A 57,671-nucleotide genomic window follows, 5' to 3' on the forward strand; every position below is an offset into this window, starting at 1 on the left:
TTCCTGTTCCAGGGCGGCGCGCCCAAGCCCGAAGGCTACGTGGAACCCGAACAGGAATCCTGAGCCCAGGCAAGCCATGCCCCCTGTAGGAGCGGCTTCAGCCGCGACAGGACCATCGGCGCAACTCGCCCAACCAGCCGCCATTACGGCAAATCGAGACCCACGTCTTCGCCATAGCGACTCAACCAGGCGTCGCGCACAGGATCCTGCCGATACTGCGCGCGCAACCTGGCCCAGGTCGCCTCGTTTCCGTCGCAGTACTTCGCCATCGCCTTGTCCAGCTCGCGGCGGCGCGCGGCATCGTAGGGCTCCTCGCCGGCGAAGTGGTTGCAGACGTCCTGGCGCGCGACGAAGGTGCGGATCTCCTGCGGCAGCGCGCAGAAGCCGGCGTGGTGCTCGGGATCCACCTCCGCCGGGATCGTGCAGCCGGCCTTGGCCGGCGCCGCGACCGCAGGCCTGGCAGCAGCGGCGGCCGCCAAGCCCGGCAGGAGCAACAGCACGGCCAGCGCCATGCAGCGGCGCGGACGCACGGACTCAGTCCGCGCGACCGGCGAACTCGCCGGTGGTGGTGTTGACCAGCACGCGCTCGCCGTTGCCGATGTACTCCGGCACCATGATCTCCAGCCCGGTATTGAGCTTGGCCGGCTTCGGTCGCTTGGTCGCGGTGCCGCCTTTCAGCTCCGGCGGTGTTTCGATCACTTCCAGGGTCACGCTCTGCGGCAGCTGCACCGCCACCGGCTGGTCGTCGATGACCTGCACGTAGATGCCGGTCAGGCCCTCGGTGATGTAGCCGGCGTCGTCGCCGATCACGTCGGCATCGAGCGTGTACGGGGTGTAGTCCTCGTCGTCCAGGAACACGAACGCATCGCCGTCCTTGTACGAGAAGGTGGCCTGGTGGCGGGTCAGCTCGACCTCGCGCAGGTCGTCGTCGCCGTCGAAACTGGCGTCGAGCTTGTTGCCGCCCGGCACGCTGTACATCACGAAGCGGAAGCGCACGTTGCCGCCGCGGCCCTGCGGCGAGCTGCGTTCGATGTCGCGGATCTGATAGACGCCGTTGTTGTACTCGACGACGTTGCCTTTCTTGATTTCGTTGGCTTTCATGGGTTTGGAGCCGGGATTGGGGATTGGAGATTCGGGAGTGGTAAAAGGCAGGGCGGGGGGCGAAGGGGCGGGGTGCTTTTACGAATCCCCAATCCCCAATCACGAATCCCCGCTACTTGGGTGCCAACCGCACCGCGCCATCGAGGCGAATGACTTCGCCGTTGAGATAGCGGTTGCGCAGCAGGAACATCACCGTGTCGGCGAATTCCTCGGGGCGGCCGAGCCGCGGCGGGAACGGGATCGAGGCGGCCAGCGACTGCTGCACCGCCTCGGGCATGCCGTCCACCATCGGGGTCCAGAAGATGCCCGGGGCGATGGTGTTGACGCGGATGCCGAAGCGCGCCAGTTCGCGCGCCATCGGCAGGGTCATCGCCACCACGCCGCCCTTGGAGGCGGCATAGGCGGCCTGGCCGATCTGGCCTTCGTAGGCGGCGACGCTGGCGGTGTTGACGATCGCGCCGCGTTCGCCGTCCTCGCCCGGCGGGTTGTGCTGCATCAGGTCGGCGGCGGCCTTGGCGACGTTGAAGCTGCCGACCAGGTTGACCATCACCGTGCCCTGGAACGTGGCCAGCGCCATCGGCGCCTCCTTGCCGAGCACGCGGCCGGCGCCGAGGATGCCGGCGCAGTTGATCGCGGCGTTGAGCCCGCCGAGGAAGTCGCGCGCCGCGCCGAGGTGCGCGGCCACCTGCGCCTCGTCGCTGACGTCAGTGCGGAAATAGCGCGCCTGCGCGGCGCCGAGCGCGGCGACCGCCGCCGCGCCCTTGTCGTCGTTGAGGTCGAACAGCGCGACCTTGCCGCCGTCGGCGACGATGCGTTGCGCGACCGCCAGGCCAAGGCCGGAAACGCCGCCGGTGACCACCGCGCGGATATCGGCAAGCTGCATGGATGTTCCCTCCCAGGAAAGCGCGCATTTTAGCCGACTCTCCGCTGCCGCTGCCCGGCTGGCGAGGGCAAGCGCGTGAAAGCGCCTGCCAGGCCTGGCGGGCGCATCGTGCTTCGCGTTCGCTGCGTCTGCCTGCACGGCGGCGAGTACATGGAACACGGCGCACCCGCTTCGGCCGGTGCGCGCGAGGAGGACATGCGCCGCCGGTCGGCGCCCGTATTCGCGTCAGTGCCGTGCGCACCGGCCTGGACTGTCCTCGACCTGCACGCCCGGCATCGGCGTGGGCGTCGTTGCCGGCGCAGGATCGGTGGGCCTTGCCGGCGCGCCGATCCCGCCGCGCCGGTCGGCCGCGGTTACGCCGCCGCCAGCGCCTGGCCGACCTTGCTGCCGGTCGGCCTGCCGAGTTTCTGCGCCAGCCAGCGCCCGGTCGCGGCCAAGGCCGGCAGGTCGATGCCGGTGGCCATGCCGTTGCCGTGCAGCAGGTAGACCACGTCCTCGCTGGCCACGTTGCCGCTGGCGCCCCTGGCGTACGGACAGCCGCCGGCACCGGACACCGCCGCATCGACCACGCGCACGCCTTCTTCCAGGCACGCGGCGATATTGGCCAGGGCCTGGCCGTAGGTGTCGTGGAAATGCACCGCCAGCGCCGGCATCGGCACCTCGGCGGCGACCGCGCGCAGCATCGCCCGCGCCTTGCCCGGGGTGCCGACGCCGATGGTGTCGCCCAGCGAGATCTCGTAGCAGCCCATCGCGTGCAGCTGCCGCGCCACCCGCACCACGTCGGCCAGCGGCACGTCGCCCTGGTAGGGGCAGCCGAGCACGGTGGACACGTAGCCACGCACCTTGACCCCATCGGCGGCCGCGCGCGCCAGCACCGGTGCGAAGCGCGCCAACGATTCGTCGATGCCGGCATTGGTGTTGGTGCGGTTGAAGGTTTCCGAGGCGGCGGTGAACACCGCGACCTCGCGCACGCCGACCGCGGCCGCACGCTCGTAACCCTGCAGGTTCGGCACCAGCACCGGGTAGTCCACGCCCGGCGCCGGCACGATGCCGGTGTAGACCTCGGCCGCGTCGGCCAACTGCGGCACCCATTTCGGGCTGACGAAACTGGTCGCCTCGATGCTGCGCAGGCCGGTGCGCGACAGCTGCGCGATCAGCTCGATCTTGTCGGCGGTGGCGACCCAGGCCTTTTCGTTCTGCAGGCCGTCGCGCGGTCCCACTTCCACCAGGCGGACGAAGTCGCTCATCGGCGGCGCCTGCACTGGGGCGCGCAAGCGGGCGCGGTCGGCAGAGGCGGCGCGGGGCAGGGCGGAAACGGCGAAGTGGCGGTCACATGCAGTCCTTGAAGTGAACGGCTGCGCGCCGTTGCCGAGCGGCGCAGACCGCAGCCTGCGCGAAGTGCGGCCGCCATCAGAGGGCGCCGCTCAGGCGCTCGCCGGCCGCTGGCAGACGGCTTCGATGTTGTGTCCATCCGGATCCAGCAGGAAGGCGCCGTAGTAGTTGGGGTGGTAGTGCGGACGCAGGCCTGGGGCGCCGTTGTCGCGACCGCCGGCGGCCAGCCCGGCGCGATGGAAGGCATCCACCTGGGCGCGGTCGGCGGCGACGAAGGCCAGATGCAGCTGGCCGCCGGCGCCGGCGGCGCCATCGGTCAGCCAGACGCTGGGCTTGCCGTCGCGGCCGAAGCCGATGTGGCGGCGATCGCCGCTCTGTGCCGCGCTCACCTCCATCACGATGTCCAGCCCGAGCGTGGCCAGTGCGGCGCGATAGAAGGCGAGGCTGCGCTCCAGGTCGACGCAGCGCAGGCCGATGTGGTCGAACGGGCTCACCAGAATCCCAGCCAGTTCGGGTCGCGCTTGTCCAGGAACGCGCTCAGGCCTTCCTGGCCTTCGGCCGAGACCCGCAGCCGCGCGATCAGCGCGGCGTTGTCGCGGTCCAGTGTGGCGTTGTCGCCGCCGGCGGCGACCCGACGCACCAGCGCCTTGGCGCCGGCGGCGGCGAGCGGGCCGGCCTGGCCGAGCAGTTCCACCTGGCGCTGCACCGCCGCGTCCAGCGCGGTCGGCGCCACGGTCTGGTGCACCAGACCGATCTGGGTAGCGGTCGCCGCATCGAACGCTTCGGCGCTGGCGAACCAGCGCCGCGCCTGGCGCGCGCCGATCGCGGCGATCACATACGGCGAGATCACCGCCGGCAATAGGCCCAGGCGGCTCTCGCTGAGCCCGAAGCGGGCATCGGTGGAGGCCACCGCGATGTCGCAGCAGGCGACCAGCCCGACCGCGCCGCCGAAGGTCGCGCCGTGCACCCGTGCCACGGTCGGCTTGGGCAGTTCGTCCAGGGTGCGCATCAGCTGCGCCAGCGCCAGCGCATCGGCCAGGTTGTCCGCCTCGCTGGCGCCGGCCATCGAACGCATCCACTGCAGGTCGGCGCCGGCCGAGAACGCGGCGCCGGCACCGGCCAGCACCACCACCTTGACCTTCGGATCGGCGCCGATCTGGTGCAGCGCTTCGGTCAGCTGCGCGATCAGCGCGGCGTCGAACGCGTTGCGCACCTCGGGTCGGTTCAGCCGCAGCGTCAGGACCTTGCCTGAGCGCTCCAGCAGCAATGCATCGCTCATCGGCAGTTCTCGTACGGAGGGATAACGGCAGCCATATGGGAATCATAGCGGGCCGCGCCGGCCGCGCCATCATGCGCTGCGACGGTGCTACAATTGATAACCATTCTTATTCGACGGAACGTTCCGTGACGTTGTCCGACATGCCGTTGCGCAGCACCGCCACCGTAGAGACCGTGCACGACCGACAGCCCAACGACGCCATCGCGCGCCGCCTGCGCGAGCTGGGGTTCGTCGCCGGCGAACAGGTGCAGGTGCTGGCCAGCGGTCCGGTCGGCGGCGAGCCGTTGCTGGTGCAGGTCGGCTATACCCGTTTCGCCCTGCGCCGCAGCGAAGCGGCGCGGGTGCAGGTCAGCGTCGGTGCCGCCGCCGAGGCGCAGTCATGAGCGCGGACGCCGTTCCGCTGCGCCTGGCCCTGGTGGGCAATCCGAACTGCGGCAAGACCGCGCTGTTCAACCAGCTCACCGGCAGCAAGCAGAAGGTGGCCAACTACGCCGGCGTGACCGTCGAGCGCAAGGAAGGCCGCTTCCGCGCGCCGTCCGGGCGCGACTTCGCCGTGCTCGACCTGCCGGGCGCCTACAGCCTGCAGCCGGCCAGCCTCGACGAGGCGATCACCCGCGACCTGTGCCGCGGCTTCTATCCGGGCGAGCCAGCGCCGGACGTGCTGGTGTGCGTGGTCGATGCCACCAACCTGCGCCTGCACCTGCGCTTCGCGCTGGAGCTGCGCGAGCTGGGCAAGCCGATGCTGGTGGCGCTGAACATGGTCGATGCCGCGCAGCGCCGCGGCATCCAGATCGACCGCCAGGCGCTGGAAGACGCGCTCGGGGTGCCGGTGATCGAGACCGTGGCGGTGCGCCGCAACGGCGCCAGGGCGCTGGTCGAGCGGCTCGACGCGCTGGCTCCGGCGCTGCCGCCGGCGGTGGCGCCGGCCGAAGGGCAGGGCGACTACCACCAGCAGGTGCGGCGCATCCTCGCCGCTGCGGTGTCGATGCCGACCCGTACCTCGCGCATCGACGACGCGCTGGACCGCTGGCTGCTGCATCCGGTCGCCGGGCTGCTGACCCTGGCGGTGGTGATGTTCCTGATCTTCCAGGCGGTGTACGCCTGGGCGGCGCCGCTGATGGACCTGATCGACGGCGGCAGCAAGGCGCTCGGCGCCTGGGTCGGTGCGACGCTGCCGCCCGGGCCGCTCAACAGCCTGCTGGTCGACGGCATCATCGCCGGCCTCGGCGGGGTGGTGATCTTCCTGCCGCAGATCCTGATCCTGTTCGCCTTCATCCTGGCGCTGGAGGAATCCGGCTACCTGCCGCGCGCGGCGTTCCTGCTCGATCGCATGATGGCGGCGGCCGGATTGTCGGGGCGCTCGTTCATCCCGCTGCTGTCCAGCTTCGCCTGCGCGGTGCCCGGCATCATGTCCACGCGCAGCATCCAGGACCCGCGCGACCGCCTGGCCACGATTCTGGTCGCGCCGCTGATGACCTGCTCGGCGCGCTTGCCGGTGTACGCGCTGCTGATCGGCGCGTTCATCCCGCAGAAAAAAGTCTGGGGCGTGTTCAACCAGCAGGGCCTGGTGCTGTTCGGCCTGTATTTCGCCGCGATCGCCAGCGCGCTGGCGGTGTCGTGGACGATGAAGAAGTGGCGCCGCGACAAGGGCGAGCACCCGTTGCTGCTGGAGTTGCCGTCGTACCGCGTGCCGCACCTGCGCGACCTGGCGCTGGGCCTGTGGGAGCGCGCGGCGATCTTCCTCAAGCGCGTCGGCGGCATCATCCTGGCGCTGACCATCCTGCTGTGGTTCCTGCTGTCGTTCCCGGCCGCGCCGGCCAACGCCACGTTGCCGCCGATCGACTACAGCTTCGCCGGCCGCATCGGCCATGCGATGACCACGGTGTTCGCGCCGCTGGGCTTCAACTGGCAGATCTGCATCGCGCTGATCCCCGGCCTGGCCGCGCGCGAAGTGGCGGTGGCGTCGCTGGCGACGGTGTACGCGCTGTCGGCGGCCGACGACGATGCCGCCGCGCAGGCGCTGTCGCCGCTGATCAGCGACGGCTGGTCGCTGGCCACTGCGCTGTCGCTGCTGGTGTGGTACATCTACGCGCCGATGTGCATTTCCACCCTGGCCACGATCAAGCGCGAGACCAACTCGTGGAAGCAGATGAGCTTCGCCGCGTTCTACCTGTTCGCGCTGGCGTATCTGGCCTCGCTGGTCACCTACCAGGTCGCGGCGGCACTGGGAGCCGGCTGAGATGAGCGCTTCGCTGCTGTTGCAGTACCTGGTGATCGCACTGGCGGTCCTGCTCAGCGCCTGGGTGGTGCTGAAGAAGCAGTTTCCCGGCACCGCACGCAAGCTGCGCGTCGCCATCGCCGTGCGCCTGCTCAAGCCGGGTCGCCCATCCTGGTTGCAGGCCATGGGCCGCAGGATCGCGCCTGCGGCCACCGCCGGTGCCGGTGCGTGCGGTGGCTGCGACAGCTGCGGCCCGGCACCGCCGCGCCGGCATTGAACTGGCAGCGGCGGGCGACAACGATGCGCCGACACCGGCTGCCATGAGCGATCTGCCGCTGCCCATGCCGCCGGCCGCTGCCTTCTTCGGCCTGGATCTGCAGGCGCTCGCGCCGCCGCAGCGCGACGCATTGCGTCACGCCGATGCCGATTTCCGTGCCGTCGCGGCTGGTCGCGTGCCGCTGCACGCGCGCATCGATCCCGAAGCGCCATTGCCGGCCGACTGCGGCACCCGCTATTACCGGGGGCAGGGCTATCGGTTGACCGTGTTGCGCCGCCTGTCCTCCATCGGTGCGCAGACCGCGATCGCCTACGGCCCGATCCTGCAGTTGGACGAGGCGCTGTTCGCGGCGGCGGCACTTCCCGCCATCTCGGATGTGCGTCTGTATACGCCTGCCGCGCTGGGGCAATTGTCGGGCGCCGCAGCACAGGCTTGATGCCGGCATCCGCGGACCGTCGTCCGGCGGCCGTCATAGCGGCGGCTGCGACTGCTGCGGCCTGTCACCGTCGCGGCGGCATCGACGTTGCCGGCAGGCGAATGGCGGAGGCGACACTTGCTGCCGTGAGGCTGCGCCACCGGGCTGTGCCTGCGGCCATGGCTGTTGCCGACATCGCGTTGCGCCCAAAAAAGCCTGCCCGCATCCGCGCGCGCGCGACCGGTTCGCGTAGCGGTCTCGCCGCAGCGTCTTGGCTGCACGATGCGCACTGCGCTGGCGCTGCGTTGAAGCGCTACTGCCATGCCTGCGTGATAAGCAACATAGAAGGCTCAGAGGCGATCTTGCGGAAAGGTGGGGCAGCGGTCGCTGCCAGCGCAAGCGCGGGGCCGGCCGACCGGATTTTCAAATTAGTTCAATATTATAATATTCATATAATTTGATTTTCTGCATCTGGTTAATTTTGCGTGCCACCAATATGTAGCATTGCCTGGATAGGCTGCGCACCGTCACTCCAACTGGAATTCCTTGGTAAATGTCGATCGAAATACTTCGCACGCCATGCGGAGGTTTTCGCTGCGTTTTCCAGGGTGGTCGTGTGTGACGCAGTGGCGCTATTTGTCTACATCTTGGGTTGGCTTATTTATTAGGGAGAGTGGTATGTCGAAATTGAAAGTAAGGGTCATCTTGTTTTCGTTGGTTCTATTCTTGTTCAGTGGCGTCGCCGCTGCAGATCCGTCTACGCAATTGAGAACCACCTTCGGCGGCTGGGTCGGCAAGCAGCAGCGTTCCGAATATATCGACGGATCGGACTGGCATTACTGCTTCAGCAACCAGGGCGGTTCCTGCGGTTCGGTGGCGCTGACCACGGGCCACAGCTCTTGCGTGACCCGTGGATTCAATATCGGTATCAAATGGGCGGTTCCCACCCGGGTCGGTTCGATGGAAATCAACGGCGGTTACAACAACTCTTGGTCGGCGTGCAATGTCCGTTCGGAAACCGTGACCTGTTCGCCGAAACCGGGCTGGAAGGGCCGCGCTGCGATCCTCTTCAGCGAGCGTGTCGGCACGGTCAACGTGGTCGGTGGCGATCCGGATTATTACGTCACGTTGCGGTCGTCCTGTCCGGCAGGCTGGAAGTCGAACTGGGAAGGTGGCTCCGGTTGGTCCTGTCGCTACGACGGCGGCACCTATTCCCGACAGGGTTATCTGCCGGAATGGCGCGGCAGCACCTGCGACTACGAGCGCATCTAAGCGCGCCTCGCGATGGCGGAAGCTCCCCGTGCTTGCGCGTCAGCGCAGGTACGGGGTTGTGCCGGTGTTCTTCCAGACCTGTGACAATCCAATGAAAATAATGAAGAGTCCTGTACGTCGCGGCTACCTGCCGCTGGCGATCGTCGGCGGTTTGTTCGCCTTTACCGCGTTGTACTTCTACCAGCATGCGCACGCGGACCTGCCTGGCGCGGAAGGCGAGATCGCCGCGCCGGCAGGCTCCTCCGGCCAGGTTCGCCTCGGCATGGCCATCGATGCGGCCAATCCTCATCGCTCCGCGCAAGCCGCGATCGAAGATGCGCCAATGCGAGACGGCGCCGCCGACGCGGCAACGCCGTTCAACGCCGGCGAGGTCCAGCGCCGTCTGCGCGAGTTCTTTGCCCGGGTGAACGCCAACCCGCCGCCGTCGCGCGCCGAGCGGGACGCATTCGCGGCGCGGTTGCTGGCATCGGTCGACGGCAGCGCCGAGGCGAGACAGGCGGTGGCCGAGGCCTACCGGGCCATGCCGGCAAGCCAGGCGATGGAACGCGACATGTTGCGCGGCATGCTGGTGCCTTCGCCGCAGGGACGCGCGCTGGTGCTCGACGAGGCCAACCAGATCTGGGCCGGCAAGGACAAGGGACTCTACGCGGAAATGTACGAGACCTACTTCAACCTGCCTGGCCAGGCAACGCGGGAGGTCTATGCCGATGCCCTGGCGACCCTGGACGCGCGCGGTACCGATCAGCGCACCGCGGTGGCCGCGCTGAACTTCATCGGCACCATCGAGAACGACGTCTCGCCCGGTGCCGACGCGCTCAAGCGTAGCGCGGTGGCGCAGATGGACTCGCTGGCCTCGGGCGATGGCGACGCCTTGGTGCGCGCCCTGGCGGTGCAGAAGATCTACCGCCTCTCCGCTCCGGACGAAGCCGCGGATGTGGCGGTGAACTACATCGCACGTGGCGCCACCAGCCCCTTGGTGATGACCACGCTCGATGCCGTCGCCAGCGGCGACGTGCAACTGAGCCCGACCCTCAGGTCCACGCTCGCCAGCGCGGTTGCGCGCCCCTCGGCGTCCAGTGCCGAGCGCCAGCGGTTCGGGCAGGTGGTCGGAGCGGGTCGATAGCCGGCCATCAGGTCTGCGCGGCCAGCGAGGACACGGCGCCTGTGTCGGGCCAGCTGGCGTCCGCTGGCCGGCGCCGCGAACTCTGCCGCTGCAGCCACCCCATCCGCAGCATCGAGATCGCGCCGGACCAGCGCTCGGCACTGGTCGAGGCGCGCCACCCTGGGCGCTCCGTTCCTGCGGACCGCCACGCGTAGCGACGCCACGATCGTGCGTCGACGTTGCCGGACCCAGGCCTGTGCCAGCGCAGGCACGACCTGGGTCGGCCCGGTCCATCGCCGGCCGGCGCTGTCGTTTGCGCTGCGCTGCACAGTGGAGCGCGGCCATGCTGCCGCTATGCTAGTGGCCATGACGACCTCCTTCCAGTTCTCCCGCCGTGCGCAGGCGCTGACCAGTTCGGCGATCCGCGAAATCCTCAAGGTCACCGAACGCCCGGAGGTGATCTCCTTCGCCGGCGGGCTGCCGTCGCCGGACACGTTCCCGGTGGCGCGCATGCAGTACGCCTGCGACAAGGTGCTGCGCGAGGCGCCGCAGGCGGCGCTGCAATACGGCCCGACCGAAGGCTATCTGCCCTTGCGCGAATGGGTGGCGGCGCGGGTGAGCCGCGACGGCGCCAGCATCCGCCCCGGCCAGGTGCTGATCACCACCGGATCGCAGCAGGGCCTGGACCTGCTCGGCAAGGTGTTCATCGACGAAGGCAGCAAGGTGCTGGTGGAGACGCCGAGCTATCTCGGTGCGCTGCAGGCGTTCTCGCTGTTCCAGCCGGCGTTCGCGGCGATGCAGTCCGACGACGACGGGCTGGTGGTGGATGCGCTGGACGACGCGCAACTGGCCGGCGCGCGCTTCATGTACTGCCTGCCGAACTTCCAGAACCCGACCGGGCGGCGCCTGCCGCTGCACCGGCGCCAGGCGCTGGTCGCGCGCGCGGCCGCCGCCGGCGTGCCCATCGTCGAGGACGACCCCTACGGCGAGCTGTGCTACAGCGGCGACACGCTGCCGAGCCTGCTGTCGATGAATCCGGACGGGGCCATCTACATGGGCTCGTTCTCCAAGGTGCTGGCGCCGGGCCTGCGCCTGGGTTTCGTGGTCGCGCCGGAAGCGGTGCATGCCAAGCTGGTGCAGGCCAAGCAGGCGGCGGACCTGCACACGCCCTCGTTCAGCCAGCGCATCGTCTACGAGGCGGTGCAGGACGGCTTCCTGGATGCGCACATCCCCGGTATCCGCAGCCTGTACGCCAGCCGCTGCCAGCAGATGCTGGCGGCGCTGGAGAAGTATTTCCCGTCGCAGGTGCGCTGGAACCGTCCCGCCGGCGGCATGTTCATCTGGGTCGAACTGCCGGCAGGCATGGACGGCGGCGCGCTGCTGGCCAAGGCGATCGAGCGCAACGTCGCCTTCGTGCCGGGCGCGCCGTTCTACGCGGTCGAACCGCAGCGCAATACCCTGCGCCTGTCGTTCGTGACCGTGCCGGAAGAACGCATCGAGCGCGGCGTGCGAATCCTCGGCGAACTGCTGCAGGCCGAGATCGCCGCACATCGCAGCGCGGCGGCCTGATCCGGCACCCGGACGCCTGCGCATGCACTCGGCTGCGGCATTGGACCTGGGCGTGGACGCGGTGCTGGTCGGCCGTGCGCAGGCGTTCACCCGGCCCGGCAGCCGCAGCGCGATCGCCAAGCGGCCGCTGCCGGGGCGGTTGCGGATCGGCATCGACGGCCTGGAACTGGACGAGCAGGGCGACCGCCGCGTGCACGGCGGCCCGGACAAGGCGCTGCACCACTATCCGCGCGACCACTACGCGGCCTGGCGCCAGGAACTGGGTGCGCATGCCTTGCTGGAGGCGTCGGGCGCATTCGGCGAGAACCTCAGCACGCTCGGCGCCACCGAGGCCGACCTGTGCCTGGGCGACCGGCTGCGGCTGGGCACGGCGCTGGTCGAGGTTTCGCAGTCGCGGCAGCCGTGCTGGAAGCTGTCCGACCGCTTCGGTGTGGCCACGCTGGCGCGGCGCGTGCAGGAAAGCGGCCGCACCGGCTGGTATTACCGCGTGCTGCAGCCGGGCGAGGTCGCCGCCGGCGATCGCCTGACCCTGCTGGAGCGGCCCTATCCGGACTGGTCGCTGGCCCGCCTGATCCAGCTGCTGTATCGGCGCGAGGTGGATCCGGCGCAGCTGGAGCAGGTGCTGGAACTGCCGCTGGTGCCGAACTGGCGCGTGCTGTTCGAGCGGCGCCTGGCCCAGCGCGAGGTCGAGTGCTGGGACAAGCGCCTGCTGGGGCAGCCGGCGGCCGAGTAGGGCGCTCAACCGCAGGGCCAGCGGCGGCGACCGGCGGAACCGCGGACCTTCCGGGGTTGAATGGTGTCGGGTCTGCAGCCCTTCCACAGTGCACCCAGCCCGCTGTCCGCAAGCCCCGTAGGAGCGGCTTCAGCCGCGACAAGCGATGTCAGTAAGCCTTGCGATTTCGCTTGTCTGTCGCGGCTAAAGCCGCTCCTACAGGGCGCCCTGCAAGAGAGCCACAAGACCGTTGTGGGAGCGACTGCAGCCGCGATGAACGGGACGGTAGACCTTCCGTTGCCGGATGCCGTCAACGCTCGACCCGCCTGCGTTGCCGACCAACGCCACGGCGCCGCACCCCTGTCGCGGATCGCGACAAACCGCTAGCCTTGTGCGATGACGACTTCCCCCGTACGTGTGTTGATTCATGGTGCATCCGGCCGCATGGGCCAGGCGCTGTTGCGCCTGGCGGCGCAGGACCCGGCGTTGCAGGTGGTGGGGGCGGTGATCCGGCGTGCGCCGGCGCAGCGGGTGGTCGACGGGGTGCCGTACTTCGCCGCGGCCGAGCTGAACGGCGCGCCGGCGTTCGACGTGGCGGTGGATTTCAGCCTGCCGCAGGGTTTCGACCCGGTGCTGGCGCTGTGCGTGGCGCGCGGCGCGGCGCTGGTGTCCGGCACCACCGGCCTGGACGCGGCGCAGCGGCAGGCACTGGCCGACGCGGCGGCGGGCATCCCGCTGATCTGGGCGTCCAACTTCAGCCTCGGCGTGGCGGTGCTGAACGACCTGGTGGAACGCGCCGCCGCGGCGCTGCCGGGCTGGGACTGCGACATCGTCGAATCGCACCACGTGCACAAGCAAGACGCCCCGTCCGGCACCGCGCTGACCCTCGGGGAGGCGGCCGCGCACGGTGGCGCGCAGCCGCGCTACGCCAGCCTGCGCGCCGGCGACATCGTCGGCGAGCACCTGGTGCAGTTCGCCGGGCTCGGCGAGCGGGTGGAACTGGTGCACCGCGCCAGCAACCGCGACATCTTCGCCCGTGGCGCGCTGCATGCCGCCGCGCGCCTGCCGGGACGCGCGCCCGGGGCCTACCGGCTGCGCGATCTGCTCGGCTGAACGGCGCTTTCACATAAACGTCTGGCGCGGACAGGTCCGCGTCGGTACAATTCTCGCTCGCCTGTTACCCATCGCCACGGACCCGGAGAAGCGCCGAGTTCGCGGTTTCTTGCAGCCGCAAGTTGGTGGGGCAGGGTTCCTCTCTCCCCAAGGCGAACCCCGTGACTCAACCCGCAATCCTTGTCCTTGAAGACGGCACCGTGTTCGAGGGCGAATCCGTAGGCGCCGCCGGCCTGTCCGTCGGCGAAGTGGTGTTCAACACCGCGATGACCGGCTACCAGGAGATCCTCACCGATCCCTCCTACGCCCGTCAGCTGGTCACCCTGACGTACCCGCATATCGGCAACACCGGCTGCACCGATCAGGACGACGAAGCCGCCCAGGTCTGGTCGGCCGGGCTGATCGTGCGCGACGTACCGCGCCGTCCCAGCAACTGGCGCAGTCAGGTGTCGCTGCCGGACTGGCTGATCCAGCGCGGCGTGGTCGCCATCGCCGGCATCGATACCCGCAAGCTGACCCGCATCCTGCGCGAGAAGGGAGCGCAGAACGGCGCGCTGATGGCCGGCGAAGTGAACGTAGACACCGCGCTGGAAGCGGCGCGCAAGTTCCCCGGGCTCAAGGGCATGGACCTGGCCAAGGTGGTCTCCACCGAAAAGGCCTATCCGTGGCGCGACGGCCAGCTCGACCTGGACAGCAACGCGTTCGCCCAGGCCGCACCGAAGTACAAGGTGGTGGCCTACGATTACGGCGTGAAGCTCAACATCCTGCGCATGCTCGCCGAGCGCGGCTGCGAGGTCACCGTGGTGCCGGCGCAGACGCCTGCCGCCGAGGTGCTGGCAATGCAGCCGGACGGCGTGTTCCTGTCCAACGGCCCCGGCGATCCGGCGCCGTGCGACTACGCGATTGCGGCGATCAAGGAAATCGTGGCCAGCAAGATCCCGACCTTCGGCATCTGCCTGGGCCACCAGTTGCTGGCGCTGGCCGCCGGCGCGCAGACCCTGAAGATGGGCCACGGCCACCACGGCGCCAACCATCCGGTGCAGGACCTGGACAGCGGCCGGGTGATGATCACCTCGCAGAACCACGGCTTCGCGGTCGACGAAGCGTCGCTGCCGGCCAACGTGCGGGTGACCCACCGCTCGCTGTTCGACGGCACCAACCAGGGCATCGAACTGACCGACGCGCCGGCCTTCAGCTTCCAGGGCCACCCGGAAGCTTCGCCGGGCCCGCGCGACGTGGCGCCGCTGTTCGATCGGTTTGTGGCGTCGATGGCGGTAGCAGGGGCATGAGTGTTCGCCAGCTGGCGATGATTGCGGCGCTCCTGTTCAGTGGAGTGGCAAATGCTGCCGAAGTATCGGACGAGCAAGCTTCACAGCTCTTTGAATTGCTCGGCTTAAAAGAAGCGGTCTCTATCTACTCTGTGGATTCGATCGCAGCGCAGCCGCTGTTTCAAAAGCTTGCTTCCGATCAACGAGGTTGTGTCGCAGGGCTTTTGGAAGAAAATTTAGGCTCAAACACCAGGGCGCGACTGAAGACTATTTTTGGAAATAGCGCTAAAGCCGGAAGCTGGATTGCTTTCTCCAAGACTCCTGCTGGTCAGCGCTATATGCAGTACGTGGCTGCCAATGCAACTGCAGTTTTTCTTGATCGACCTAAGCCCGACCGGTCCGAGTTGCTGCTTGGAATGAAGCCAGACCAGGCCGTACAGACGCTTGAGTTCATGTCGTCGCCTGCGGGGATGGTATTTAGCGCAGCGCCACCACTTGCTCCGCCTGCGATGACTAAAGAGCAGCAGGCGTCGCTGGGAGACGAGCTTTCCCATCGATGCAAATTGTCCGAACGTGATTTTTCCTGAACGACTTTAGCCGTGCCGCCTCAAAGCGCCGCTAGTCCAGACCTCGAGAAAGAAATGCCCAAGCGCACCGACCTAAAAACCATCCTCATCATCGGCGCCGGCCCGATCGTCATCGGCCAGGCCTGCGAGTTCGACTACTCCGGCGCGCAGGCGTGCAAGGCGCTGCGCGACGAGGGCTACCGGGTGGTGCTGGTCAACAGCAATCCGGCCACGATCATGACCGACCCGAACATGGCCGACGCCGTTTACATCGAGCCGATCAACTGGCAGACGGTCGAGAAGATCATCGCCAAGGAAAAGCCCGACGCGCTGCTGCCGACCATGGGCGGACAGACCGCGCTGAACTGCGCGCTGGACCTGGCCGACCACGGCGTGCTGGAAAAGTACGGCGTGGAACTGATCGGCGCCAAGCGCGAAGCGATCATGATGGCCGAGGACCGCGAGCTGTTCCGCGTGGCGATGGGCGAGATTGGCCTGGAATGCCCGAAGGCGGCGGTCGCGCACACCCTCGAGGAAGCGCTGGAGATCCAGACCCGGGTCGGCTATCCGACCATCATCCGCCCCAGCTTCACCCTCGGCGGCAGCGGCGGCGGCATCGCCTACAACCGCGAGGAGCTGATCGAGATCGTCGGTCGCGGCCTGGAGCTGTCGCCGACCAGCGAAGTGCTGGTCGAAGAGTCGGTGCTGGGCTGGAAGGAATTCGAGATGGAAGTGGTGCGCGACACCGCGGACAACTGCATCATCGTCTGCTCGATCGAGAACCTGGACCCGATGGGCGTGCACACCGGCGACTCGATTACCGTGGCCCCGGCGCAGACCCTGACCGACAAGGAATACCAGCGCCTGCGCGACGCCTCGATCGCGGTGCTGCGCAAGATCGGCGTGGACACCGGCGGCTCCAACGTGCAGTTCGGCATCAACGCGCAGACCGGCCGCGTCGTCGTCATCGAGATGAACCCGCGCGTGTCGCGCTCCTCGGCGCTGGCCTCCAAGGCCACCGGCTTCCCGATCGCCAAGGTTGCGGCCAAGCTGGCGGTCGGCTACACCCTGGACGAACTGAAGAACGAGATCACCGGCGGCCTGACCCCGGCCTCGTTCGAGCCGTCGATCGATTATGTGGTGACCAAGATCCCGCGCTTCGCGTTCGAGAAGTTCCCGCAGGCCGATGCGCGCCTGACCACGCAGATGAAGTCGGTGGGCGAGGTGATGGCGATGGGCCGCACCTTCTCCGAATCGCTGCAGAAGGCGCTGCGCGGCCTGGAGACCGGCAAGATCGGGCTCGACCCGACCGGGCTGGACCTGGGCAGCGAGGACGACATGGCCGCGCTCAAGCGCGAGCTGAAGGCGCCCGGTCCGGAGCGGCTGTTCTACGTCGCCGACGCGTTCCGCGCCGGCATGAGCGTGGAGCAGGTGCATGCGCTGTCGTTCATCGATCCGTGGTTCCTGGACCAGATCGAGGACCTGATCGCGCAGGAGAAGCAACTGGCCGCCGACGGTCTGGGTTCGCTGGACGCCGCGCGCCTGCGCACGCTCAAGCGCGCCGGTTTCTCCGATGCGCGCCTGGCCGAGCTGTGCGGCACCAACGAGGCGGCGGTGCGCGCGCTGCGCCGCGCGCACAAGGTGCGCCCGGTGTACAAGCGGGTGGACTCGTGCGCGGCCGAATTCGCCACCGATACCGCCTACCTGTATTCGACCTACGAGGACGAGTGCGAGGCCAAGCCCAGCAATCGCGACAAGATCATGATCCTCGGCGGCGGCCCCAACCGCATCGGCCAGGGCATCGAGTTCGACTACTGCTGCGTGCACGCGGCGCTGGCGCTGCGCGAGGATGGCTACGAAACCATCATGGTCAACTGCAATCCGGAGACCGTGTCCACCGACTACGACACCTCCGACCGCCTGTACTTCGAGCCGCTGACCCTGGAAGACGTGCTGGAGATCGTCGAGCTGGAGCAGCCCAAGGGCGTGATCGTGCAGTACGGCGGACAGACCCCGCTGAAGCTGGCGCGCGCGCTGGAGGCCAACGGCGTGCCGGTGATCGGCACCAGCCCGGACTCGATCGACCTGGCCGAGGACCGCGAGCGCTTCCAGCAGCTGGTCGACAAGCTGGGCCTGAAGCAGCCGCCGAACCGCATCGCGCGCAACGCCGACGAGGCGCTGGTGCTGGCGCGCGAGATCGGCTATCCGCTGGTGGTGCGCCCGAGCTACGTGCTCGGCGGCCGCGCGATGGAAATCGTCTACGGCGAATCGGACCTGGCGCGCTACGTGCGCGACGCGGTCAAGGTCTCCAACGACTCGCCGGTGCTGCTGGACCGTTTCCTCGACAACGCGGTGGAAGTGGACGTGGACATCATCGCCGACAAGGACGGCCAGGTGCTGATCGGCGGGGTGATGGAGCACATCGAGGAAGCCGGCGTGCATTCGGGCGATTCCTCGTGCTCGCTGCCGCCGTACTCGCTGTCGGCCAAGACCCAGGCCGAACTGCGCCGCCAGGTGGTGATGCTGGCCAAGGGCCTGAACGTGGTCGGACTGATGAACACCCAGTTCGCGGTGCAGGTGGACGAAGCCGGCGACGACATCGTGTTCCTGCTGGAAGTGAACCCGCGCGCCTCGCGCACGGTGCCGTTCGTGTCCAAGGCCACCGGCATGGCGCTGGCCAAGATCGCCGCGCGCTGCATGGCCGGCAAGACCCTGGCCGAGCAGGGCGCGCTGAAGGAGATCGTGCCCGACTACTACTCGGTGAAGGAAGCGATCTTCCCGTTCGCCAAGTTCCAGGGCGTGGACCCGATCCTCGGCCCGGAGATGCGCTCCACCGGCGAGGTGATGGGCGTGGGCCGCAGCTTCGGCGCCGCGTTCGCGCGTGCGCAGGAAGCCGGCGGGATCAAGGCGCCGCCGCTGGGCAAGGCGTTCCTGTCGGTGCGCGACCCGGACAAGCAGCGCGTGCTGCCGGTGGCGCAGGCGCTGGTCGAGCGCGGCTACACGCTGGTGGCCACCAGCGGCACCTGCGCGTGGCTGCGCCAGCATGGCCTGCAGTGCGACCAGATCAACAAGGTGGCCGAGGGCCGCCCGCATATCGTCGATCTGATCAAGAACGGCGAAATCGTGTATATCGTCAACACCACCGAGGGCCGTGCGGCGATCTCCGATTCGTTCTCGATCCGGCGCGAAGCCCTGCAGCAGCGCGTCACCTATTCGACCACCGTCGCCGGCGCCCGCGCGCTGGTGCATTCATTGGAATTCCGCGGCACCGGTCCGGTCTGGGCGCTGCAGGAACTGCACAAGGAGCTGGAAGCGTGAGAGCCCCGATCACCATGCAAGGCGCGCTGCGTTTGCGCGAGGAACTGGACCAGTTGAAGTCGGTCAAGCGGCCGCAGGTCATCGCCGCGATCGCCGAGGCGCGCGCGCACGGCGACCTGAAGGAAAACGCCGAGTACCACGCCGCGCGCGAGCAGCAGAGCTTCATCGAAGGCCGCATCAAGCAGCTGGAGAGCGAGCTGTCGCATGCCGAGATCATCGACGTCAGCAAGCTGGCGGTCGGCAGCAAGGTGGTGTTCGGCGCGACCGTGACCCTGGCCGACGTGGAAAACGACGAAGAGAAACGCTACCAGCTGGTCGGCGATCTGGAAGCGGACATCAAGCTGGGCCTGATCGCGATCTCCTCGCCGCTGGCGCGCGCGCTGATCGGCAAGCTGGAAGGCGACAGTGTCAGCATCGACGCCCCGGCCGGCCGTCGCGAGTACGAGATCGTCAGCGTCGAATACGTCGGCTGACGTCGTGGCGGTCGCCACCTTGTTGTTGCCGGAGCGCGCGCGCCTGGCCGCTGCGGCGCTGACCGGCGAGGTGGCGCGGGCGTTCGGCCGCGCCGACCGCGAGCGCCTGGAGCCCGGTTCCGAAGCGCAGTTGCGCCGCCATTTCACGCTGCCGCCCGGGCAATGGCCGGTGGCGGCGTTGACCCGGCAGCTGGACGCCGGCGACGCCGGCGACGCCGTGTGGCTGCGCGCCGATCCGGCGTATGTGGTGCCGGACATGCAGGGCGCGCGGCTGATGGCGCACGGCGACATGCTCGCGATCGACGCGATCGATCTGGCCGCGCTGCTGCCGTCGCTGCAGGACCTGTTCGCGGAGGCCGGCCTGGTCCTGGACGCGCCGGAACCCACCCGCTGGTATCTGCGCCTGGCGCCGGACAGCGTGCTGCCCGCGTTCGCCGCACCGGCGCAGGTGCTCGGCGCCGATCTGTTCGACCATCTGCCGCAGGGCGAGGGCGGGCGGCGCTGGCGGGCGCTGCTGACCGAGGCGCAGGTGCTGCTGCACCAGCATCCGTGGAACCGCGAACGCAGTGCGCGCGGGCAGCCGGCGATCAACTCGCTGTGGTTCTGGGGCGGCGGCGCGTTGCCGGCCACGGTGACCAGCGCGCATGCGCAGGTGCGCAGCCGCGAGCCGCTGCTGCGCGCGCTGACCCAGGCCGCCGGCATCGACGCCGGGCAAACGCCGCGCGTCGATGCGCTGGTCGATCTGCGCCAGCTGCGCGCGCCCGAGCAGTTCGTCGGCGAGGTGATGCAGCCGCTGCTCGAAGCGCTGCGCCTGGGCGAACTGCAGCAACTGCTGCTGGATTTCGAGGACGGCACCCGTTTCCGGATCGAGCGCGAGCAGCGTTGGCGCTTCTGGCGGCGGCCGCTGGCGCGCCTGGACGCATGAGTCCGGCGCTGCGCATCACCCGGCGGCCGGCCGCCGAGGGTGGGCCGTGGACGGACAGCGTGCTGCCGCTGCTGCGCCGCATCTACACCGCGCGCGGCGCCCACGACGCCAGCCTGGCGCAGCCGAAGCTGGCGCAGCTGCTGCCGCCGGATGCGCTGAGCGGCATCGATGCGGCGGTCGCGCTGCTGGCCGCCGCGATCGCCGCCGGCAAACGGATCCTGGTCGTCGGCGATTTCGATTGCGACGGCGCCACCGCCTGCGCGGTCGCGGTGCGCGGGCTGCGCCTGCTCGGCGCCGCGCAGGTGCTGCACGCGGTGCCGAACCGCATGGTGCACGGCTACGGCCTGTCGCCGGCGCTGGTCGCCGAGCTGGCGCCGCTGCAGCCGGACCTGCTGGTCACCGTCGACCACGGCATCGCCTGCCATGCCGGCGTCGCCGCGGCCAAGGCGCTGGGCTGGCAGGTGCTGGTCACCGACCACCACTTGCCGGGCAGCGTGCTGCCGCCGGCCGACGCGATCGTCGATCCGAACCTGGCCGGCGACGCGTTCCCGAGCAAGATGCTGGCCGGCGTCGGGGTGATCTTCTACGTGTTGCTGGCGTTGCGCCGGCACCTGCGCGAGCGCGGTGCGTTCGCGACCCAGGCGCCGGATCTGACGGTGTTGCTGGACCTGGTCGCGGTCGGCACCGTCGCCGACCTGGTGCCGCTGGACACCAACAATCGCGCGCTGGTGTCGGCCGGGCTGCGCCGCCTGCAGCGCGGCGACGGCTGCATCGGCCTGCGCGCCCTGATCGAAGCCAGTGGCCGCGATCCGGCGCGGCTCAGCGCCAGCGACATCGGTTTCGCGCTGGCGCCGCGGCTCAACGCCGCCGGCCGGCTCGAGGACATGGCGCTGGGCATCGAGCTGCTGCTGTGCGAGGACCCGCAGCAGGCGCGCGAGATCGCCGCCACGCTGGAACAGATCAACGGCGAGCGCCGCGCGGTCCAGCAGCAGATGACCGACGAGGCCGAAGCCACGGTGGCGCAGGCGCTGCTGGCCGCGCCGGACGCGCCACCGGTGGCGGTGTGCCTGTTCGATGCCGACTGGCATCCGGGCGTGATCGGCCTGGTCGCCTCGAAGATGAAGGACCGCCTGCATCGCCCGGTGATCGCCTTCGCCCCGGCCGAGCCGGGCAGCGACCAGTTGCGCGGCTCGGCGCGCTCGATTCCCGGCTTCCATATCCGCGACGCGATGGCCGCGGTGGAGGCGCGCCGGCCCGGATTGATGGACAAGTTCGGCGGCCATGCGATGGCCGCGGGCCTGAGCCTGCCGCAGGCCGCGCTGGCCGAGTTCGAACAGCTGTTCCGCGAGCATGCGCTGGCCAGCCTGGACGCGGCGCTGCTGCAGGCCGAACTGCTCAGCGACGGCGCACTGGATCCGCACGAGCTGGACCATCGCCACGCCGAGGCGCTGCGCCTGGCCGGGCCATGGGGACAGGGCTTCCCCGAGCCGCTGTTCGACGGCGAGTTCGAGGTGCTGCAGTGGCGCCTGCTGAAGGAGCGCCACCTCAAGCTGAGCCTGCGCTGCGCCGGCCGCGGCGAGCCATTGAACGCGATCCATTTCAACGGGTGGCGCGGCGACGAACCCGGCCGCCGCGTGCACATCGCCTACCGCCTGGTCGCCGACGACTACCGCGGCGGCGACGCGGTGCAACTGGTGGTGGAGCACTGCCGGAGCCTGTCGGGCTGATCCATTGCCCTTAGCCCCTCTCCCTTCGGGAGAGGGGTTGGGGTGAGGGTACGGCGCGAAAGCGACTCGCAGAATTGGGTACGCGAGGCGGCGCCCGGACCCTCATCCGCCTCTTCGGGCCACCTTCCCCCGAAAGGGGGCCATGGTCCCGGTGGGAAAAGGGAACAGCCAATCCCTCTCCCCCGCAGACGGCTTGGGTGAAGATGGAATCAGCCGCATCGATGCAAGACTCAGCGGCCCGAGCACACCGCGCGAAGATTCTGGATAACCCCGCTGCGCCGCACCGGACGTTCAAGCTGTACCGTCCCATCAAGGAGTGATCCATGCCGTACGTCGCGCGCAAAGGCCTGTGCCTGCTGTTGTTCTCGCTGTTGTCGGCGGCCGCCGTGCCGGCCTTGGCCCAGACCGCGCCGCAGCGGCAACTTCTCGCCCCACTGCTGAAGACCGATCACAGCGAGCGCCCGGTCGAGCTGCGCTCGGCGACGGTGAGCGCGCACGCCGCGGCCGGCCTGGCCGAAACCACGGTGGAGCTGCTGTTCTTCAATCCCAATGCGCGCGTGCTGGAAGGGCAGCTGGCGTTCCCGCTGCGCGACGGCCAGCAGATCAGCGGCTTCGCCTTGGACATCGACGGACAGATGCGCGACGCGGTGCCCGTGCCGAAGGCGCGCGGGCGGCAGGTGTTCGAGGCGATCGAGCGGCGCGGCGTGGACCCGGGCCTGGTCGAGCAGACCGCCGGCAACCAGTTTCAGCTGCGGCTCTATCCGATTCCCGCGCACGGCAGCCGCCGCGTGCGTCTGGTCTATCGCGAGTCGCTGCCGCGCACCGCCGCCGGTTGGCAGTGGCGGCTGCCGCTGGGCTATGCGGCCAGCGCCCAGACGCTGCGCCTGGCGTTGAGCACGCAGGCGGCGCCGGTGGACACCGCCGCGTTGCCTGCGGGCCTGCGCCTGTCGCCGGCGCCCGGCGGTTACGCGGCGGCATGGTCGGGCACGCCCGCGCAACTGCCCAGGGAACTGGCGCTGTCGTTGCGCGCGACCAGCGATCCGCACGTCGCGGTCGGCAGCCACGACGGCCAGCGCTATTTCCAGGCGCTGCTGCCGATCGCCGATCTGCACGGCGCACGCCCTTTGCCGCAGCGCATCGGCCTGCTGTGGGATGCATCGGGTTCGGCGCGGCAGCGCGACATTGCCGCCGAACTGGCCTTGCTGCAGCGCTATTTCGCCGCGCTGGGCAACGCGCAGGTCGATCTGGTCGTGCTGCGCGACCGCGCCGAGGCGCCGCGCCGGTTCCAGGTGCGCGCCGGCGAATGGAGCGCGTTGAAAGCGACGCTGCAGGGCCTGCAGCCGGACGGCGCCAGCGCGCTGGGCGATTGGCGGCCGGTGGCGGACGTGCAGGAGTATCTGTTGTTCAGCGATGGCCTGGGCAACTACGGCGCGCAGGCCTTGCCGGCGCTGGCGCCGGGCCAGCGCCTGTACGCGGTCGATTCGGCCGGTGCCCATGCCGATGCCGCACGCCTGGCGGCATCGGCGGAAGCGCGCGGCGGCCGCTTGATCGAGCTGCATGGCGTGCAGGGCGTGCAGCAGGCCAGCGAACGGCTGCTGCAGCGCGGCGGCGAACTGGTGGCGTTGCAGGGCGAGGGCGTCGCCGATCTGGTCGCCGATTCGCGCTACGCCGACGACGGCTATCTGCGCATCGCCGGGCGCCTGCTCGCGGCCGATGCGACGCTGCACCTGGAGATCGCCACCGCCGCCAGCACGCGCCGCCTGAGTCTTCCGTTGCGCGACGCCAGCGAGGTGCCGGGCGAGCTGGTGCCGGGCGCCTGGGCGCGGGCCATGCTGCGCAGCCTGGCCGCCGATCCGACAGGCGACGCCGCACGCCGCCAGCAACTGGCCAGCCGCTTCGGCCTGGTCAGCGCCGAGACCTCGCTGCTGGTGCTGGAGAACATGGACGACTACGTGCGCTACGCCATCGCGCCGCCAGCGGCGCTGCGCGAGGCGGTGGCGCGCGCGCAGGCGCAGCGCCAGCAAGCGCAGGGCGAGCAGCGCAAGCAGCGCATCGATCGCGTCGCCGAGGATTTCGCCCAGCGCGTCGCCTGGTGGCAGCGCACGTTCCCGAAGAACGCGCCGCCGCAGCCCAAGCCGCAACGCGAGGAGCACGACGCCAGTCGGGAGCGGCGGGACGGCGTTTCGCGGCCCGCACCGGCGATGGCCATGGCGCCGCCGCCTGCACCCGCCGCGCCGATGCCGGCCGCGGAGTCCGCCGAGCTGGAGGCGGTGGTCGTCACCGGCGCGGTCGCGGCCTCGGACGGCGACGCGGCGAACGCCGGTGCGCGTGCCGGCGCGCCCGCATCCAGCACGATTTCCCTGGCATTGCAGCCGTGGCAGCCGGATTCGCCCTACGCCCGGCGCCTGCGTGCCGCCGCACCGGAGGCGGTCTATCCGCTGTACCTGAGCGAGCGCGCCGCGCATGCCGACAGCGTGGCGTTCTACCTGGACGTGGCCGATGTGCTGTTCGAACGCGGCCAGCGCGAACTGGCGCTGCGCGTGCTGTCGAACCTGGCCGAACTGCAGCTGGAGAACCGCCATGTGCTGCGCGTGCTCGGGTACCGGTTGCTGCAGGCGGGCAGGGCGGACCTGGCGGTGCCGGTGTTCGAGCAGGTGCTGCGGCTGGGCGAGGAAGAGCCGCAGAGCTTCCGCGACCTGGGCCTGGCCTACGCCGCGCGCGGCGACGCGCAGGCCGCGATCGAACAGCTGTACCAGGTGGTCGCACGCGACTGGGACCCCCGCTTCGACGGCGTGGCGCTGATCGCCTTGAACGAATTGAACGCGATCGTGGCGCGCTCGCAGCGGCCATTGCAGACCGCCTTCATCGACCCGCGCCTGCAGCGCAACCTGCCGCTGGACCTGCGCGTGGTGCTGAACTGGGACAGCGACAACAGCGACATGGACCTGTGGGTGACCGATCCCAACGGCGAGCGCTGCTACTACGCGCACCGCTCGACCTACCAGGGTGGGCAGCTGTCGCAGGACTTCACCGGCGGCTACGGGCCGGAAGAGTTCTCGCTGCGCCGGGCCAAGCCGGGCAAGTACAAGGTGGAGGCGAACTTCTTCGGCGACCGCCAGCCGCTGGTCACCGGCGCCACCACCTTGCACCTGCAGCTGAGCACCGGCTGGGGCAGCGCCACGCAGCGCGACCAGCAGGTGACGCTGCGGCTGAAGGACAAGAAGGAGACGATCCTGGTCGGCGAGTTCGAGGTGCGCTGAGGCCGCCCGCGCGCCGGCCATGGCCGAGGGGCGGGCGCGCTAAAATGCGCCATGTCCGAATCGCCCGCCACCAGCGTCTACGCCCGCTTCCTGCCGTGGCGCCGCAGCTTCGAGATCGGCTTCTGGGTCGCGCTCACCCTGGTCAACAGCACCGCCAACAGCGTCACCGTGCTGATGGACATCCGCAAGGCGGGGCTGCACTTCGCCGCGTGGGAGCCGGCGCTGTGGGAATGGTCCAGCAATCTGATGTTCCTGCTGATCGTGCCGCTGCTGGCGGCGCTGACCCGGCGCCATCCGTTGCATTGGGACAACTGGCGGCGCCGGCTGCCGGCCTACCTGCTGGGCAGCGTCGCGCTGTCGGTGCTGCACGTGCTGGGCATGGTCGCGATCCGCAGCGCGGTGTACCGCCTGCAGGGCCTGCACTACGACTTCGGCCCGTGGCCGCAGGGGCTGGCCTACGAGTATCTGAAAGACGTGCGCAGCCTGGCCTCGATGCTGCTGTGCGTGGAGATGTACCGCTTCCTGCTGCGCCGCTGGCAGGGCGAGGCGGCCCTGCTCGGCGCGCCCGACGAAGGCCCGCCGGTGGAGTCGCTGGAGCGCCCGGAGCGCTTCCTGGTGCGCAAGCTCGGCCGCGAGTTCCTGGTCGCCGCCGCCGATATCGAATGGCTGCAGGCCTCGGGCAACTACGTCAACCTGCACGTGCGCGGCCACGACTACCCGCTGCGCAGCACCATGGCCGCGATCGAGGCCAGGCTCGACCCGGCCGTGTTCGTGCGCATCCATCGCAGCTACATGGTCAACCTGGGCTGCGTGGTCTCGATCGAACCGCTGGATGCCGGCGAGGCGCGCGTGCACCTGCGCGACGGCAGCCATGTGCCGTGCAGCCGCCGCTACCGCGCCGCCCTGCGCACGGCGGCCGGGGAGGGCGAGGCGGCGATCGCCGAGTGATCGCGGCCCGGCCCGGTCGCGGCAGCGCGCGCGCTGTGGCGCGGCGGCCGGAATTGCTAGAATCGCGCTCTTGTTTGCCGTTTGCCGGAATGCCGCCATGATCGAACTCAATCCCATCCGCCACCGCATCGCCGATCTGTCCGATCGGGTGCTGTCGCTCCGGGGGTTTCTTTGACTACGACGTCAAGAAAGAACGCCTAGAGGAAGTCACCCGGGAGCTTGAGAGCCCCGATGTCTGGAACGACCCCGAACGCGCCCAGGGCCTGGGCCGCGAACGCGCCAACCTGGAGAAGACCGTCGGCGGCATCGCCAGCGTGCTCGACGGGCTGAACGAGGCGCTGGAGTTCCTGGAACTGGCCGAGAGCGAGGACGACGAGGACACCGCGCTGGCGGTGGTCGCCGATGTCGACCGCTTCCAGGCGCACGTGGAGAAGCTGGAGTTCCAGCGCATGTTCTCCGGGCAGATGGACGCCAGCAACGCCTTCGTCGACATCCAGGCCGGCGCCGGCGGCACCGAGGCCCAGGACTGGGCCGAAATCCTGCTGCGCATGTACCTGCGCTGGTGCGAGTCGCGCGGCTGGAAGACCGAGCTGATGGAAGTTTCCGGCGGCGAAGTGGCCGGGATCAAGTCGGCCACGCTGCGCGTGGAAGGCGATTTCGCCTACGGCTGGCTGAAGACCGAGACCGGCGTGCACCGGCTGGTGCGCAAGTCGCCGTTCGACTCGGACAACCGCCGCCATACCAGCTTCACCTCGGTGTTCGTGTCGCCGGAAGTGGACGACAACATCGACATCGACATCAATCCGGCCGACCTGCGGACCGACGTCTACCGCTCCTCCGGCGCCGGCGGCCAGCACGTCAACAAGACCGAGTCGGCGGTGCGCATCACCCACATCCCGACCAACATCGTCGTGGCCTGCCAGACCGGGCGCAGCCAGCACCAGAACCGCGACAACGCGATGAAGATGCTCGCCGCCAAGCTGTACGAACTGGAGATCCAGAAGCGCAACGCCGAGCGCGACGCGGTCGAGGCGACCAAGTCGGACATCGGCTGGGGCAGCCAGATCCGCAACTACGTGCTCGACCAGAGCCGGATCAAGGACCTGCGCACCGGCATCGAACGCACCGACACGCAGAAGGTGCTCGACGGCGACCTGGACGAATTCGTCGAGGCCAGCCTCAAGTCCGGCCTGGAAGTCGGCGCCAAACGCAGCGACGCCTGAACCGTCGGCCCCCGCCCGCCGTGGCGGGGGGCCGGCCACGCGGGGCAGCCCCCCGCATCTGCTGCATCCTCTCCCTTCTTCTCCGCGTACCCATTCCCATGACCGAGCAGACCCCCGCGCCGTCCCTTCCCGTCGACGAGAACGGCCTCATCGCCGAACGCCGCGCCAAGCTGGGAGCGCTGCGCGCGCAGGGCGTGGCCTATCCGAACGATTTCCGCCGCCACGATTTCGCCGGCGACCTGCAGGCCGAATTCGCCGATGCCGAGCGCTGGAGCGCCGAGGCGCTGGAGGCCGAAGGCCGCAGCCTGCGCCTGGCCGGGCGCCTGCTGGCCAAGCGGGTGATGGGCAAGGCCAGCTTCGTGCAGCTGCAGGACGAATCCGGGCGCATTCAGCTGTTCCTGCAGGCCAACGCGCTGGGCCCGGCCTACGACGCGTTCAAGGGCTGGGACATCGGCGACATCATCGGCGTGGAAGGCGGGCTGACCCGCACCAAGACCGGCGAACTGTCGGTCAAGGCCACCGCGCTGCGGCTGCTGACCAAGGCGCTGCGCCCGCTGCCGGACAAGTGGCATGGCCTGTCCGACGTGGAGCAGCGCTACCGCCAGCGCTACGTGGACCTGATCGTGTCGCCGGAGGCGCGCGAGGTGTTCGTCAAGCGCTCCAAGATCATCCGCGCGATGCGCGCCTGGCTGGACGCGCGCCGCTTCCTGGAAGTGGAGACGCCGATGATGCATTACATCCCCGGCGGCGCCACCGCCAAGCCGTTCACCACCCACCACAACGCACTGGACCTGGACCTGTACCTGCGGGTGGCGCCGGAGCTGTACCTGAAGCGGCTGGTGGTCGGCGGCCTGGAACGGGTCTACGAGATCAACCGCAATTTCCGCAACGAAGGCGTCAGCACCCGGCATAATCCCGAATTCACCATGATGGAGCTGTACGAGGCCTACGCCACGTACCACGAGGTGATGGACCTGACCGAGAGCGTGATCCGCGACGTGGCCCAGGAGGTGCTCGGCACCACCCAGGTGCACTGGGACGGCGCCGACATCGACCTGGCCCCGGCGTTCCGCCGCTGGCGCATGGACGAGGCGGTCCGCCACCACAACCCCGAGATCAGCGCCGCCGACTGCACCGACCGTGAGGCGCTGCTGCGCCACTGCGAGCGGCTGAAGATCCGCACCAAGCCGTCCTACGGCTGGGGCAAGCTGCTGCTGGAGATCTTCGAGGCCACCGTCGAGCACACCCTGATCCAGCCGACCTTCATCACCGACCACCCGGTCGAGGTGTCGCCGCTGGCCCGTTCCAGCGACACCGAACCCGGCTATACCGACCGCTTCGAGCTGTTCATCAACGGCAAGGAGATCGCCAACGGCTTTTCCGAACTCAACGATCCGGAAGACCAGGCCGCCCGGTTCCAGGCCCAGGTGGCGGCGAAGGAGGGCGGCGACGACGAGGCCATGCACTTCGACGCCGACTACATCCGTGCGCTGGAGGTCGGCCTGCCGCCCACCGGCGGCCTGGGCATCGGCATCGACCGGCTGGTAATGTTGCTGACCGGCAGCAATTCGATCCGTGACGTGCTGCTGTTCCCGTACATGCGTCCGGAGGCTTAATCTAGCCGAAGGCGGCGGTGGCCTTGGCGTGGGGTTCTCGTATCGGGCGTCGGCAAGCAAGCGGTTGGCAAGCAAGCGAAGTGAGGCGGTTGGGTCGGCATAGCCGGCGCCGGAGCGTTTCCCGTTATTGTCTCAGCAGCCCGAAGCCCGTGGGCAAGAGGATCGCAGATGCAAGATGCCAGCATGAGCCTGTCCGGAGTATCCTCCAGCAGCGACCGCCCGGACTGGGCGGAGGGGGCGGACAATCGCTTGAACATCGTCATCGTCGACGATCAGACGTCCGCGCGCACCATGCTGCGCCACGTGATCGAGGACATCGCCCCGGAACTCACCGTCCGCGACTTCGGCGACTCGCAGGCCGCCCTGGCCTGGTGCGAGGCCGGCAAGGTCGACCTGTTGCTGCTCGACTACCGCATGCCCGGCATGGACGGGCTGGAATTCGCGCGGCGGCTGCGGCGCCTGCCCAAGCACCGCGACATTCCGATCATCCTGATCACCGTGGTCGGCGACGAGCCGATCCGCCAGGCCGCGCTGGAAGCCGGGGTCATCGACTTCCTGGTCAAGCCGATCCGCCCGCGCGAGCTGCGCGCGCGCTGCCACAACCTGCTGCAGCTGCGGCTGCAGAGCGAGAACATCAAGCAGCGCGCGATGTCGCTGGAGCAGCGCCTGCTGGCGAGCATGCGCGAGGTCGAGGAACGCGAGCGCGAGACCCTGTCGCGGCTGGCGCGGGCGATCGAGTACCGCGACGCCGGGACCAGCGCCTACCTGGAGCGGATGGCGCACGTGGCCGGCCTGATCGCCGAGCAGCTGGGCCTGTCCGAGGACGAGGTGCGGGTCATCGAGATGGCCGCGAGCCTGCACGACATGGGCAAGATCGCCATTCCCGATGCGGTGCTGCTCAAGCCCGGCAAGCTCAACGAGGAAGAGATGGCGGTGATGCGCATGCACCCGCGCATCGGCTACGAACTGCTCAGCGGCAGCCAGAACCGCTTCATCCAGGTCGGCGCGCTGATCGCGCTGCGCCACCATGAGCGTTACGATGGCAGCGGATACCCCGACGGACTGGTCGGCGAAGCGATCCCGCTGGAGGCGCGGATCGTGGCGGTCGCCGACGTCTTCGACGCGCTGATCTCGCCGCGTCCCTACAAGGAAGCCTGGACCATGGATGCGACCCTCGCCTATCTCTACGCGCAACGCGGCCGTCTGTTCGACCCGCGCTGCGTGGACGCGCTGTTCCGCGGGCGCGAGCAGTTGCATCTGATCTGCGAGAAGTTCTCAAGCGCCTCGGTCCGGCCGGGGGTCGCGCTGTGAAACCGCGGCTGGAATGGATCAGGGCCCGCTTGCGACAACGCACGGACACCGAACACGGGCAGACGCTGATCCGGGTCGGCATCTTCCTGTGCGTCATCGTCTGCATGACGATCGCCGAAAAGCTGGGTCAGCTCGCACCCGATGTATACCTGACATCGGTGCTGATGAGCGGCGTCGGCGTGCTTGTCGGTCTGGCGCTGTTCGCCGCGATTCTGGTGCGGCCGGGCACGTCGAACGTTCGGCGCGTCATCGGCATGGTGACCGACTATGGCCTGATGACGGTGGCGATGATCCTGCAGGGAGAACCGCTGGCCTGGCTGTACGTCATCATCATGTGGGTCACCGTCGGCAATGGCCTTCGCTACGGAAACCGCTATCTGATCGGCGCCGTGGTGTCCGCCTGCATCAGTTTCGGTTGCGTGGTCCTGCTCAATGGCTACTGGCGCGAGAACATCACGCTGAGCGCCGGGCTGTGGGCCGGTCTGATCGCCATTCCCATGTATCTGTCGGGGCTGCTGCGGCAGTTGACCCAGGCGACCGCGGAGGCGCGGCGCGCCAGCGAAGCCAAGAGCCGATTCCTTGCCAACATGAGCCATGAGTTCCGGACGCCGTTGAACGGGTTGTCCGGCATGACCGAAGTCCTGGCCACCACCAAGCTGGACGCGGAACAGCGCGAGTGCGTGGGCACCATCCAGGCCTCCGCGCGCAGTCTGCTGTCCCTGGTGGAAGAGGTGCTGGATATTTCCGCCATCGAGGCGGGCAAGATCCGCACCGAGAAACACGATTTCTCGCTGCGCGAGACGCTGGCGCAGATCGGCTTGATCCTGCAGCCGCAGGCGCGCGCAAAGGCGCTCGGCTATCACCTGGAGGTCGCGGCCGATGTGCCGGACAATGTGCGTGGCGACGCGGGGCACCTGCGGCAGATCCTGTTGAACCTGGCCGGCAACGCGATCAAGTTCACCAACATGGGGCGGGTGGACATCCGTGTCCGGATACAGCGCAACGATGCCGGCGAACCGTTCCGGTTGAGTTTCGACATCGTCGACACCGGGATCGGCGTGCCGCCCGCGATGCGCCCGCGCCTGTTCGAGGCCTTCGAGCAGGCGGACGTGGGCCTGTCCCGGCGCTACGAAGGCACCGGCCTGGGAACCACGATCGCCAAGGGCCTGGTCGAAGCGATGGGCGGCAGCATCGGCTACCAGGAGAGTCCTCCGCGCGGGAGCCGTTTCTGGTTCGAGCTGCCGTTCGAGGCGGCCGCCGCCGCGCCGCTGTCCAGCACCGCTCGGGATGGCGCAAGCGAAGAAGAGCCGTCGCCGAGCGGCAACATCATCGCGTTCACGGATCCGTTCTTGCGCCACCGTGCGCGGGTGCGCAGCATGCGCATCCTGGTCGCCGACGATCATGCGGCCAACCGCATGGTGCTGCAGCGCCTGCTGCAGAAGGCCGGCCATCGCGCGATCTGTCTCGATGGCGCGGAAGCGGTGCTCGATGCGCTTGCCGAAACCGATTTCGATGCGGTCATCGTCGATCTGCACATGCCCGGGATGAGTGGCCTGGACATGCTCAAGCACCTGCGGATCATGCAGGCCGGCCGCTCGCGCACGCCGGTCGTGGTGCTCAGCGCGGACGTCACGCCGGAGTCGATTCACCGCTGCGAACAGGCCGGCGCACATACGTTCCTGGCCAAGCCGGTGGTGGCCTCGCGGCTGCTGGACACGCTGACGGATATCGCCACGGACGGCAGGTTGCGCCCGGCCGAACCGCAATCGCGGCTTTCCAAGGAGGGTGTGTTGGATTCGTCCGTGCTCGACGAACTGGCCGGTCTGGGCATGGGCGACGGATTCGAGCGGGAATTCATTTCCCAGTGCCTCAACGATGCCGATGGCTGCCTGGGCGGAATGCAGGTGGCGGGCGAGTCCGAGAATTGGGAGCGGTTGCGCGAACATGCGCACGCGGTAAAGGGCGTGGCGAGCAACCTGGGGCTGGTGAAGATGGCCAACCTTGGCGGCGAACTGATGCGGATGGCGGATTGGCAGATGCGCAGCGAGTGGCGGCAATGCCTGGCGACGCTCAATGCCAGCCTGACCGAGGGCAGGGAGGTGCTGGACCTGCGGGCGCTGCGAAGCAGTCAGCAGGACGGCAACGAGCTGCGCTGAGGGGAAAGCCCGGCATACGGCCGGGCCCGGCCCCTTCCGGTCCGAGTCTTCTAGGCGAGCGCGGCGACGTTGTGCGCGCGCCGCGTCTGCGCCCGCACCAATCGGTCCATCATGCGTAGCGACTTGTCGTCGAGCGCAAGCGCCGTGTCTACCCAGACTTCGGTGATGTCCATGAGTTCCCGCAATGGCACGTGTTGCGAGATGCGGCGTGCCGCGTTCATCGCGAGATAGGACAGCTTGCTGCGCTGCTGGATGCGGATCAATTCTTCGACCGCCGCCTTTCCCTCGCCCTTGGGGACCAGGATGTCGACCACGCCGAGTGCGTGCATCTGCTCGCTGCTGTAGACCGTTCCTTCCAGAATGATCTTCTCCGCCAGTTGCGGCGATACGCGCTGGCACAGGAAGGAATAGGCGCCCATGCCTGGGAACAGGCCGAACATCACCTCCGGCAAGCCCATGCCGACGCCTTCCTCCGCCACGATGGTGTGGCATGCCAACGCCATCTCCAGGCCTCCGCCCAGGGCGTCGCCCTGCAGCAACGCGATGGTCCGTACGTCGCCGCCGAGGCCGGTATGCAGGGTATGCACGCCTTCCACGCAGCGCTTGGCGTAGGCGAGCAAGCTATCCCTGTCGCGCAGGCGAATGAGCTGGGTAAACAGCTCCAGGTCTCCGCCGAGGTTGAACACGTTCGCATCCGAAGCCAATACGAAGTGCCGCAGTTGCCCGCGCTGCAGCGCATTGCCGCCGCTCAGGGTGATCGCATCGGTAAAGCTCCACATGTCGTCGAGCAGATCGTCCCTGAAGCACGGTCGCGAGCCGATGGCCGCGTCGTTGTGCATGAACATCCAATGCGCGTTGCCATCCACGCTCGACTCGACGCGGATGGTGGGGAAGCTGGGGTTGAAGAAGCGTTTGTCAACGTTCATGGGATTTCCTCGGTGTTTTGGTTGGCGGCGAAACGGCGTGCGCAGGGGCCGGGAAGCGGCGCGCGAGCCGATGCTACACCTACGTAAACTGAGGACTGATGGCGACGCAGACGGAGAAATTCGCGTCTGCTGGCGCGCGTGGCTGGCTGCAGCCACGCGGCTTGGCGGCAGGGGCCGCGAAGGGGAGGGCATGGCCTTCCCTTGCCCGGGCGGCGTGGACCCGCAGTCCACGCCAGCGGCGACCTAGGCCGCCGGCGGACTGTCGCGCAATTCCCGGCGCAGGATCTTGCCGACATTGGTCTTGGGCAGTTCCTTGCGGAACTCGACGATGCGCGGATGCTTGTAGCCGGTCAGGTTGGCGCGGGCGTGGGCCTTGACGTCCTCGGCGGTGAGGTTGGGGTCCTTCTTGACGATGACCACCTTGACCACTTCGCCGGACTTCTCGTCCGGCACCCCGACCGCGGCCACTTCCAGCACGCCGGGCATCATCGCGATCACGTCCTCGACCTCGTTCGGGTACACGTTGAAGCCGGAGACCAGGATCATGTCCTTCTTGCGGTCGACGATGTAGAAGAAGCCCTGCGGATCCATCCGCGCCATGTCGCCGGTGTGCAGCCAGCCGTCGGCATCGATGGCGCCGGCGGTTTCCTCGGGACGGCGCCAGTAGCCCTTCATCACCTGCGGACCCTTGATGCACAGCTCGCCGACCTCGCCGGGCGCCATGGTCTGGCCCTGGTCGTCCTTGACGCAGGCGTCGGTGGACGGGATGGGCAGGCCGATGGCGCCGTTGTATTCCTTCAGCGTCAGCGGGTTGATGCAGGCGGCGGGCGAGGTCTCGGTCAGGCCGTAGGCCTCGACCAGAGTCACCCCGGTCACCTGCTTCCAGCGCTCGGCCACGGCGCGCTGCACCGCCATGCCGCCGCCCAGGGTGAACTTCAGCGTCGAGAAATCCACCTTGTCGAAGCCGGGCGTGTTGAGCAGGCCGTTGAACAGCGTGTTGACCCCGGTGAAGGCGGTGAAGCGGGTCTTCTGCAGCTCCTTGACGAAGCCGGGCATGTCGCGCGGATTGCTGATCAGGTGGTTGAGGCCGCCGAGCTTCATGAACACCAGGCCGTTCGCGGTCAGTGCGAAGATGTGGTACAGCGGCAGCGCGGTGATGATGACTTCCTTGCCTTCCTCCAGCTTGCCGGTCGCCGCGATCCAGGCGCCGGCCTGCAGCATGTTGGCGACCAGGTTGCGGTGGGTCAGCATCGCGCCCTTGGCCACCCCGGTGGTGCCGCCGGTGTACTGCAGGAAGGCGATGTCGTCCGGCTCGATGTCCAACTGCGGCAGCGTGTGCAGGCGGCCCAGGGTCAGCGTGTCGCGGAAGCGCACCGCGTTGGGGATGTCGTAGTCGGGCACCAGCTTCTTGACGTACTTGAGCACGAAGTTGACCAGCGCGCCCTTCGGGAAGCCGAGCATGTCGCCCAGGCCGGTGGTGATGACCTGCTTGAGCGGGGTGTCGGCCAGCACTTCCTGCACGGTCTTGCCGAAGTTGTCGATCACCACGATCGCGCTGGCGCCGGAGTCGATCAGCTGGTGGCGCAGTTCGCGCGGCGTGTACAGCGGATTGACGTTGACCACGGTCATGCCGGCCAGCAGCACGCCGAAGGTGGCGATCGGGTACTGCAGGCAGTTGGGCATCATCAGCGCGACGCGGTCGCCCTTCTTGAGCTGCAACTCGCCCAGCAGGTAGGCGGCGAAGTGCCGGGCCAGTTCGCCGGCCTCGCGGTAGGTCAGGGTCTTGCCGAAGTTGCAGTAGGCCGGACGGTCGCCGAACTTGGCGACGGAGGTTTCGAAGACGGCGGCGACGGACCGGTACTCGTTGACATCGATCTCGGCGGGAATGCTGGCCGGATAACTCTGCAACCACGGACGTTCCTGACTCATGTACTCCCCCCTCGTGTGGAATGCTGCCGCACGCCGACGCAACGCTGCGGCGTGGCGAGTGGCAGGATACCGTTCCGCATGGAAAAGGCGAAGCCGAGGAGGAATCCGGATGCGACAGGCATGGGCGTGGGGATGGGGATGCGCGTTGCTGCTGGCCTTGCCCGGCTGCCAGCGCGATTCGGCGGAACAGCGGCTGCGCAAGGACATCGCCGCCATGCAGGAGGCGGTGGAGGAACATCGCCTGCGCGATGCGATGGCCGCGGTGGCCGACGATTTCGCGGGCGAGGCGGGGATGGATCGTGCTGCGCTGCACAACCTGTTGCGCGCGCAATTCCTGGCCAACGCGCGGATCGGGGTGAACACCGGACCGCTGTCGATCGCGCTGCAGGGCGACGACGCCACGGTACGGTTCGACGCGGTGGTCAGCGGCGGCGATGCGCGCGTGTTGCCGGAGCGGATGCAGCGCTACGAGGTGGTCACCGGCTGGCGCGAGCAGGACGGGCGCTGGCGGCTGCGGCATGCGCAATGGAATGCAGCGCCGTAGCGAGCCGTGCGTAGCGCCAAACGGCAATCGCCCCGTTCTGGAAACGGGGCGCCTTCAATACGGTCTGTCTGGCGGGCAAAGACCCGTTATTTCGAAACGCGGTGCCGATGAAAAGGCGGTGCGCGTGCGTGGCGGTGCGTCCCCGCGCGAGCGTGCGCGGCGCCCGTGCAGGCGCCGCGCCGCCATGGCCGCTCAGGCGGCCTTGCGCGCCGCCAGCTGGCGCAGCACGTACTGCAGCAGGCCGCCGTGCTTGAAGTACTCCACTTCCTTCGGCGTCAGCAGCAGCACCTTGACCTGGAACTGCTTGACGCTGCCGTCGGCCTTCTTCGCATCGACGGTGGCGCGCTTGCTGGCGCCGTCCTGCAGCCCGGTGATGTCGAACACCTCCGAACCGTCCAGGCCCAGCGACTGCGCGTTCTCGTTGTCCAGGAACTGCAGCGGCAGCACGCCCATGCCGACCAGGTTGGAGCGGTGGATGCGCTCGAAGCTCTCGGCGATCACCGCCTTGACCCCGAGCAGGTTGGTGCCCTTGGCCGCCCAGTCGCGCGAGGAGCCGGTGCCGTACTCCTTGCCGGCCACGACCACCAGCGGCACGCCGTCGGCCTTGTACTTCATCGCCGCGTCGTAGATCGCCAGCTTCTGCGGCTGCGCGCCGTCGGGCCCGCGGTACAGCGTGTTGCCGCCTTCTTCGCCGCCGAACATCAGGTTCTTGATGCGGATGTTGGCGAAGGTGCCGCGCACCATCACGTCGTCGTTGCCGCGGCGGCTGCCGTAGCTGTTGAAGTCGGCCGGCTGCACGCCGCGTTCCTGCAGGAAGCGGCCCGCCGGCGAGTCCTTCTTGATGTTGCCGGCCGGGGAGATGTGGTCGGTGGTGATCGAGTCGCCGAACAGGCCGAGCACGCGCGCGCCGTGCACATCGTCGATGTTGCCGACCTGCATGGTCATGCCGTCGAAGTAGGGCGGGTTCTTGATGTAGGTGGAGGCCGCGTCCCAGGCGTACAGCTCGCCGTCGGGCGAGGCGATCGCGGCCCAGCGGCTGTCGCCCTTGAACACGTCGGCATAGTTCTGCTTGAACATCTCCGGGCCGACCGTGGCGGCGATGGTGTCGCCGATTTCCTTGTTGCTCGGCCAGATGTCGCGCAGGTATACCGGCTGGCCGTCGCTGCCGGTGCCCAGCGGGTCGCGGCTCAGGTCGATGTCGGTGGTGCCGGCGATGGCGTAGGCGACCACCAGCGGCGGCGAGGCCAGGTAGTTCATCTTCACTTCCGGATGCACGCGGCCTTCGAAGTTGCGGTTGCCCGACAGCACCGAAGCCACCACCAGGTCGTCCCTGGCGATCGCCGCCGACACGTCGTCCGGCAGCGGGCCGGAGTTGCCGATGCAGGTGGTGCAGCCGTAGCCGACCACGTAGAACCCCAGTCGTTCCAGGTCGTCCATGACCCCGGCCTTCTTCAGGTAGTCGGTGACCACCAGCGAACCCGGCCCGAGCGAGGTCTTGACCCAGGGCTGCGCCTTCAGGCCCTTGGCCACGGCATTGCGCGCCAGCAGCCCGGCGCCGAGCATCACCGCCGGATTGGAGGTGTTGGTGCACGAGGTGATCGCGGCGATCACCACCGAACCGTCGCGCAACTGCCAGCCGGCGCCGCTGTCTTCGCCGGTCTCGGCCTGCGCGGCCTTGGCGCCGACCGCGGTGCCGCCGCCGCCTTCGTTCTTGAGCCGGTCTTCCTGCTTGAGGTCGCTGTGGCGCTTGTGGCGCGCTTCGGCGAAGGGCACCAGGTTGTCGCGGAAATTGCGCTGCATGTCTTCCAGCAGCACCCGGTCCTGCGGCCGCTTGGGGCCGGCCAGCGATGGCTTGACCTGGCCCATGTCCAGTTCCAGCGTGGCGCTGTAGTCGGCATGCGCGGTGTCGGCGTCGTGCCACAGGCCCTGCGCCTTGGCGTAGGCCTCGACCAGCGCGATCTGCTCCTCGCTGCGCCCGGACAGGCGCAGGTAGGTCAGCGATTCGGCGTCGACCGGGAAGATGCCGCAGGTGGCGCCGTACTCCGGCGCCATGTTGCCGATGGTGGCGCGGTCGGCCAGCGGCAGGTGCTGCAGGCCCTCGCCGAAGAACTCGACGAACTTGCCGACCACGCCGTGCTTGCGCAGCATCTGCGTCACCGTCAGCACCAGGTCGGTGGCGGTGGCGCCTTCGGGCAGCCTGCCGGTCAGCTTGAAGCCGACCACCTGCGGAATCAGCATCGACGAGGGCTGGCCGAGCATCGCCGCTTCCGCCTCGATGCCGCCCACGCCCCAGCCGAGCACGCCGATGCCGTTGATCATGGTGGTGTGGCTGTCGGTGCCGAATACGGTGTCCGGATAGGCGATCGCCTCGCCGTCGCGCTCGCCGGTCATCACCACCCGCGCCAGGTGCTCGAGGTTGACCTGGTGCACGATGCCGGTGTTCGGCGGCACCACCTTGAAGTTGTCGAACGCCTTCTGGCCCCAGCGCAGGAAGCCATAGCGTTCCTTGTTGCGCTGGAATTCGATCTTGCCGTTGAGATCGAGCGCGTCGGCCTTGCCGAACACGTCCACCTGCACCGAATGGTCGATCACCAGTTCCGAGGGGATCAGCGGATTGATCTGCTCCGGGCGCCCGCCGAGCTTGACCACCGCATCGCGCATCGCGGCCAGGTCGACCACGCACGGCACGCCGGTGAAGTCCTGCAGCACCACCCGCGCCGGCATGAACGCGATTTCGGTGTCGGGTTCGGCCTTGGGATCCCACTTCGCCACCGCCTCGATGTGGTCCTTGCCCACGGTGACGCCGCCGTCTTCGTGGCGCAGCAGGTTTTCCAGCAGGATCTTCAGCGAGTAGGGCAGGCGGCCAATGTCGAAGCGCTCGGCGAGCTTGGGCAGGCTGTAGTAAGCGTAGCGTTTGCCGTTGACCTCGAGCGAGGCACGGGTGGAAAAGGAATCGCTCATCACGGAACTCCTATGGCATCGCGGCTGTAGGGAATGCGGTCATTCTGACCGATTCAGTGTGTACGGATGGTGTGACCGGGACTGTATGCGGACTTGAGTATGATGTTTCAAGTATGTAAAATTTGTGCATACCTTGAGGAGTCCGCCCATGGAAGCCACCGTCGCCGAGCGCGGTCAGATCACCTTGCCCAAGGCCGTGCGCGATGCGCTGGGACTGAGCAAGGGCACCATCCTGAAGGTGGAGCTGGACGGCGGCCGCATCATCCTGCGCAAGAGCGTGGACGATGCGATCTCGCGCGCCCGCGGCCGCTTCAAGCTGGACGGCTTCGCCAGCACCGACGAGGCGATGCGCGCGATCCGCGGCCGCGCGCCGGGCGATCCGTTCGGACCCGACCCCAAGGCATGATCGCGATCGACTCGTCCGTGCTGGTGGACCTGCTGGCCGACGGCCCGCAGGCCGATGCTGCCGAAGCCTGCCTGCGCCAGTGCTTGAGTACCGGCCCGGTGGTGGTGTGCGACATCGTCCTGGCCGAGGTGTGCGGCGCGCTGCGCGACGGCGCCGAGGCGCTGTCGGTGCTGGAGGACATGAGCATCCGTTTCAATGCGCTCGAGGCCAAGTCGGCGTTGCGTGCCGGCGAGATGCAGCGCCGTTTCCGCGCCCGCGGCGGCCAGCGCGAGCGGGTGGTGGCCGATTTCCTGATCGGCGCCCACGCGCTGCTGCAATGCGATGGACTGATCACCCGCGACGACGGCTTTTTCCGCGATTACTTCAAGGGCCTGAAGATCATCGTGCCCAAGCCGTCCGCCTGACGCCGCTATTCGTTTACCGCTCACCCCTACCGAAATTTCCGGAGAACCCGCATGTTGGAAGCCTACCGCCACCACGTCGCAGAGCGCGCCGCGCTCGGTATCCCGCCGCTGCCGCTGAGCGCGCAGCAGACTGCCGAGGTGGTCGAGCTGCTGAAGCAGCCGCCCGCCGGCGAAGAACAGTTCCTGGTCGAGCTGCTGAGCCAGCGCGTGCCGGCCGGCGTCGACGACGCGGCCAAGGTCAAGGCGTCGTACCTGGCCGCGGTCGCCTTCGGCAGCGAGCAGTGCACGCTGATCTCGCCCAAGCGCGCCACCGAACTGCTGGGCACCATGCTCGGCGGCTACAACATCCACCCGCTGATCGAGTTGCTGGACCACGCCGAGCTCGGCGCGGTGGCCGCCGAAGGCCTCAAGCACACGCTGCTGATCTTCGACGCGTTCCACGACGTGCAGGAAAAGGCCGAAGCCGGCAATGCGCACGCCAAGGCGGTGCTGCAGAGCTGGGCCGACGCGGAGTGGTTCACCAGCAAGCCGGAAGTGCCGCAGAGCCTGACCGTCAGCGTGTTCAAGGTGCCGGGCGAGACCAATACCGACGACCTGTCGCCGGCGCCGGACGCGACCACGCGCCCGGACATCCCGATGCACGCGCTGGCGATGCTGAAGAACAAGCGCGACGGCGCCGCGTTCGTGCCGGAAGAAGACGGCAAGCGCGGCCCGATCCAGGCGATCGCCGACCTCAAGGCCAAGGGCCACCTGGTCGCCTACGTCGGCGACGTGGTCGGGACCGGGTCCTCGCGCAAGTCGGCGACCAACTCGGTGCTGTGGTGGACCGGCGAGGACATTCCGTTCATTCCGAACAAGCGCTTCGGCGGCGTGTGCCTGGGTTCGAAGATCGCGCCGATCTTCTACAACACCATGGAAGACGCCGGCGCGCTGCCGATCGAGCTGGACGTGTCGCAGATGGAGCACGGCGACGTGGTCGAGCTGCGTCCGTACGACGGCAAGGCGCTGAAGAACGGGCAGGTGATCGCCGAGTTCGCGATGAAGTCGGACGTGCTGTTCGACGAAGTGCGCGCCGGCGGCCGCATCCCGCTGATCGTCGGCCGCGGCCTGACCGCCAAGGCGCGCGAGTTCCTCGGCCTGCCGCCGTCGGACCTGTTCCGCCTGCCGATGGTGCCGCCGGATACCGGCAAGGGCTTCTCGCTGGCGCAGAAGATGGTCGGCCGCGCCTGCGGTCTGGCGGAAGGCCAGGGCATGCGCCCGGGCACCTATTGCGAGCCGAAGATGACCTCGGTGGGCTCGCAGGACACCACCGGGCCGATGACCCGCGACGAGCTGAAGGACCTGGCCTGCCTGGGCTTTTCCGCCGACCTGGTGATGCAGTCGTTCTGCCACACCGCCGCGTATCCGAAGCCGGTGGACGTCAAGACCCACCACACCCTGCCGGAGTTCATCTCCACCCGCGGCGGCGTGTCGCTGCGCCCGGGCGACGGCGTGATCCACAGCTGGCTCAACCGCATGCTGCTGCCCGACACCGTCGGCACCGGCGGCGACTCGCACACCCGCTTCCCGATCGGCATCTCGTTCCCGGCCGGCTCCGGCCTGGTCGCGTTCGCCGCCGCCACCGGCGTCATGCCGCTGGACATGCCGGAGAGCGTGCTGGTGCGCTTCAAGGGCGAGATGCAGCCGGGCGTGACCCTGCGCGACCTGGTCAACGCGATCCCGCTGTACGCGATCAAGGACGGCCTGCTGACCGTGGCCAAGCAGGGCAAGAAGAACATCTTCTCCGGCCGCATCCTGGAGATCGAAGGCTTGCCGAACCTGAAGGTGGAGCAGGCGTTCGAACTGTCCGACGCCTCGGCCGAACGTTCCGCCGCCGGCTGCACGGTGCGCCTGGACAAGGCGCCGATCATCGAATACCTGACCAGCAACATCACCCTGCTGCGCTGGATGATCGCCGAGGGCTACGCCGATGCGCGCACGCTGGGCCGCCGCATCAAGAAGATGGAAGAGTGGCTGGCCGATCCGCAGCTGCTCGAGCCCGATGCCGATGCCGAGTACGCCGCGGTGATCGAGATCGATCTGGCCGACATCCACGAGCCGATCGTGGCGTGCCCGAACGATCCGGACGACGTCAAGACGCTGTCCGAAGTCGCCGGCGCGGCGATCGACGAGGTGTTCATCGGCTCGTGCATGACCAACATCGGCCACTTCCGCGCCGCGGCCAAGCTGCTGGAAGGCAAGCGCGACATCCCGACCCGGCTGTGGGTCGCGCCGCCGACCAAGATGGACGCCTCCGAGCTGACCAAGGAAGGCCACTACGGCACCTTCGGCGCGGCCGGCGCGCGCATGGAAATGCCGGGCTGCTCGCTGTGCATGGGCAACCAGGCGCAGGCGCGCGAGGGCGCCACGGTGTTCTCCACCTCCACCCGCAACTTCCCCAACCGCCTGGGCCGCAACACCAATGTGTACCTGGGGTCGGCGGAACTGGCGGCGATCTGCTCGCGCCTGGGCCGCATCCCGACCAAGGACGAGTACATGGCCGACGTGGGCGTGATCAAGACCAGTGGCGAGCAGATCTATCGCTACATGAACTTCGATCAGATCCAGGAATATCAGGACGTGGCCGATACCGTCGCGGCCTGATCCAGGCGGTCGAACAGTGCAACGAAAAAGCCCGGCGATGCCGGGCTTTTTCTTTGGCGCTCGTGTGATCGCACTGCGCCGCAAGCGTTGTGCACGCCATGGCCGACCCAGCGTCGGCGTCGTGCGTCTTCGGCTTCAGCCGGCATCCGTGCGAAAGCGACGCGCAAGATCCGGTTCTCTTGCGCGATGGCGTTGCCGCGCGAGCGATGCGCCATCGGCACCGCCCATGTCGCGCTCCGATTCCACCCCTGCGCTGCTGGCAGCGTGCTCACCAGGGATCGCGTGCCTTGCGAAAGGGTTTTTGCGTTTTTACGGTCGCGCCGGCCTGCAAGGCATCCGCTTGGCCTGCTGCTGACCACAGCTTGCCGGCGGCGTCGCGCAGGCACGCCGGCTGGCCGCCGCCGTTGGTTTCGGCCGGTTCCAGGCCGTCGCTTTCGGAAAAGCCGATCGCGCTCAACTCCTCGCTGCCGGCGGCGGCCTTGGCCAGTTCCTCCGGCAGCAGCAGGGAAATGCCGCGGTTGCCGCTGAGCCACAGCCCGCCGCGCGCGTCGGCGACCATGCACGAGACCACGTCGTCGAACAGGCCGCTGCCGCGATCGAAGCGCTGGACGCGGCCGTTGCCGATGCGGTTGAGGCCGCCGCCATAGGTGCCGATCCACAGCGTGCCGTCGGGCTGTTCGTACAGCGAGCGCACGAAGCGGCTGGACAGGCCGTTGCCGGTGTTCCAGCGTTCCACCACCCGTTGCCGTCGCCAGCGCACCACGCCTTCGCCGCCGGCCAGCCACAGGCCGCCTTGCTGCGCCGGCTGGATCAGGGTGACGCTGCCGGGCAAGCCGGGGAGGCGCTGCGGCGCGCCGGTCTCGCCGCCGGCGCCGACCGGGACCGCGTAGACGCCGTGGCCGCTGGCGACCAGCAGCCTGTGCTTGGCGGTGCGGTACAGGGCGCGGATCGGCAACTGGTCCGGCCATTGCGCGACCAGCCGCAGCGCCTGGCTGCGGTAGGCGTCGTTGTCGCGATCGGCGCGGTCGTCCTGCGCGTCGGGCTGCAGATAGCCGACGCGGCCATCGACGGTGCCGATCCACAGGCCGCCGGCCTCGTCGCGGTGCAGCGACCACACGCACTCGTTGCCGAGCGCGGATTGCAACGACCAGCGGCGCAGGCGTCCGCTGGGCGCGTCCCAGTGCCGCAGTCCGCCGCATACGGTGCCCAGCCACAGCCCGCCGCTGCCGTCGCCGATCACCGGCAGGCCGGGCAGGTCCATGCCCTGCTGCGCGTCGTTGAGCAGGCCGATGCGCGAGCGCGCGATGCGCAGCAGGCCACGCGCGTTGCTGCCCAGCCACAGGTTGCCGTCGCGGTCGCTGAGCAGGCTGTGCGACGCCGGCAGCGCCGGCGTCGTCAACGGACGCAGCCCAGCGCCATCGTCGTCGTCGCGGAACAACTGTCCATCGACATCGACCGCCCACAGCCGGTGCTGCGCATCGCGCGCCAGCGCCTGCGCGCCGCGCACCGGCGCCGCTGCCGGCAGCCATTGCCGGCGCAGCGTGTCGTAGCGGTGCAGGGCCGCGCCGGCACCCACCCACAGCACGCTGCCTTCGCTGTGCAGCGAACTGACCCGGGTTTCCCCGGCCGGTAACGGCACCGCTTCGCGGCGTCCCTGGCGCAGCCGCCACAGGCCTTGCCCACCCAGATAGAGCTGTCCGTCGCCGCCGAGCGCGGCGGCCATGTCCAGCGCCTGCGGCTGCTGTTCGAGGGTGCGCAGGGTGCCCGGGTCGATCCGGTAGGCGCCGGCACTGCTGAAGACCCACACGCTGCCGTCGGCCGCGGCGACGAAGCGGCGGATCAGGCAGCGGCCGCCGCACAGGTCCAGGCGCAGGAAGCGGCCGTCGCGGTAGACGCTGACGCCGGCGTCCTCGCTGCCGATCCACAACTGGCCGCGCTCGTCCTCCAGCAGTTGCAGGATGCGGTCGCTGGACGGGCCGCTGCCGGCCAGGCTGCGGTAGACGCTGAACCCGCTGCCGTCGAAGCGTGCCAGCCCGCCGAAGGTGCCCAGCCACAGGAAACCGTCGCGGTCCTGCACGATCGCGTTCACCGAATTCTGCGGCAGGCCGTCGTGGGTGGAGAAGCGGCGCACGACGTCGGGATAGGCAGGGCGCAGCGTCTGCGCGGCGAGCGCAGCACTGGCGGACCACAGCAGCAGCGACAACAGGAAGCGGATCGGCATTGCCTGACGGGGGGTAAAAAAACGTGCTGCGGATCAAGCAATAACTGTGCCGCGACCGGCTACGGAGGCGCCGCGCCGGACGTTGCGGGCGGCGCGGCCGCTGCCGCCTCGGCCCGATGCGCGCCGATCCAGTGTTCCAGCTGCGTCGCCGGCAACGCGGGCGCGAACAGGAAGCCCTGCAGCACGTCGCAACCGAGCCACGCCAGGAAGGCCCGCTGCGCCTCGGTTTCCACGCCCTCGGCGACGGTATGCAGGCGCAGGCTCTCGCCGATGCGCAGCACCGAGGTGGTCAGCGCGCGTGCGGTCTCGCTGTGTTCCAGGTCGCGGACGAAGCTCATGTCCAGCTTGAGTTCGTTGACCGGCAACTGGTGCAGATGGCTGAGGCTGGAATAGCCGGTGCCGAAGTCGTCCAGCGACAGGCGTACGCCGCTGGCCTGCAACTGACGCAGATTGGCCAGCACCGCCGGTGCGTTGGACAGCATGACGCTCTCGGTCATTTCAAGCGCCAGGTCGCTGGGCGCCAGCGCATGCGCGCTCAGCATCTGCGCCACCCGCGCCGGCAACTGCGCGTCGGCGAAGTTGCTGGCCGACAGGTTGACCGCCACGCGCGGCACCGGCACGCCGCGCAGGCGCCAATCGGCCATCTGCCGGCAGGCCTGGCGCAGCACCCAATGCCCGAGTTCGTCGATCAGTCCGCATTCCTCGGCCATCGGCACGAAGCGCGCCGGCGAGATGTCGCCCAGATGCGGGTGCTGCCAGCGCAGCAGCGCCTCCACCCCGTACAGCGCGTAGGGCGGCTGGCTGTGCAGCTGCGGCTGGTAGTGCAACTGCAGCTGGTCGCGGCGCAACGCTTCGCGCAACGCGGTCTCCAGCGCCACGCGTTCCTGCGCCATGCGGTTCATGTCGGCGCTGAAGAAGCGGAAACTGCCGCCACCTTCGTTCTTGGCCCGGTACATGGCCAGGTCGGCGTGGCGCAGCAGGGTCTCGATGTCGCGGCCGTCGTCGGGGAACATCGCCACGCCGATGCTGGCGCCCGGGTGCAGGGTTACGTGCCCGACCACCAGCGGCTCGGCCAGCGCCAGCAACAGGCGCTCGGCCACCCCGGCGGCCTGCTCGGCGCCGCACTGCGGCAGCATCAGCACGAACTCGTCGCCGGCCTGGCGGCCGATCAGGTCGGTCGCGTTCAAGGTCTCGCCCAGGCGCCGCGCGATGTCGCGCAGCATGCCGTCGCCGGCGGCGTGGCCCTGGGTCTCGTTGACGCGCTTGAAGCGGTCGATGTCGACGAACAGGATCGCCACCGGAAACGCGTGGTATTCGGCGGCGGCCAGCGCCTGCTCGGCGCGGGCGCTGAACATCACCCGGTTGGGCAGGCCGGTCAGCGAGTCGTAGAACGCCAACTGGTGCACGCGCGCCTTGGTCTGCTCGCGCTCCAGCGCCAGCGCGCACAGATGCAGGCACAGCTCGATCAGCCGCAGGTGCCAGGCCTGCGGTTCGCAGACGTCGCGGTAATACAGCGCGAAACTGCCGAGCACGCGCCCGCCGCTGGACTTGATCGGGCTGGCCACGCAGCTGCCCAGGCCGAGCTGCTGCACCAGCGGCCGGTACTCGGCGAACAGCGGATCGGTGGCGGCGTCGCGCACCAGCACCTGCTTGCCGCGCCAGATCGCCGCGCCGCAGGCACCGGCGGTGGGACCCACGCGCATGCATTCGACCGCCTCGTTGAAGGCGGTCGGCAGGCTCGGCGAGGCCAGCGGGTGCAGCCGCCCGTCGCCATCGACGCTGATGATCGAGGCCACCACCTGCGGGGCGATGCGTTCGACCTCGCTGCAGATCAGCGTGGCCACGTCGACCAGCGGCTGTTCGCGGACCAGCGCGTCGAGCACGTTCTTGTGCAGGATCTCGTGCATCTTGCTCTGGGTGATGTCGGTGAACGAGACCACGTAGTGCTGGATGCCGCCGTCCGCGTCGGCGATCGGATTGGCCATCAGCGTGGTCCACAGCGGCGAGCCGTCCTTGCGGTAGACCAGCAGATCGGTCTGGTGGCCCAGTCCGCCGACCACGCGTTCGCGGGTCAGCCGTACCGCCTGCATGTCGGTGCCGATGCCGGGCAGCACGCTGCTGGGCAGCAGTCCGCGCACTTCCTCGGCGGCATAGCCGAACATGTGCACGAAGCCGGCGTTGACGTACAGGATCGCCAGCTGCGGGTCGCAGACCACAATGGCGTTGTCGCTGCGGTCCAGGGCCAGCGACAGCAGCCGCATCTTGGCGTCGCGCTCGCGTTCGGCGCTGATGTCGCGCACGAACACCACGGACAGCGGCGCCGGTTGCTGCGGCACCGTGGCCGCGCTGACCGACACCCAGCGCTGCACGCCGTCGTTGCCGGGCAACTGCAGTTCGTAGCCGTCGCCGGGCGTGTCGGCGCGCTGCCGCATGCACCTGGCCAGGAACGGCGCGCGCGCCTCGTCCGGTACCAGCTCACCGAGCGAACGCCCCAGCACCTGCGCCTGCGACAGGCCCCACAGCGCCTCGGCGGTCTGATTGAAGGCGAGGATGCGCGCGTCCGCGTCGATCACCACCACGCCGTCGGGCGCCTGCTGCAGGCAGCTCAGCAGGGCCTGCTCGGAATCCTGCAACCTGGCCAGGCAGGAAGCCGAGGTCGCAGCGGGTTCGCTGGGCGCGTTCGGGGTGCGGACGCGCTGGCGCGGCATGGGGCTAGCGGGCCTGGTTGGACAAGGCGATCAGGCGTTCGGCGATCCGGTCCAGCGGCAACACCTCCTGCGCGGCGCCGAGCCGGAATGCGGTGCCGGGCATGCCCCAGACCACGCTGGTGGCTTCGTCCTGGACCAGGGTGCTGGCGCCGGCCTGCAGCATTTCCAGCAGGCCGCGTGCGCCGTCGTCGCCCATGCCGGTCAACACCGCGCCGATCGCGTTGGCGCCGGCGTTGCGCGCCACCGACTGGAACAGCACGTCCACCGCCGGCTTGTGCCGGTTGACCGGCGGGCCGTCGTCGATCTTGCAACGCCAGCGGGCGCCGTCGCGGACCACCTGCAGGTGCTTGCCGCCGGGCGGCAGGTAGGCGTGGCCGGGCAGGATCGCTTCGCCTTCGCTGGCCTCGCGTACCGCCATCGCCGAATGCCGGTTGAGACGGTCGGCGAAGGCGGTGCTGAAGCCGGCCGGCAGGTGCTGGGTCATCACCACCGCCGGCGCATCGGCCGGCATGCCTTCCAGGACCACGCGCAGCGCTTCGGTGCCGCCGGCGGAGGCGCCGATCGCGATCAGCCGGTCGGTAGTGCGGAATTTCAGCGTGGACACGGCGCTCGGCGTGATCACCGCGTTGCCGGCGGGCCGCGGCGCGGCCGGGCGGTCGAGCGCGCGGACCTTGGCCTTGGCTGCGGCCTTGACCTTGCCGACGATTTCCTCGGCGTATTCCTCCAGGCCGCGGGCCACGTCGAGCTTGGGCTTGGAGATGAAATCGACCGCGCCCAGCGCCAGCGCCTGCAGCGTGGTGTCGGCGCCGCGCTCGGTCAGCGAGGAGATCATCACCACCGGCGTGGGCCGCAGCCGCATCAGGTTTTCCAGGAACGCCAGGCCGTCCATGCGCGGCATTTCCACGTCCAGGGTGATCACGTCCGGATTGAGCCGCTTGATCTTCTCGCGGGCCAGGATCGGATCGGCGGCCGAGCCGACCACTTCGATGCCGGGCGCGCGCGACAGGATCTCGGTCAGCATTTGCCGCACGACCGCGGAGTCGTCGACGATCAGCACGCGGCAGGGGATTTCTGACGTCATTCGAACAACTCCACGGCGCCGGTGACGGGCGCTTTGGCGAGGCGGGCACGCACCGCCGATTCGGCGGCGGCGATTTCGGCTTCTTCGTGCGCATGCGGCAGGCGCTGCACGACCACGCGGCCGGTGCCGGGGAAGAACCAGATCTTGCGCGGATGGATGCCGCGCAGGTCCTCGGCCACCACCGGAATCTGCTCGGCTTTCAGGTAGTTCAGCACGAACTCGGCGTTGCGGGTGCCGACCGGGTTGTTGGTGAAACCCTTGAGCACGTTGCCGCCGCCGAACACCTTGGCTTCCAGGCGGCTGCGGCTGGCGCCGCGCTTGAGCAGGTCGTTGATCAGCACTTCCATCGCATAGCTGCCGTAGCGCGCCGGTGCGCCGTCGCCGGCCTGGCCGTCGGGCAGCATGAAGTGGTTCATGCCGCCGATCTTCAGCAGCGGGTCGCGGATGCAGGCGGCCACGCAGGAGCCGAGGATGGTGGTCAGCGCGGTGTCGTCGTCCACGACCAGATACTGGGTCGGCAACAGCTTGGCCGCCATGGTCTGGAAGCGGGTGTCGTGGTAGCGCATCACCTGATCCGCGACCATCGTGGCGGCTCTCATGCGCGTGCCTTGGCGGCGCGCCGGTACAGCGTGCGGCCGCAGGGCTGGATCAGGTCGGCCGCATGCAGGTAGTTTTCCGAATGGCCGGTGTAGAGCATGCCTTCGTCGTCCAGATGCGGGATCAGCCGCGACAGGATGCCACGTTGGGTGGGCTTGTCGAAATAAATCATCACGTTGCGGCAGAACAGCGCCAGGTACGGGCCGCTGACGTCGTAGCGCGGCTCCAGCAGGTTCAATTGGCGGAACTCGAGCAGCTCGCGCAGGGCCGGCACCACCCGGCACTGGCCCTCGTTGGCGCCGCTGCCGCGCTGGAAGTACTTGCGCTTGAGTGCCGGGTCCAGGCTGGAGATGCGATCGACCGCATACACGCCGCGCGAGGCGGTCGCCAGCACCTGGGTGTCCACGTCGGTGGCCAGGATCCGCACCGGCGGGGTCAGCGTGCCGAACGCCTCGCAGGCGGTGATCGCCAGCGAATACGGCTCCTCGCCGGTGGAGGCGGCGCACGACCAGATCTTCACCGGCGCCGAGGCGGCGTGCTTCTGCAGCTCTTCGCGCAGGCGCTCGAAGTGGTGCGGCTCGCGGAAGAACGAGGTCAGGTTGGTGGTCAGCGCGTTGGTGAACGCCTCCCACTCGTCGCCGCCGTCGCGCTCCAGCCAGTCCAGGTACTCGCGGAACGAGCGCAGGCCCAGCGTGCGCAGGCGCCGCGACAGCCGGCCGTAGACCATGTCGCGCTTGGCCGGGGCCAGCGCGATGCCCGCCTTCTGGTAGATCAGGTCGCAGACCCGCTTGAAATCGCGATCGCTGAATTCGAAGTCGCGGTTGTCGGAACCGGGGTGGGGCAGGGAAGACGTTGGAGTGGCCATGGCTCGCAGCGGTGATCGGTCTATCGGGTTATCGGCCGGCGCCGGGCGAAATTGACGCCGGAACAAGGCGCGGCCTGCGCCGCTGCCGCTGCCGCCTTCAGAACTCCTGCCACTGGTCTTCGGCGGCGGAGGCGCGTGCCGTGCCCGTCACGCTGCGGATGCGCGCGGGCGCACGCGGTGCGGTCGCCACCGCAGAGACCTTGGCGCGCACGGACGGCCTGGCTTTTGCGACAGGCGCGGCCTGCGGCGCCGGTGCGCTGGCCTGCGGGTCCAGCTTGAACTCGGCGACGGTGGCGCTGAGCTGGCCGGCCTGGGTCTGCAGCGTACGCGCCGCGGCGGTGGCTTCCTCGACCAGCGCGGCGTTCTGCTGGGTGGCCTCGTCCATCTGGGTGACGGTCTGGTTGACCTGCTCGATGCCCAGCGACTGCTCCTGCGAGGCGGCGGAGATCTCGCCCATGATGTCGGTGACGCGCTGCACCGAGGACACGATCTCGGCCATGGTCTGTCCGGCGCGATCGACCAGCGTCGAGCCTTCGGCGACGCGGGTCACCGAGTCGTCGATCAGGCCCTTGATCTCCTTGGCCGCGCCGGCCGAGCGCTGGGCCAGCGTCCGTACCTCGCTGGCGACCACCGCGAAGCCGCGGCCCTGCTCGCCGGCGCGCGCCGCTTCGACCGCGGCGTTGAGCGCCAGGATATTGGTCTGGAAGGCGATGCCGTCGATGACGCTGATGATGTCGGCGATCTTCTTCGACGAGGTCTCGATGCCGCTCATGGTGGCGACCACCTGGCCGACCACGTCGCCGCCCTGCGAGGCGACCGCGGCCGCACCGACCGCAAGCTGGTTGGCCTGGCGCGCGTGTTCGGCGTTCTGCTTGACGGTGGAGGTCAGTTCTTCCATCGAGGCGGCGGTCTCTTCCAGGCTGGCCGCCTGCTGCTCGGTGCGCCGCGACAGGTCGTCGTTGCCGGCGGCGATCTCCGACGAGGCGACGTTGATGCTGGCCGCTGCGCCCTGGATGCGGCCGACGATATCGGCCAACTGCTCGGCGGTGGCATTGGCGTCGTCGCGCATCTTGGCGAACACACCGTGGAACTCGCCATGCATGCGCACGCTCAGGTCGCCGGCGGCGATGGCCTGCAGCAGCTGCGACAGCTCGCCGAGGGTGCGGTCGCTGACCTCCATCATCGCGTTGAGGTTCTGCACCATCGCCCGGAAATCGTACTGGAAGCGCTCGGCGTCGCCGCGCGCGCTGAAGTCGCCGATCGCCGCGGCTTCGGCCAGTTGCTTGACCTGTACGTTCATCGCGGTCAGGTTGGCCTTGGCGGTGTCCATCGCCTCGGTCAGCACGGCTTTCTCGCCGGGCAGGCGCTCCATGTCCTCGGACAGGTCGCCGATCGCGTAGCGCTGGATGATCTGCACCAGGCGCAGCTTCACCGCCACGTGCGAGGCGACCAGATCGTTGGTGGCCTTGACCATGTGCCCGTAGTCGCCGGGGAAGGCGGTCGCGTCCATGCGATAGCTGATCGTGCCCTGTTCGTGGCGCTGCGCCATCAGGTTCTGCGCATCGATCACCTCGCGGATGCGGCTGCGCATGTCCAGCATGTCGCCCATCAGCTGGCCGACCTCGTCGTTGGAGCGCGCGCGCACGGCGCTGTCCAGTTCGCCGCGGGCGATGGCCTGCGACAGTTGCCGTGCCGCGTCGAGCTGGCGCGCGATGCCGCGCGAAATCATCCAGCCGACGCTGGCTGCGGCCGCGATGGCCAGTGCGAGCAGGCTCATGATCAGCAGCTTGGTGCGCGCCAGCTGCGCGTTGATCGTGTCCATTTCCTGGTTCAGCTGGGCGACGTTGTAGTCGGTCAGCGCCACGATCCGTTCGAACAGTTCGCGCCGCAGTGGCCGCGACTGCTTGTCGGAGATGGTCTGCGCCGCGGCGACGTCGCCGCCGCGCATCGCATCGCCCATCAGCGTGTTGGCCTGCAGGTAGGCGTCCAGTTTTTCCTTGACCCCGACATACATCTGCCGCTGCGTCTTTTCCAGCATCACCCGTTCGATGATGGCCTGGTTCTTGGCCACTTCCGTGCGCACCTTCTGCATGCGCTTGAAATAGTCGGCCATCGCTTCCGGGTCGTCGGCGCGCGCGATCTGCGCCAGCTCGTAGGTGCGGAACTCGCCGAGCTGCGCGCGGACTTCGGCCAGCGCCTGCGTGGCCGGCACCCAATCCAGCTCGATGCGCTTGAGCTCGGACATCGCCAATGTGGTACGCGAATAGGTGAACACGCCCAGGATCACGGTCAGCAGCGTGGTCAGGGCGAATGCGAAGATCAGCTTGTCGCGGATTTTCAGTTGCTTGAAGACGTTCATTGGCGTTTCCGTGCAGCGGATTGGGCGATGGCGAGGCAGTACCGCAGTGGGGCTAGCGGGCGACGTAGGCGGGCGCGTCGGCGTCCGCGTGCAGCGCGTGCGCGGCGTTGACCCGGCTCAGTTCCTCCAGGTCGGCGAACAAGGCGCGGCGCTGCGGCAGCGCCTGTTGCGTGGACAGCTGGCGGGCGCGTTCGCGATCGCCGGCATGCACCGCGCTGCTGATCTGCCGGTGCAGCTGCAGATAGGCATCCAGCTCCGCCTGGACCGTGGCGAAGCGGCGGCGTTCGTCGCCGCTCGGCGCGGTGGCGATGTACCGCGCCACCTGCGTGCGCGCGCCGCGCATCGAGCGTTCGATGCGCTGGTCGTAGTCGGCCACTTCCGCGGCATTGCCGGTCGCGGCGATCAGCGACAGCTGGTACAGACGCAATTCCGCGAGCTGCGCGCGCAGCTCGCGCAAGGCCATCGCCGACGGCGCTTGCCGGGTCTGCAACTGCAGCAGGTGCTGGCGCGAGTCGTCGAGGGTGCGGGTGCTCAGATGCGCCACCCCGATCACCGCGGCGCAGCCGAGCACGCACAGCAACGACGCGAGCAGGGACGATTTCAGATCGGTATAGCGCGGCATCTCAGGCTCCCGAAGCGGCGGCAATGGCGAGGTGGCTGCGGTGACCGCATTCACGCGTCGTTAATTCGATATCGACTGCGGGGACGGACGCTTGAGATCGCCCGTGCGCGGCACCGATGCAACTGTGATGCAAGTCCGATTGGATGGCCGGGCCGCGGCGCAGCGCTCAGAACTCCGCCCAGTCCGTTTCCGTCACCGCCGCGCGCTTGCCCGCCGCCTGGCGCGGGGCCGGTTTGGCCGCCGCCGGACGCGACGCCGCGCGTGCGGGCGCTGCGCGCACGGGCATGGCCGCAGCGGGGTTGCTGCCGCCGCCGGTGCCGAGCCGGAACACCGCTGCGGCCTCGCTCAGCCGGCGCGCCTCTTCTTCCAGCGCCCGCGCCGATGCGCTGGCTTCCTCGACCAGCGCGGCGTTCTGTTGCGTGGCCTCGTCCATCTGGGTCACGGTCTGGTTGACCTGTTCGATGCCGGCGTACTGCTCCTGCGAGGCGGCGGAGATCTCGCCCATGATGTCGGTGACGCGCTGCACCGAGGACACGATCTCGGTCATGGTCTGGCCGGCCTGGCGCACCAGCGCCGAGCCGTTGGACACCTGGCTGACCGAGTCGTCGATCAGGCTCTTGATTTCCTTGGCGGCGTTGGCCGAGCGCTGGGCGAGGGTACGCACCTCGCTGGCGACCACGGCGAAACCGCGGCCCTGTTCGCCGGCACGCGCCGCTTCCACCGCCGCATTCAAGGCCAGGATATTGGTCTGGAAGGCGATGCCGTCGATCACCGAGATGATGTCGGCGATCTTCTTGGAGGAGGTCTCGATGCCGCTCATCGTGGTGACGACCTGGCCGACCACGTCGCCGCCCTGCGAAGCGACCGCGGCGGCACCGACCGCAAGTTGGTTGGCCTGGCGGGCATGTTCGGCGTTCTGCTTGACCGTGGAGGTCAGCTCTTCCATCGAGGCGGCGGTTTCCTCCAGGCTGGCGGCCTGCTGCTCGGTACGGCGCGACAGGTCGTCGTTGCCGGTGGCGATCTCGCTCGAGGCACTGTTGATGCTCAAGGCGGCGGTCTGGATGCGGCCGACGATGGCGGCCAACTGCTCGGAGGTGGCGTTGGCGTCGTCGCGCATCCGGGCGAACACACCCTGGAATTCGCCGTGCATGCGTGCGGTCAGGTCGCCGGCGGCGATGGACTGCAGCAGCGTGGACAAGGACTGCAGGTTGCCGTCGGCGGTGGCCATCAGCTGGTTGAGGTTGTCGACCATGGCGCGGAAGTCGTACTGGAAGCGCTCGGCGTCGCCGCGCACGCTGAAGTCGCCGGCCGCTGCGGCAGTGGCCAACTGGCTGATCTCGCGATTCATCGCGGTCAGATTCTGCTTGACCGTGTCCATGGTCTCGGTCAGCACGGCCTTTTCGCCCGGCAGGCGATCCATGTCCTCGCTGAAGTCGCCGATCGCATAGCGGCCCATGATCTGCGCCAGGCGCATCTTCACCGCGATGTGCGAACCCGCCAGTTCGTTGCTGTCGTGCACCATGCGGCCGTATTGCCCCGGGAACGCCTTGGCATCCATGCGGTAGCTGATCTGGCCGGCATCGTGGCGTTGGGCCATCTCCGCCTGCGCTGCCAGCACCGACTGCAGTCGATCCTGCATTCTGGACATGGCAAACAAGAGCCGTCCTGTTTCGTCTTGTGCATGGGTATGCACATCGTTTTCCAGCTCGCCATTGGCGATGGCTTCTGCGGCACGTGTGGCGCGTTCCAGCGGCATGGTCAGGCTACGCGTGATCAACAACGCAAATAGACTGCTGATCAGAAACACGGCCCCGGCTCCGATCATCAACTGGGTTCTGCCGCGGCTCATCGACGCGATGGCTTGCTTGTAGGCGTCGTTACTTTGCGCGCGTTGCCTTGCGCCGAAACTGCGGATCTGTTCCTGCCACGCCAGCGTCGCTGGGCCTGCCTTGTCGTTCAACATGGCCTGGGCGGCCGCATTCTCGTTGCGTGCGCTCAAGGCCATTACCGCGTCGTTGATCTTTCCGGCAATCGTGCGCTTAACGTCCATCTCGGCGCGGATTTTGCGTCCAGCCTCGGTGCTGGACAGGCCGTCCAGTTTGCCGCGAAGTGCGCTGTAGCGCTCGCGCTGTTGCTTGATTGCGGCAACCGCCTTGCTCTTGAGTGCTGGCTCGGAAGCGGTCGAGTAGGTGCCGAGCGCGACAAGAATGGAGGAGTTGGCATCGAGCATCTGGTTGCTGATGTCGATCTTCTCCATTCTGTCCAGCACGATGACATCCAGCTGTTCGCGTGCGTTGGACATGGCATTGACGCCGATCGCCACCAAGAAAAAGGAAAGCAGGATGAGGACGCCGAAAGCGGTAATGAGCCGGGGGCCGACATTGAAGCGTTGCAGGACATTGTTCACGAAGGGTTCTCCAATGACGGATTGATTCCGGCTGTGCCGTAGGCCGACCGAGGACGTTTTCTGTACAGATTCACGTTGATGAAAATTCGGCATGGCAGCGGGAGCCTCGGCAGCGGAGAACCGCCTCCAGGACGTTTTCTAGACCATGGGCGCGCAGTTCGTTGGATACGCGCTCTTCCATCGGCAGCCGGCCGTGTCGATGCGACATCCAAAAACTTTAGTAGTATTTTTTAGACAAAATCCCGTAGTGAGACTTTTAGCGGCATTTTCTGGATTGACTTTAGGGTGCGAACGAAAAAATGTGCGACTCAAGATGCCGATCCCAAAAGCGCCGGAGTTTTGACACGATTTTTTGCCGCTTATGAGAACGATTCCCATGCGGCGCGGCCGCTGCCGCGATGCCTGCAGCACATTCAGGCATGGCCTGCTCGGGCTTGGATGGTTGCCATGAAGCGCCGATCCAGTGGGGATTGCGGCTGCCAGTAGCGAAGGTTCGTGGTGCGGAAATCGAAAAGCCCGAGTCCGCGACTCGGGCCTGCCGGTCATGCGATGTCGACACTGCCGGTACAGTTGCCGAAGTCGTGGTCGTTGCGCAGGGCGGGCGTGGTTCTGTAGGCCAGCCAAGGCTGCAGCCGCATTGCCGTCGCCGGCAACGCGGCCGCAGGACTCAGAACTCCTGCCAGCTGGCGTCGCCGCCCCCTCCGGCCGCGCGCTTGGGCGCATTGCGCACCGCACGCGTCGCAGCGGCGACCTGTGCCTTGACCACGGCGGCCACCTCCGGCGCGCTGACCGTGGGGCGGCGGCGCGCTGCCGCGGGAGCGTCGTCGATCTTGAACACGGCCACCGCTTCGGTGAGCTGTCCGGCCTGTTCCTCCATCGAGCGCGCCGCGGCGGTGGCTTCCTCCACCAGCGCGGCGTTCTGCTGGGTGGTTTCGTCCATCTGGGTGACGGTCTGGTTGACCTGCTCGATGCCGGCGTACTGCTCCTGCGAGGCGGCGGAGATCTCCCCCATGATGTCGGTGACGCGTTTCACCGAGGACACGATCTCCTGCATGGTCCTGCCGGCCTGGTCGACCAGTACCGAGCCCTCGGCGACGCGGGCCACCGAGTCGTCGATCAGGCCCTTGATTTCCTTGGCCGCGCCGGCCGAGCGCTGGGCGAGGGTGCGCACTTCGCTGGCGACCACGGCGAAACCGCGACCCTGGTCGCCGGCGCGCGCGGCCTCCACCGCGGCATTGAGCGCGAGGATGTTGGTCTGGAAGGCGATGCCGTCGATCACCGAAATGATGTCGGCGATCTTCTTCGACGAGGCTTCGATGCCGCTCATCGTGCTCACCACCTGGCCGACCACGTCGCCGCCCTGGGTGGCGACGCCTGCCGCGCCGACCGCGAGCTGGTTGGCCTGGCGTGCGTGCTCGGCGTTCTGCTTGACCGTGGAGGTCAGTTCTTCCATCGACGCAGCGGTTTCTTCCAGACTGGCCGCCTGCTGTTCGGTGCGCCGCGACAGGTCGTCGTTGCCGGCGGCGATCTCGGTGGCGGCGGCATTGATGCTGACCGCCGCGGTCTGGATGCGGCCGACGATGCCGGTCAACTGATCGGCGGTGGCGTTGGCGTCGTCGCGCATCCGCGCGAACACGCCATGGAACTCGCCGTGCATGCGCGCGGTCAGGTCGCCGGCGGCGATCGACTGCAGCAGCGCGGAGAGCTTGCCGAGGTTGCGGTCGCTGACTTCCATCATGGCGTTGAGGCCTTCCACCATCAGGCGGAAGTCGTGTTGGAAGTGCTGCGCATCGCCGCGGGCGCTGAAGTCGCCGGCGGCGGCGGCCGCGGCCAGGCGCTTGATCTCGGTATTGATCGCCAGCAGGCTGGCCTTGGCCGCATCCATCGATTCGTGCAGCACCGCGCGGCTGCCGGGCAAGCGCCGCGCGTCGCGGCGCAGGTCGCCATTGGCGTATTCGTTGAGCACCGCGATCGCATCGACGATCGCGTCCAGGTGCTCGAACATCATGGTGTTGATGCCCTTGCTCAGGTCGCCGTACACGCCGGGGAAATCCAGCGGCATGCGATGGGTCATGTCCTTGTCGGCATGCAGTTCGATCATCAGCGCGGTCTCGCTGGAGAAGCGCTGCAGCTGCGTCTGCATCTTGTCCATCGCGTTGAGCAGGCGGCCGGGCTCGTCGCGGGCCTGGGTACTGACGTCGTTGTCCAGGCGGCCGTTGGCGATCGCCTCGGCGGCGCGGGTGGCGCGGTTCAGCGGCTGGGTCAGGCTGCGGGTGATCGCCCAGGCCAGCAGGCTGCTGACGATCAGTACCGCCACGCCGCCGGCGATCAGCATGTTGCGACCGCTGGCGATCGCCTGCGTCGCCTCAGCATAGGCCGTCTGCAGCTGTTCGTCCTGCAGGTCCACGTTCTCGCGGATCTTCGCATTCCAGGCGAGGGTGGCCGGGCGCGAGTGTTCGCTCAGCGCAGTTTGCGCTTCCGCATTGCGGTTGGAGGTGGCGAGCGCGATGACTTCGTCGTTCATGGTGCGGGCGGTGGCGCGTGCGGCGTCGATCTCGGCGCGAAGCACCTTGCCTTTCTCGCTCGGCGGAAACGCGTCCAGTTGCTTGCGCAAATCCGCATAGCGCTGGCGCTGCTTCTTGATCTCGGCCAGCGCCTGCTGGTTGAGTTCCTCGCTGGTGACCATGGACAGGGTGCCCAGTGCGACCAGGATGTTGCTGTTGGCGTCGAGCATGCCGTTGCCGATCCGGGCCTTCTCGACATTGACCTTGACGATGTTGTCGAGCTCTTTGTGGGCGCGTGACATGGACAGCAGACCCGCGGCGACCAGCAGGCAGGACAGCAGGATCAGAAGACCGAAGGCGCCGCCGAGGCGGCGGCCGACGTTGTAGCGTTGCAGGAACGAATTCATGGCTGACCTCTTTGGATTACCGA

The 57,671-nt window shown here is 68.5% G+C and carries 43 protein-coding genes; 25 read left to right on the plus strand and 18 right to left on the minus strand.

Annotated elements, in window-relative coordinates; all coding sequences use genetic code 11:
- Positions 1-143 precede the first annotated feature (143 nt).
- From H9658_RS20260 to H9658_RS20285, 6 genes are all read right to left on the minus strand, one after another.
- Positions 144-512 (minus strand): hypothetical protein, encoded by a 369-nt coding sequence (locus H9658_RS20260; protein WP_225210144.1) that lies wholly within the window; start codon positions 510-512, stop codon positions 144-146.
- A 22-nt stretch (positions 513-534) separates the two neighbouring features.
- Positions 535-1,101, minus strand: coding sequence for an elongation factor P-like protein YeiP (gene yeiP / locus H9658_RS20265; protein WP_179564371.1), 567 nt, complete (start codon positions 1,099-1,101; stop codon positions 535-537).
- Positions 1,102-1,213: 112 nt separating this feature from the next.
- Positions 1,214-1,984 carry an SDR family oxidoreductase gene (locus H9658_RS20270; protein ID WP_179564373.1) on the minus strand — a complete coding sequence of 257 codons (771 nt, stop codon included), beginning with the start codon at positions 1,982-1,984 and terminating at the stop codon, positions 1,214-1,216.
- A 353-nt stretch (positions 1,985-2,337) separates the two neighbouring features.
- Positions 2,338-3,231, minus strand: coding sequence for a hydroxymethylglutaryl-CoA lyase (locus H9658_RS20275; RefSeq protein WP_179564375.1), 894 nt, complete (start codon positions 3,229-3,231; stop codon positions 2,338-2,340).
- Positions 3,232-3,408: 177 nt separating this feature from the next.
- A complete protein-coding gene (locus tag H9658_RS20280) occupies positions 3,409-3,810 on the minus strand; it encodes a VOC family protein (protein ID WP_191826728.1) in 402 nt (133 codons plus the stop codon).
- Positions 3,807-4,595: an enoyl-CoA hydratase-related protein gene (locus H9658_RS20285; protein ID WP_191826729.1), complete on the minus strand. Its 789-nt coding sequence runs from the start codon at positions 4,593-4,595 to the stop codon at positions 3,807-3,809. Before H9658_RS20285 ends, H9658_RS20280 begins: the two co-directional genes overlap by 4 nt.
- Positions 4,596-4,720: 125 nt before the next feature.
- On the opposite strand from H9658_RS20285, the gene H9658_RS20290 reads away from it, so the two are divergent.
- From H9658_RS20290 to H9658_RS20390, 21 genes are all read left to right on the plus strand, one after another.
- Positions 4,721-4,978, plus strand: coding sequence for a FeoA family protein (locus H9658_RS20290; protein ID WP_139117945.1), 258 nt, complete (start codon positions 4,721-4,723; stop codon positions 4,976-4,978).
- Positions 4,975-6,834, plus strand: coding sequence for a ferrous iron transporter B (gene feoB, locus H9658_RS20295; RefSeq protein WP_179564381.1), 1,860 nt, complete (start codon positions 4,975-4,977; stop codon positions 6,832-6,834). Before H9658_RS20290 ends, feoB begins: the two co-directional genes overlap by 4 nt.
- A 1-nt stretch (position 6,835) precedes the next feature.
- Entirely contained in the window at positions 6,836-7,090 is a 255-nt protein-coding gene (locus H9658_RS20300) for a DUF6587 family protein (RefSeq protein ID WP_191826730.1), read from the plus strand.
- Complete coding sequence (locus H9658_RS20305) at positions 7,032-7,526, plus strand: hypothetical protein (RefSeq protein WP_191826731.1); 495 nt, start codon at positions 7,032-7,034, stop codon at positions 7,524-7,526. Before H9658_RS20300 ends, H9658_RS20305 begins: the two co-directional genes overlap by 59 nt.
- Before the next feature lie 657 nt (positions 7,527-8,183).
- The gene (locus tag H9658_RS20310; RefSeq protein WP_179564387.1) at positions 8,184-8,777 is read left to right on the plus strand and encodes a hypothetical protein; all 594 of its coding nucleotides are present in this window, start codon (positions 8,184-8,186) and stop codon (positions 8,775-8,777) included.
- 58 nt (positions 8,778-8,835) lie between these two features.
- Entirely contained in the window at positions 8,836-9,900 is a 1,065-nt protein-coding gene (locus H9658_RS23075) for a hypothetical protein (protein ID WP_225210145.1), read from the plus strand.
- 339 nt (positions 9,901-10,239) lie between these two features.
- Complete coding sequence (locus H9658_RS20320) at positions 10,240-11,448, plus strand: aminotransferase-like domain-containing protein (protein ID WP_179564389.1); 1,209 nt, start codon at positions 10,240-10,242, stop codon at positions 11,446-11,448.
- 22 nt (positions 11,449-11,470) lie between these two features.
- On the plus strand, positions 11,471-12,181 hold the full coding sequence (locus H9658_RS20325; protein ID WP_191826732.1) for an MOSC domain-containing protein: 711 nt from the start codon (positions 11,471-11,473) through the stop codon (positions 12,179-12,181).
- A gap of 375 nt (positions 12,182-12,556) precedes the next feature.
- Positions 12,557-13,273 (plus strand): 4-hydroxy-tetrahydrodipicolinate reductase, encoded by a 717-nt coding sequence (dapB, locus tag H9658_RS20330; RefSeq protein WP_179564393.1) that lies wholly within the window; start codon positions 12,557-12,559, stop codon positions 13,271-13,273.
- 161 nt (positions 13,274-13,434) lie between these two features.
- Entirely contained in the window at positions 13,435-14,562 is a 1,128-nt protein-coding gene (carA, locus tag H9658_RS20335) for a glutamine-hydrolyzing carbamoyl-phosphate synthase small subunit (protein ID WP_191826733.1), read from the plus strand.
- Positions 14,559-15,128, plus strand: a complete 570-nt coding sequence (locus tag H9658_RS20340; protein WP_185823625.1) for a hypothetical protein — start codon at positions 14,559-14,561, stop codon at positions 15,126-15,128. Before carA ends, H9658_RS20340 begins: the two co-directional genes overlap by 4 nt.
- A 54-nt stretch (positions 15,129-15,182) precedes the next feature.
- A complete protein-coding gene (gene carB, locus H9658_RS20345) occupies positions 15,183-18,425 on the plus strand; it encodes a carbamoyl-phosphate synthase large subunit (RefSeq protein ID WP_191826734.1) in 3,243 nt (1,080 codons plus the stop codon).
- 8 nt (positions 18,426-18,433) lie between these two features.
- Positions 18,434-18,898, plus strand: a complete 465-nt coding sequence (gene greA / locus H9658_RS20350; RefSeq protein ID WP_170867603.1) for a transcription elongation factor GreA — start codon at positions 18,434-18,436, stop codon at positions 18,896-18,898.
- Between the two features lie 4 nt (positions 18,899-18,902).
- A complete protein-coding gene (locus H9658_RS20355) occupies positions 18,903-19,823 on the plus strand; it encodes a phosphoglycerate mutase (RefSeq protein WP_191826735.1) in 921 nt (306 codons plus the stop codon).
- Complete coding sequence (recJ, locus tag H9658_RS20360) at positions 19,820-21,550, plus strand: single-stranded-DNA-specific exonuclease RecJ (RefSeq protein WP_191826736.1); 1,731 nt, start codon at positions 19,820-19,822, stop codon at positions 21,548-21,550. The genes H9658_RS20355 and recJ overlap by 4 nt, the downstream gene beginning before the upstream one ends.
- A 323-nt stretch (positions 21,551-21,873) precedes the next feature.
- The gene (locus H9658_RS20365) at positions 21,874-24,810 is read left to right on the plus strand and encodes a VIT domain-containing protein (RefSeq protein WP_191826737.1); all 2,937 of its coding nucleotides are present in this window, start codon (positions 21,874-21,876) and stop codon (positions 24,808-24,810) included.
- A gap of 51 nt (positions 24,811-24,861) precedes the next feature.
- The gene (locus H9658_RS20370; protein WP_191826738.1) at positions 24,862-25,758 is read left to right on the plus strand and encodes a LytTR family DNA-binding domain-containing protein; all 897 of its coding nucleotides are present in this window, start codon (positions 24,862-24,864) and stop codon (positions 25,756-25,758) included.
- Positions 25,759-25,855: 97 nt separating this feature from the next.
- Positions 25,856-26,981, plus strand: a protein-coding gene (gene prfB / locus H9658_RS20375) for a peptide chain release factor 2 (RefSeq protein WP_179564407.1) whose coding sequence is annotated in 2 segments (ribosomal slippage) — positions 25,856-25,930 and positions 25,932-26,981 — 1,125 coding nt in all. Because the reading frame shifts where the segments join, the coding sequence is not laid out codon by codon here.
- Positions 26,982-27,079: 98 nt separating this feature from the next.
- Entirely contained in the window at positions 27,080-28,597 is a 1,518-nt protein-coding gene (gene lysS, locus H9658_RS20380) for a lysine--tRNA ligase (protein WP_179564409.1), read from the plus strand.
- A 168-nt stretch (positions 28,598-28,765) separates the two neighbouring features.
- The gene (locus tag H9658_RS20385; RefSeq protein WP_179564411.1) at positions 28,766-29,908 is read left to right on the plus strand and encodes a response regulator; all 1,143 of its coding nucleotides are present in this window, start codon (positions 28,766-28,768) and stop codon (positions 29,906-29,908) included.
- Positions 29,905-32,064 (plus strand): ATP-binding protein, encoded by a 2,160-nt coding sequence (locus H9658_RS20390; RefSeq protein ID WP_179564413.1) that lies wholly within the window; start codon positions 29,905-29,907, stop codon positions 32,062-32,064. The genes H9658_RS20385 and H9658_RS20390 overlap by 4 nt, the downstream gene beginning before the upstream one ends.
- Before the next feature lie 50 nt (positions 32,065-32,114).
- Here the strand turns inward: H9658_RS20390 and H9658_RS20395 are convergent, their stop codons facing one another.
- Both H9658_RS20395 and H9658_RS20400 read right to left on the minus strand, forming a co-directional pair.
- On the minus strand, positions 32,115-32,990 hold the full coding sequence (locus H9658_RS20395) for a crotonase/enoyl-CoA hydratase family protein (RefSeq protein ID WP_191826739.1): 876 nt from the start codon (positions 32,988-32,990) through the stop codon (positions 32,115-32,117).
- Between the two features lie 243 nt (positions 32,991-33,233).
- Positions 33,234-34,919 carry a long-chain fatty acid--CoA ligase gene (locus tag H9658_RS20400; protein ID WP_191826740.1) on the minus strand — a complete coding sequence of 562 codons (1,686 nt, stop codon included), beginning with the start codon at positions 34,917-34,919 and terminating at the stop codon, positions 33,234-33,236.
- 109 nt (positions 34,920-35,028) lie between these two features.
- On the opposite strand from H9658_RS20400, the gene H9658_RS20405 reads away from it, so the two are divergent.
- Positions 35,029-35,463 (plus strand): Cif family virulence factor, encoded by a 435-nt coding sequence (locus H9658_RS20405; protein WP_191826741.1) that lies wholly within the window; start codon positions 35,029-35,031, stop codon positions 35,461-35,463.
- Positions 35,464-35,655: 192 nt separating this feature from the next.
- On the opposite strand, the gene acnA is transcribed toward H9658_RS20405, so the two are convergent.
- Complete coding sequence (gene acnA, locus H9658_RS20410) at positions 35,656-38,424, minus strand: aconitate hydratase AcnA (protein WP_191826742.1); 2,769 nt, start codon at positions 38,422-38,424, stop codon at positions 35,656-35,658.
- 148 nt (positions 38,425-38,572) lie between these two features.
- On the opposite strand from acnA, the gene H9658_RS20415 reads away from it, so the two are divergent.
- Genes H9658_RS20415 through acnB form a run of 3 tightly spaced genes read left to right on the plus strand, consistent with a single transcriptional unit; the run spans position 38,573 to position 41,877 of the window.
- A complete protein-coding gene (locus H9658_RS20415; protein ID WP_185820191.1) occupies positions 38,573-38,830 on the plus strand; it encodes an AbrB/MazE/SpoVT family DNA-binding domain-containing protein in 258 nt (85 codons plus the stop codon).
- Positions 38,827-39,234: a type II toxin-antitoxin system VapC family toxin gene (locus H9658_RS20420; protein WP_185812961.1), complete on the plus strand. Its 408-nt coding sequence runs from the start codon at positions 38,827-38,829 to the stop codon at positions 39,232-39,234. The genes H9658_RS20415 and H9658_RS20420 overlap by 4 nt, the downstream gene beginning before the upstream one ends.
- A gap of 51 nt (positions 39,235-39,285) precedes the next feature.
- Positions 39,286-41,877 (plus strand): bifunctional aconitate hydratase 2/2-methylisocitrate dehydratase, encoded by a 2,592-nt coding sequence (acnB, locus tag H9658_RS20425; RefSeq protein WP_179564434.1) that lies wholly within the window; start codon positions 39,286-39,288, stop codon positions 41,875-41,877.
- Between the two features lie 268 nt (positions 41,878-42,145).
- On the opposite strand, the gene H9658_RS20435 is transcribed toward acnB, so the two are convergent.
- From H9658_RS20435 to H9658_RS20475, 9 genes are all read right to left on the minus strand, one after another.
- Positions 42,146-44,098, minus strand: coding sequence for a ligand-binding sensor domain-containing protein (locus H9658_RS20435; protein ID WP_191826744.1), 1,953 nt, complete (start codon positions 44,096-44,098; stop codon positions 42,146-42,148).
- Positions 44,099-44,157: 59 nt separating this feature from the next.
- A complete protein-coding gene (locus tag H9658_RS20440; RefSeq protein ID WP_191826745.1) occupies positions 44,158-46,806 on the minus strand; it encodes a sensor domain-containing protein in 2,649 nt (882 codons plus the stop codon).
- A gap of 4 nt (positions 46,807-46,810) precedes the next feature.
- Positions 46,811-47,887 carry a protein-glutamate methylesterase/protein-glutamine glutaminase gene (locus H9658_RS20445; RefSeq protein WP_179564440.1) on the minus strand — a complete coding sequence of 359 codons (1,077 nt, stop codon included), beginning with the start codon at positions 47,885-47,887 and terminating at the stop codon, positions 46,811-46,813.
- On the minus strand, positions 47,884-48,486 hold the full coding sequence (cheD, locus tag H9658_RS20450; RefSeq protein WP_225210148.1) for a chemoreceptor glutamine deamidase CheD: 603 nt from the start codon (positions 48,484-48,486) through the stop codon (positions 47,884-47,886). The genes H9658_RS20445 and cheD overlap by 4 nt, the downstream gene beginning before the upstream one ends.
- Positions 48,483-49,349: a CheR family methyltransferase gene (locus tag H9658_RS20455; protein ID WP_179564442.1), complete on the minus strand. Its 867-nt coding sequence runs from the start codon at positions 49,347-49,349 to the stop codon at positions 48,483-48,485. The genes cheD and H9658_RS20455 overlap by 4 nt, the downstream gene beginning before the upstream one ends.
- Before the next feature lie 97 nt (positions 49,350-49,446).
- Positions 49,447-51,708: a methyl-accepting chemotaxis protein gene (locus tag H9658_RS20460; protein WP_191826746.1), complete on the minus strand. Its 2,262-nt coding sequence runs from the start codon at positions 51,706-51,708 to the stop codon at positions 49,447-49,449.
- Between the two features lie 52 nt (positions 51,709-51,760).
- Complete coding sequence (locus tag H9658_RS20465) at positions 51,761-52,330, minus strand: MCP four helix bundle domain-containing protein (RefSeq protein WP_191826747.1); 570 nt, start codon at positions 52,328-52,330, stop codon at positions 51,761-51,763.
- A gap of 166 nt (positions 52,331-52,496) precedes the next feature.
- Positions 52,497-54,737, minus strand: a complete 2,241-nt coding sequence (locus tag H9658_RS20470; RefSeq protein WP_318241498.1) for a methyl-accepting chemotaxis protein — start codon at positions 54,735-54,737, stop codon at positions 52,497-52,499.
- A 667-nt stretch (positions 54,738-55,404) separates the two neighbouring features.
- Positions 55,405-57,648: a methyl-accepting chemotaxis protein gene (locus tag H9658_RS20475; protein ID WP_191826749.1), complete on the minus strand. Its 2,244-nt coding sequence runs from the start codon at positions 57,646-57,648 to the stop codon at positions 55,405-55,407.
- Positions 57,649-57,671: the final 23 nt, after the last annotated feature.

Origin of the sequence: Xanthomonas bonasiae (assembly GCF_014836395.1) — a bacterium.
Taxonomy (GTDB): domain Bacteria; phylum Pseudomonadota; class Gammaproteobacteria; order Xanthomonadales; family Xanthomonadaceae; genus Xanthomonas_A; species Xanthomonas_A bonasiae.

Bases quoted from the DNA above. Each gene is read 5' to 3' on its own strand.
- H9658_RS20260 (WP_225210144.1), bottom strand. From the start codon at position 512: ATGGCGCTGGCCGTGCTGTTGCTCCTGCCGGGCTTGGCGGCCGCCGCT.
- yeiP (WP_179564371.1), bottom strand. From the start codon at position 1,101: ATGAAAGCCAACGAAATCAAGAAAGGCAACGTCGTCGAGTACAACAAC.
- H9658_RS20270 (WP_179564373.1), bottom strand. From the start codon at position 1,984: ATGCAGCTTGCCGATATCCGCGCGGTGGTCACCGGCGGCGTTTCCGGC.
- H9658_RS20275 (WP_179564375.1), bottom strand. From the start codon at position 3,231: ATGAGCGACTTCGTCCGCCTGGTGGAAGTGGGACCGCGCGACGGCCTG.
- H9658_RS20285 (WP_191826729.1), bottom strand. From the start codon at position 4,595: ATGAGCGATGCATTGCTGCTGGAGCGCTCAGGCAAGGTCCTGACGCTG.
- feoB (WP_179564381.1), top strand. From the start codon at position 4,975: ATGAGCGCGGACGCCGTTCCGCTGCGCCTGGCCCTGGTGGGCAATCCG.
- H9658_RS20300 (WP_191826730.1), top strand. From the start codon at position 6,836: ATGAGCGCTTCGCTGCTGTTGCAGTACCTGGTGATCGCACTGGCGGTC.
- H9658_RS20310 (WP_179564387.1), top strand. From the start codon at position 8,184: ATGTCGAAATTGAAAGTAAGGGTCATCTTGTTTTCGTTGGTTCTATTC.
- H9658_RS20325 (WP_191826732.1), top strand. From the start codon at position 11,471: ATGCACTCGGCTGCGGCATTGGACCTGGGCGTGGACGCGGTGCTGGTC.
- dapB (WP_179564393.1), top strand. From the start codon at position 12,557: ATGACGACTTCCCCCGTACGTGTGTTGATTCATGGTGCATCCGGCCGC.
- H9658_RS20340 (WP_185823625.1), top strand. From the start codon at position 14,559: ATGAGTGTTCGCCAGCTGGCGATGATTGCGGCGCTCCTGTTCAGTGGA.
- carB (WP_191826734.1), top strand. From the start codon at position 15,183: ATGCCCAAGCGCACCGACCTAAAAACCATCCTCATCATCGGCGCCGGC.
- recJ (WP_191826736.1), top strand. From the start codon at position 19,820: ATGAGTCCGGCGCTGCGCATCACCCGGCGGCCGGCCGCCGAGGGTGGG.
- H9658_RS20365 (WP_191826737.1), top strand. From the start codon at position 21,874: ATGCCGTACGTCGCGCGCAAAGGCCTGTGCCTGCTGTTGTTCTCGCTG.
- H9658_RS20370 (WP_191826738.1), top strand. From the start codon at position 24,862: ATGTCCGAATCGCCCGCCACCAGCGTCTACGCCCGCTTCCTGCCGTGG.
- lysS (WP_179564409.1), top strand. From the start codon at position 27,080: ATGACCGAGCAGACCCCCGCGCCGTCCCTTCCCGTCGACGAGAACGGC.
- H9658_RS20385 (WP_179564411.1), top strand. From the start codon at position 28,766: ATGCAAGATGCCAGCATGAGCCTGTCCGGAGTATCCTCCAGCAGCGAC.
- H9658_RS20395 (WP_191826739.1), bottom strand. From the start codon at position 32,990: ATGAACGTTGACAAACGCTTCTTCAACCCCAGCTTCCCCACCATCCGC.
- H9658_RS20400 (WP_191826740.1), bottom strand. From the start codon at position 34,919: ATGAGTCAGGAACGTCCGTGGTTGCAGAGTTATCCGGCCAGCATTCCC.
- H9658_RS20405 (WP_191826741.1), top strand. From the start codon at position 35,029: ATGCGACAGGCATGGGCGTGGGGATGGGGATGCGCGTTGCTGCTGGCC.
- acnA (WP_191826742.1), bottom strand. From the start codon at position 38,424: ATGAGCGATTCCTTTTCCACCCGTGCCTCGCTCGAGGTCAACGGCAAA.
- H9658_RS20415 (WP_185820191.1), top strand. From the start codon at position 38,573: ATGGAAGCCACCGTCGCCGAGCGCGGTCAGATCACCTTGCCCAAGGCC.
- H9658_RS20420 (WP_185812961.1), top strand. From the start codon at position 38,827: ATGATCGCGATCGACTCGTCCGTGCTGGTGGACCTGCTGGCCGACGGC.
- acnB (WP_179564434.1), top strand. From the start codon at position 39,286: ATGTTGGAAGCCTACCGCCACCACGTCGCAGAGCGCGCCGCGCTCGGT.
- H9658_RS20435 (WP_191826744.1), bottom strand. From the start codon at position 44,098: ATGCCGATCCGCTTCCTGTTGTCGCTGCTGCTGTGGTCCGCCAGTGCT.
- H9658_RS20440 (WP_191826745.1), bottom strand. From the start codon at position 46,806: ATGCCGCGCCAGCGCGTCCGCACCCCGAACGCGCCCAGCGAACCCGCT.
- H9658_RS20445 (WP_179564440.1), bottom strand. From the start codon at position 47,887: ATGACGTCAGAAATCCCCTGCCGCGTGCTGATCGTCGACGACTCCGCG.
- cheD (WP_225210148.1), bottom strand. From the start codon at position 48,486: ATGAGAGCCGCCACGATGGTCGCGGATCAGGTGATGCGCTACCACGAC.
- H9658_RS20455 (WP_179564442.1), bottom strand. From the start codon at position 49,349: ATGGCCACTCCAACGTCTTCCCTGCCCCACCCCGGTTCCGACAACCGC.
- H9658_RS20460 (WP_191826746.1), bottom strand. From the start codon at position 51,708: ATGAACGTCTTCAAGCAACTGAAAATCCGCGACAAGCTGATCTTCGCA.
- H9658_RS20465 (WP_191826747.1), bottom strand. From the start codon at position 52,330: ATGCCGCGCTATACCGATCTGAAATCGTCCCTGCTCGCGTCGTTGCTG.
- H9658_RS20475 (WP_191826749.1), bottom strand. From the start codon at position 57,648: ATGAATTCGTTCCTGCAACGCTACAACGTCGGCCGCCGCCTCGGCGGC.